Here is a 55,636-nt window from a genome sequence, read left to right as displayed (position 1 = left end):
TCGCTCTCCATCCGCAGCATGATGTCGCGTCTTGATCAAACGGAAACGCTGGAAGCCTTCTTTCGCGAAGGCGCAAGGCAGGCCCGGGCCCTCACCGGTTTCGACCGCGTCATGGTCTACCGGTTTGATGACAGCGGTTCCGGTGAGGTCGTGGCGGAGGCTGCCCGGCCGGGCATCGGCTCGTTCCTCGGCCTGCACTATCCTGCCTCGGATATTCCTGTGCAGGCGCGCGCGCTCTATCTGCGCAATCTGTTCCGCATCATTGCCGACATCAACGCGACACCGGTTCCGATCCTGCCCGAACTCGACGAACATGGCCGGCCGCTCGATCTCTCCATGTCCGTGCTGCGTTCGGTGTCGCCCATCCATATCGAATATCTCGCCAATATGGGCGTCGGTGCCTCACTCTCGATCTCCATCGTCGTCGATGGCAAGCTCTGGGGCCTGTTTGCCTGCCATCATTACAGCGAACGCCTGCCTTCGGCCGAAAGCCGCTCCACTGCCGAACTCTTCGGCCAGATGTTCGCATCCCGCCTCGAAAGCCGCGAGCGACGCCTGGCGCTTGACTACGAGACCAAGGCACGTCGCATCGCCGACCGGCTCCTGACGTCTGTTGCCGACAATGCAAGCTTGCTCGACGATCCGACCTGGCTGATCGATGCCCTGGCGGATGCCATTCCCGCTGATGGTATCGGCGTCTGGATCAATGGACGGCTGGCGATTGCCGGCCTCGGTCCGGACGAGAAGAGCTTTGCCGCTCTCATCCGCCACCTCAATCGCAATGCTGCCGGCCGGGTCTATGCGGTGGACCGGCTTGCGGAGACCTATCCTGATATCGAAATCGATGATGCCGTGGCGGGCATGCTCGCCATTCCGATCTCCCGTTCGCCGCGCGACTATGTCGTGCTGTTTCGTCAGGAGATCGTGCGCACCGTCCGCTGGGCCGGCGATCCGCACAAGCCGGTGGACTATGGCCCGAACGGTCCGCGGCTTACCCCGCGCAAGAGTTTCGAGGCCTGGTCCGAGCTGGTGCGCGGCCGCTCCCTGCCCTTCACCGAAGCCGAGCGTCGCGTGGCAGAAACGATCCGCGTGACCCTGATCGAGGTGGTTCTGCGCCTGACGGACGAAGCGAGCATGGCGCGCCAGCTCGCCAACGAGCGGCAGGAACTGCTTATCGCCGAGCTGAACCATCGTGTCCGCAATATTCTGGGCCTCATCGGCGGTCTGATCCGACAATCGCAATCATCGGCCATCAGCCTGCCGGATTACGTCCGCCAGCTCGAAGGCCGCGTCCAGTCGCTCTCCAGAGCCCACGACCAGATCACCCGCGACCACTGGGCGCCGGCTTCGCTGCGGCAGCTGCTGCTGGCCGAAGCCGCCGCCTATCTCGGCAAGAACGCCGAGCGTATCAGGATGACCGGCGAAGACGTGCTGCTGGAGCCGCAGGCCTTTTCGACGACGGCACTTGTCTTCCACGAGCTGGTCACCAACAGCGCCAAATATGGAAGCCTGTCGGGATCCGGCTTTGTCGATCTCGGCTGGCTGAGGGATGAAGAAGGCAATCTCAGTATAGGCTGGCGGGAAAGGAATGGCCCTCCGGTCACCGAGCCCAAGCGTCAGGGCTTCGGCTCTACGATCATTCGCCGCTCCATCCCCTACGATCTCGGCGGCAAGGCTGAGATCCGCTACATCAAGGAAGGGCTGGAAGCCGATTTCTCGATCCCGGCGAGGTATGTTGAAACAGTCAGCTCGGCAGACGAACACCCCGTTTCTGCGCCTGTCGAAACCGCGGCAGGCAAGGTCGTTGCTTCAGACAAGGAACCGCTCGCTGGTCTCAATGTGCTGCTGGTCGAGAATAACCTCATCATCGCCATGGATGGCGAAGACATTCTGCGCCGCTTGGGCGCGGAAGTTGCAACAGCGCCAAGCGTTGCCGATGCGATGGAATTCCTCGCCGGCCAGTCCTTCGATCTGGCACTTCTCGATGTCAATCTCGGTGACGAAACCAGTTTCGCGATTGCCGACCGGCTGGCCGCCAACAACGTGCCCTTCGTCTTCGCGACAGGTTACGGCGAGGGTATAGCGCAGGCCCACAGCCATTCGGATGCGCCGATCCTGCAGAAGCCCTACACGATCGAGGGAGTGACGGACATTCTTGTCCGCATTTCGGTTCCGGCCAAGCTCTGAAGGTATTCGAGCAAACGCGTAACCGCTAGACCGCCGATCGGCGGCTCAGTCCGGCCGCAACCCGCTTATGAAGAGCTGCTCCAGGAAACGCGCTGCATCCTCGAAGCGCCCGTCGCCGGAATGCGCTTCGCCGAGCACGGCGCGAACCTGCACATCGAAATCAGCATAGTGCTGCGTCGTCGACCAGATCGAGAAAATGAGGTGATAAGGGTCGCAACGGGCGATCTTACCGCTTTTGATCCAAGTGCGGATGACCGCCGCCTTTTCGTCGACCAGCTCTTTCAGCGGCCCTTTCAGCATATCGAGAACATGCGGCGCACCCTGCAGCATCTCGTTGGCAAAGAGCCGGCTTTCCCTGGGGAAATCGCGCGCCATTTCAAGCTTGCGACGGATATAGCTGCGGATCTCCGATTCCGGATTGCCTTCCGCATCGAAGGCCCTGAGCGGCTCCAGCCAGTTGAAGAGCACCCGGTCGATCAGCGCCCGGTGCATGGCCTCCTTGGTGCGGAAATAGTAGAGCAGGTTCGGCTTCGACATGCCGGCCACTTCGGCGATCTGGTCTATCGTCGAGCCACGAAAGCCGCTGACCGAAAACACATCGAGCGCCGCTTCCAGGATTTGCTCTTCCTTTTCTTCCTGGATCCGTGTCCGCCGAAGTGTCTTCGCCGCTCTCGGTATGGCCATCCGCTCTTTTCCCCTTGAAATTCAACTTCTTCGCTCAAGATTCGAAGAACGGCCCTCCTGCCGCTTTAAAAGGCAACTGCCCGTATTTTTTGCCGGTATTTTCTAGCTGTTTTTCGTGATTTTCGTCTTGAGCGCGGCGATGGAAGTTGTAATGTTTACCAATCGGTCAAATTATCTGCCAGATAAAAAACAAAGGCAACTGGCGATTTTCCGGCGCTGAACAGAACAGAAAGCAGCAGCTGGGTTTGACCACGGGAACATGGCGGGCATGTACTTTGCATGACTGCCGCAAAACAGGTGAGGACTTTCAATCATGGTGGCAGCGCCAGGCGAAAACATGCGCGTCAACGGGGACCGTCTCTGGGACAGTCTCATGGACATGGCGAAAATTGGCCCGGGAATTGCCGGCGGCAACAACCGCCAGACGCTGACGGATTCGGACGCCGAGGGCCGCAGCCTCTTCCGCAAGTGGTGCGAAGACGCTGGCATGACGCTTGGTGTCGACAAGATGGGCACGATGTTTGCGACCCGCCCCGGCACCGATCCGAACGCTCTCCCCGTTTATGTCGGCTCGCATCTCGATACGCAGCCGACCGGCGGCAAATATGACGGTGTCCTCGGTGTGCTCGGCGCGCTTGAAATCGTCAGGACAATGAACGATCTCGGCATCAAGACGAAGCACCCCATCGTCGTTACCAACTGGACCAATGAGGAAGGTGCGCGCTTTGCGCCTGCCATGCTGGCCTCCGGCGTCTTTGCCGGCGCGCACAGCCTGGATTTCGCCTATAACCGCAAGGATCCCGAAGGAAATCTCTTCGGCGACGAACTGAAACGCATCGGCTGGGTCGGTGACGAGGAAGTCGGCGCCCGCAAGATGCACGCCTATTTCGAATATCACATCGAGCAGGGCCCGATCCTCGAAGCCGAAGACAAGCAGATCGGCGTCGTCACCCACTGTCAGGGCCTGTGGTGGCTGGAATTCACGCTCACCGGCAAGGAAGCCCATACCGGTTCGACGCCGATGAACATGCGCGTCAATGCCGGCCTTGCCATGTCGCGCATCCTGGAAATGGTGCAGGGTGTCGCCATGGGCGAACAGCCGGGCGCCGTCGGCGGCGTCGGCCAGGTCTTCTTCTCGCCGAATTCCCGCAACGTTCTGCCGGGCAAGGTGGTCTTCACCGTCGACATCCGCTCGCCCGACAAGGCCAAGCTCGACCGCATGCGGGCAAAGATCGAGGCCGAAGCGCCCAAGATCTGCGATGCGCTGGGTGTCGGCTGTTCCATCGAGGCGATCGGCCATTTCGAGCCGGTCACCTTCGACGAAAAGCTCGTCACCTCGGTCCGCTCCGCCGCGGACCGCCTCGGCTACTCCCACATGAACATCATCTCCGGAGCCGGCCACGACGCCTGCTGGGCCGCCAAGGTGGCGCCTGCGACGATGGTCATGTGCCCGTGTGTGGGTGGTCTCTCGCATAACGAGGCTGAGGAGATTTCCAAGGAATGGGCAACGGCTGGCGCCGATGTGCTCTTCCATGCTGTGGTCGAGACGGCGGAGATTGTCGCGTGATGGATGGCACTGCGCCTGGAGCCCCCTCATCCGACCCTTCGGGCCACCTTCTCCCCGCTGGGGAGAAGGGGACGATGAACATCGCCGCCTCCCCCTTCTCCCTTCGGGGAGAAGGTGCCCGAAGGGCGGATGAGGGGACTCCAAGCGCGACAAAAACTATCAAACAAGACGTCCGCAAACACCGCCCCGCCAGGACCGCGCAAGCAAGAAACCTGCGACAAACCGAAACCGAGGAAGAATATCGCCTCTGGAGTGACCTGCGTGCCCGCCGCCTGAACGGCTACAAATTCGTACGGCAAGTTCCACTCGGCCCCTTCATCGTCGATTTCCTCTGTCGCGAAGAGCGGCTGATCGTTGAGATCGACGGCTTCCAGCATGCCGAAAGTGTTGCCGAAAAACGCAGGACCGAATGGCTCAACGCTAATGGCTATTCGGTCCTGCGCTTCTGGAATCAGGAAATCTTGCGCGAGCGACGCTCGGTCCTCGAAACGATCCTGGCTGCAATAGAGGGCCGTCTCGAATTCAGCGCTAAACTGCCCGATTTTTATTCGCCAGCCGAACAACGATAATGAATAGGGAACGATCATGACTACAGTCATCAAGAACGGCACCATCGTCACGGCCGACCTCACCTACAAGGCGGATGTGAAGATTGACGGCGGCAAGATCGTCGAGATCGGCCCGAACCTTTCCGGCAACGAAGTGCTTGATGCCACAGGCTGTTTCATCATGCCCGGCGGCATCGACCCGCACACCCATCTCGAAATGCCCTTCATGGGCACCTATTCCTCCGACGATTTCGAGAGCGGCACGCGGGCGGCCCTTTCCGGCGGCACGACCATGGTCGTCGACTTCGCCCTTCCCTCGCCCGGCCAGTCGCTGCTCGAAGCGCTGACCATGTGGGACAACAAGTCCACCCGCGCCAATTGCGACTATTCCTTCCACATGGCGATCACCTGGTGGGGCGAGCAGGTCTTCAACGAGATGAAGACCATCGTTCAGGACAAGGGCATCAACACCTTCAAGCATTTCATGGCCTACAAGGGCGCGCTGATGGTGAATGACGACGAGATGTTCGCCTCCTTCCAGCGCTGCGCCGAGCTTGGCGCCCTGCCGCTCGTCCATGCCGAAAACGGCGATGTCGTCGCCTCGCTGTCGGCCAAGCTGCTCTCGGAAGGCAATAATGGCCCGGAGGCCCATGCCTATTCGCGCCCGGCCGAAGTCGAGGGCGAAGCCACCAACCGTGCTATCATGATCGCCGACATGGCCGGCTGCCCCGTCTATATCGTCCACACCTCCTGCGAACAGGCGCATGAAGCGATCCGCCGCGCCCGCCAGAAGGGCATTCGCGCCTATGGCGAGCCGCTGATCCAGCACCTGACGCTCGACGAGACCGAATATTTCGACAAGGACTGGGATCATGCCGCCCGCCGCGTCATGTCCCCGCCCTTCCGCAACAAGCAGCATCAGGATAGCCTCTGGGCGGGCCTCGCCTCCGGTTCGCTACAGGTGGTGGCGACCGATCACTGCGCCTTCACCACGGCGCAGAAGCGCTTCGGCGTCGGTGATTTCACCAAGATCCCGAACGGCACCGGCGGCCTCGAAGACCGCATGCCGATGCTTTGGACCTATGGCGTCAATACCGGCCGTCTGACGATGAATGAATTCGTCGCCGTCACCTCGACCAACATCGCCAAGATCCTCAACATTTACCCGAAGAAGGGCGCCATCCTCGTCGGCGCCGATGCCGATCTGGTTGTCTGGGATCCGAAGCGCTCCAAAACCATTTCGTCGAAGCGCCAGCAATCGGCGATCGATTACAACGTCTTCGAGGGCAAGGAAGTCACCGGCCTGCCGCGTTACACGCTGACGCGCGGCGTCGTGGCCATCGAGGAGGATACGGTTAAGACCCGCTCGGGCCACGGTGAATTCGTCAAGCGCGAGCCGGTTACCGCCGTCAGCAAGGCGCTGTCGACCTGGAAGGAGATCACGGCTCCGCGCAAGGTCGAGCGTACGGGCATCCCGGCAAGCGGGGTATGATATTGATGCGCGGCCATCTGCTTTTGACAATCGTCTGCCTGGCCGCTCTTTCCACTGCGGCAAATGCCGATACGCTGCCCATCAAGGGCAGTTACGGCAACAAGGATGGCTGCGCCTATGCCAAGACCGGCGAAAGCACCGGCTCCGACAACTTCTTCCTGCTGACATCGGAGGCCATCACCACGGCTGCGTCCTATTGCGAGGTCAAGAAGATCTTGAAGACCGAGGGCAAGAACTTCTCCGCAACCGTTGCCTGCCAGGCAGAAGGCGAAGAAAGCAGCTCCGACGATACCGCCAGGATCACGTCTGGCCCGAAAGGCTATACGATCGGTCTTGCCTCGGATGCCAATATCAAGTGGGGGCCGCTGCCGCTATGCAAATAGCCTCACGCAGGCACCAGTTGATCGAGCTCGGGCAGCAGGACGACACTCTCCTGCTCGTTCGGATCGGTGCGCGCAATGATCGCCGTGCACGGCGTACTGCTGAGGTTTGCCGGAAGATGCGGCACGCCGGCCGGAATATAAAAAAGCTCGCCGGCGCGCACGATCACATGGTTTTCAAGCTTGTCGCCGTACCAGGTATGGGCCTCGCCGGAGAGCATGTAGATCGCCGTTTCATGCGCCTCATGCAGATGCGCCTTGGCGCGCACGCCGGGCGGGATCGTCAGAAGATGCATGCAGATGCCCTTCGCGCCCACGGTTTCGGCCGCAATACCCTCGAAATAGCTGAGCCCCTGCTTGCCGTCATAGGTGTGGTTGGGACGAACAATATGGCAGGTGGGCTTTGATTTTACGTCCATCCTCATCCTCCAAGGACTGTGCTGCCGGAAAGGCCGGCGGCGATGATATCATGGAAAACCGCGCGGGCGCGGCGAAAACAAGACTGGTTTATTGATGCAAGCACCCTCCGTCGTATCCGCCAAGGATCTCTGTCTCACCTACCAGACGAATGACGGGCCGGTGCATGCGCTGAGCAATGTCAATCTCGATATCCGCAAGGGCGAATTCGTCTCCTTCATCGGTCCCTCCGGCTGCGGCAAGACGACCTTCCTGCGCGTCATCGCCGATCTCGAACGAACCACATCGGGCGAGATCGCCATCAACGGCATGACGCCGGAAGAGGCGCGCAAGGCGCGCGCCTATGGCTACGTCTTCCAGGCGCCGGCGCTATATCCTTGGCGCACGATCGAAAAGAACATCGCCCTGCCCCTGGAGATCATGGGCTATTCGAGGTCCGACCGGAAGAAGCGCATTGCCGATGCGCTCGATCTCGTCGAACTCTCAGGCTTCAACAAGAAATTCCCCTGGCAACTCTCGGGCGGTATGCAGCAGCGCGCCTCGATCGCCCGCGCGCTTGCCTTCGATGCAGATCTGTTGCTGATGGATGAGCCCTTCGGGGCGCTGGACGAAATCGTCCGCGACCACCTGAATGCAGCCCTTCTGAAGCTGTGGGCTCGCACCAACAAGACGATCTGCTTCGTCACCCATTCCATTCCGGAGGCGGTCTATCTCTCCACCAAGATCGTGGTCATGTCGCCCCGCCCCGGCCGCGTGACGGACGTGATCGACTCGACCCTGCCAAGCGAGCGTCCGCTCGATATCCGTGAAACCCCGGAATTCCTGGAAATCGCCCATCGTGTGCGCGAAGGGCTGAGGGCGGGGCATAGTTATGAGCAGTAAGGCTTTGCATCCGGTTGCCGGCGGAACAGGGTGGGGCAACCTCAACCTCCCCAAGTGGAGGGACGCCGCATGAAACCCGACACCCTCAAGGACAAGATCGTCCCCGTCCTCACAATCCTGCTGGTGCTGGTCGCGATCTGGTATGTCGCAGCCGTCATCCTGAACACGCCGTTTCAGCGCGACATGGATACGCGCAACAGCGTCACCTCGACCACGATGGAATTTGTCGGCAAGACGCTATCCCAGCCGAAACCCGTCCTGCCGGCGCCGCATCAGGTGGCGCAGAATGTGTTCGAAAACACCTTCCTCAGAAAGCTCTCGAGCAATCGCAGCCTCGTCTATCACGCAGGCGTCACCCTCTCGTCCACTGCACTCGGCTTTGCCTTCGGCACGCTGCTCGGTATCGTCATTGCCGTTGCCATCATCCACATCAAGGCGCTGGACCGCAGCCTGATGCCCTGGATCATTGCCTCGCAGACCGTGCCCATCCTGGCGGTTGCGCCCATGATCATCGTCGTTCTCGGCTCGATCAACATCACCGGCCTGATCCCCAAGGCGCTGATATCGACCTATCTCTCCTTCTTCCCGGTCGCCGTCGGCATGGTGAAGGGCTTGCGGTCACCCGAGGTCATGCATCTGGATTTGATGCGCACGTATAATGCCACCGCCGCACAAACCTTCTGGAAGCTGCGCGTGCCCGCCTCCATTCCCTTCCTCTTCACGTCGATGAAGGTGGCGATCGCGGCAAGCCTGGTCGGTACCATCGTCGGCGAACTGCCGACCGGCGCTGTTGCAGGCATCGGCTCGAAACTGCTTGCCGGTTCCTATTACAGCCAGACCATCGACATATGGGCGGCACTGGTCGCGGGTTCGGTCCTCGCGGCGATCCTCGTCACGATCGTCGGCGTCGTTGCGAAGATAGTCGATCGCGCCATGGGCGGGAGGCCGGCATGAAACAGATGACGCTTTCCTGGCAGGGCCTGGTCGCCCTCCTCAGCGTGATAGCGGCCATGTTCATGCTGCCTCTCTATGCGGACGGAGCCTCTGAGCCTCCATCATCCATGACGACCACGCTGATCACCCTGTTCGTCGTCGCCGCGGCGCTGATTTCCTTCGCGCCCATATCTAGAGCGCTCACCGCCACCGCCCTCTTCATCGGCGCCCATGGCGCTGCGTGGCTGTTGCTCAACACGCTCTCGGGCAACGAGCGCTTTGCGACCCTCTCCTTCTTCCTGCTGCTTGCCGCCGGCTGGCTGCTTGCCTCGCGCTGCGTCACGGAACTGTCCGAACTCCAGCCGCCAACGCCTGTCGGCAAATGGTTGTTGCGTCTGCTGATTCCCGCCATTTTCGGCGCCTGGATCCTCATCATGTGGGAAGCGGCCACACGCGGCCTCGGCATTCCCTTCGTCATCCTGCCGCCGCCAGGCGCGATCTGGGCGCGCATATCAGGCTCGCTGCCAACCCTTGGCGAAGATATCAGGCAGACGATCTTCAAAGCGGTCCTCATCGGATATGTCATCGGCTGCGCGAGCGGCTTCGTGGTTGCCATCCTCGCCGACCGCTTCGCTTTCCTGCGTCGCGGCCTCCTGCCGATCGGCAATATGGTGTCCGCGCTGCCGATCATCGGCGTCGCACCGATCATGGTCATGTGGTTCGGCTTCGACTGGCAGTCGAAGGCCGCCGTCGTCATCATCATGACCTTCTTCCCCATGCTGGTGAACACGGTCGCCGGCCTTGCCGCCTCCGGCAACATGGAGCGCGACCTGATGCGCACCTACGCATCCAACTACTGGCAGACGCTGCTGAAGCTCAGGCTTCCCGCCGCAATGCCCTTCATTTTCAACGCACTGAAGATCAACTCGACGCTGGCGATGATTGGTGCCATCGTTGCGGAATTCTTCGGGACGCCGATCGTCGGCATGGGCTTTCGCATCTCCACCGAGATGGGCCGCATGAATGTCGACATGGTCTGGGCCGAGATCGCCGTCGCGGCGCTTGCAGGCTCGATCTTCTATGGTGTCGTCGCCCTTGCCGAGAGGGCGGTGACGTTCTGGCATCCGTCTATCCGTGGTGGTTAGGCGCGCCCCGGCCTCGAATAGCGGCCTGGGCATAACTTCAGAGGGAAAAAAGAAAATGAAAAAGTTGATGGTTGCAATGATGGCGAGCGCGATGTCGCTTGCCGCGGCCCACGCGATGGCCGCCGACAAGGTGACACTGCAGCTGAAATGGGTCACCCAGTCGCAGTTCGCCGGTTATTACGTCGCCAAGGACAAGGGTTATTACGAAGAAGAAGGCCTCGACGTCGATATCAAGCCGGGCGGCCCCGACATCGCGCCGGAACAGGTGATTGCCGGCGGCGGCGCCGATGTGATCGTCGACTGGATGGGCGGCGCGCTGGTTGCGCGCGAAAAGGGCGTTCCGCTCGTCAATATCGCCCAGCCCTATCAGAAATCCGGCATGGAAATGATCTGCCGCAAGGATGGTCCGATCAAGACCGAAGCCGACTTCAAGGGCCACACGCTCGGCGTCTGGTTCTTCGGCAACGAATATCCCTTCTTCGCCTGGATGAACAAGCTGGGCCTCAAGACCGATGGCGGTGCTGACGGCGTGACCGTGCTGAAGCAGAGCTTCGACGTGCAGCCGCTGCTGCAGAAGCAGGCCGATTGTATCTCCGTCATGACCTATAACGAATACTGGCAGGCAATCGATGCCGGCCTGAAGCCGGAAGACCTTGTGGTCTTCAACTATACCGCCATGGGCAATGACCTTCTTGAGGACGGCCTCTATGCAATGGAAGACAAGCTGAAGGATCCGGCCTTCAAGGAAAAGATGGTCAAGTTCGTCCGCGCTTCCATGAAGGGCTGGAAATATGCGATGGAAAATCCTGACGATGCAGCCGGGATCGTCGTCGACGCCGGTGGCCAGGACGAAAACCACCAGAAGCGGATGATGGGCGAAGTCGCCAAGCTTATCGGGGATGGTACCGGCAAGCTCGACACTACGCTCTATGACCGCACGGCCAAGGCCCTGCTCGACCAGAAAATCGTCAACAAGGAGCCGTCGGGCGCCTGGACCCACGACATCACGGACGCTGCCGCCAAGTAGCAGCATATTGATGCCGAAATGCAACGCGCGCGGGAGAATCTCCCGCGCGTTTCTGTTTTTTGCACTCGATGGAAAAAATCGCCTTGCAACTGTCGCATTTGTCAGGCGTCAAACGTCAAACCTTGTGCGGGCCGATCAATCATCGTCATGTTCACATAACCCTTAGGTGATTGATGGGCATCGCAATGGTAATTAATAGTATCTCATGGGGAATTATTTTCTGCCGGGCTTGCGCGTGGAGCAAATCAATACCACGTACTAGCCGGATTTGCCGGATTGGGACCATAAGTTCCGGCGAATGGGATGCGGGTAAATACCTCTGAGATTTGGAAGACGGCATTCGCCCGACCGCGAGCCTGTTTGAGAACGCGCGAGTTCGGCCGATCCCGTCAAGAGATTGGACGACGACGCATGGCACTCAAGCCGCACGCATTACTACGCGCCTCCACTTTTCCCATCGCCGCTTTTGCGGCCTCGGCTCTGATTGCCGCTACTTTTGCGGCCCCGGCTGTATTTGCCGAGGAACCCCAGGCCACGCAGGCCCAGGCCTCCCAGAACCTGCCTGCAATCGTCGTCACCACAGCGGCGAACCGCACCCTCGTCGACCGGGTCATCGGTACCGGAACGGTCAAGCCCGTCGAGGAAGTCTATATCCAGCCGCAGGTGGAAGGCCTCTCCATTCGCAGTCTGAAGGCCGATGTCGGCGACAAGGTTCAGGCCGACAGCACGCTGGCAACGTTGAACGATGACGCTCTGGTCCTGACCAAGAGCCAGATGATGGCGACGAAAGCCAAGGGCGAGGCAAGCCTCGCTCAGCTGCGCGCCCAGCTCATCGAGGCGCAGGCCAATGCCGAACAGGCAAGGCAGCAGCAGGCTCGCGCCCAGGAAATGGGCAAGAAGGGCACGGTTTCGACCGCCCAGGTCGAACAGGCCGATGCGACCGCCGCCGCCGCCAACGCGCGCGTCGCTTCCGCCGAGCAGGCGATCGAAGTCGCCGAAGCCGACCTCAAGGTCTTCGACAGCCAGATTGCCGATGCGGATCTGAAGCTCGCTCGAACCGACGTGAAGACGCCGGTCGCCGGCACGGTCTCGGCAAAGAACGCCAAGGTCGGCGCCATTGCCGCCGGCAACGGCGATCCGCTATTTACGCTTATCCGCGACGGCGATATCGAGCTTGTCGCCGAAGTCGCCGAGAGTGACATCGTCAGGATCATGGCCGGCCAGAAGGCGACGATCGCGCTTTCCGGCAGCCGCGAGAAGCTTTCCGGCGCAGTGCGCCTGGTGTCGCCGACCGTCGATCCGGTCACCCGCCTCGGCCTCGTCCATATCTCCATCGACGATGACAGCAAGGCGCGTTCCGGCATGTATGGCAGCGCCGAGATCATCGTCCGCGAGACCGAGGGCGTGTCCCTTCCGCTGACGGCAGTGCTCACCGGCAGTGAAGGCTCCTCCGCCCGCAGGGTCGAGAATGGCGTGGTGAAATTCGCCAAGGTCGAGACCGGCATCCAGGATGGAGCCTATGTCGAAATCACAAGTGGATTGAAGACCGGCGACGAAGTCGTGGCCAAGGCGGGCGCCTATGTCCGCGACGGCGACCACATCACTCCGGTGCGCGAACAGCCTTCGGCTTCCAACTAAAGAGACCATCCGATGAATTTTTCAGCCTGGTCCATTCGAAATCCGATCGCACCGCTTCTGGCCTTCTGCCTGTTGATATTCATCGGCATGCAGTCCTTCAACAAGCTGCCGATCACGCGCTTCCCGAATATCGACGTGCCGCTCGTTTCGATCAGCGTGACGCAGAGCGGCGCTTCGCCGGCCGAACTCGAAATGCAGGTGACGAAGGAGATCGAAGACGCGATCGCCTCGATCACCGGTATCGACGAAATCCAGTCGACAGTGACCGACGGCAGCTCGCAGACCAACGTCATGTTCCGGATGGAAGTGCCGACGGAACAGGCTGTACAGGACGTCAAGGACGCGATCGACCGCATTCGCAGCGATCTGCCGGCAACGGCCGAGACGCCGATCGTCACCAAGGTCGATGTCGAGGGCCAGGCGATCCAGACCTTCGCCGTTTCCTCGCCGGATATGTCGCTCGAAGAACTCTCCTGGTTCGTCGACGATTCGATCAAGCGTGCGCTGCAGGGCCAGGCCGGCATCGGCCGCGTCGATCGTTATGGCGGTGCCGAACGCGAGGTGCGCATCGAGCTCACCCCCGGCAAGCTCGATGCCTATGGCATCACTGCTGCAAGCGTGAACCAGCAACTGCGCGGCACCAACGTCGATCTCGGCTCCGGCCGCGGCCAGGTGGCAGGCAGCGAGCAGGCGATCCGCGTTCTCGGCGACGCCCGCAATGTCGCCGAGCTTGCAGACACGACGATAGCGCTGCCGAGCGGTCGTTTCGTCAAACTATCCGATCTCGGCGTCATCAAGGACACATACGAGGAGCCGAAATCCTTCTCGCGCTTCAACGATACGCCTGTCGTCACCTTCGGCGTCTTCCGCTCGAAGGGCGCCAGCGAAGTCAGCGTCGCCGAAACCGTGGCGCAGAGCCTCGACAAGGTGCGAAGCGAAAACCCGAACGTGAAGATCGAGATGATCGACGATTCGGTCTATTTCACGTACGGCAACTATGAAGCCGCCATTCATACGCTGCTCGAAGGCGCGCTGCTCGCCGTCATCGTCGTCCTTCTGTTCCTCAGGAATTGGCGCGCGACCCTGATCTCGGCCATCGCGTTGCCGCTCTCTGCGATCCCGACCTTCTGGGTCATGGACATGATGGGCTTCTCGCTGAACCTCGTCAGCTTCCTGGCTCTGACGCTCGCGACAGGTATTCTCGTCGACGACGCGATCGTGGAAATCGAAAACATTGCCCGCCATATCAAGATGGGCAAGACGCCCTATCGGGCGGCGATCGAAGCGGCGGACGAAATCGGCCTTGCCGTCATCGCCACCACCTTCACGATCATCGCCGTCTTCGTGCCCGTTTCCTTCATGCCGGGCATCCCGGGTCAGTACTTCATACAGTTCGGCCTGACCGTCGCTTTCTCCGTCTTCTTCTCGCTGATGGTGGCGCGCCTCATCACCCCGATGATGGCCGCCTATCTGATGCGTGCCGAAGACGGCATGGAAGACCATCACGACAATGACGGTCTGCTGATGCGTGGATACACGCGTCTCATACGCGGCACGACCGGCCACTGGTACACGCGTTATGCGACATTGCTTGTGGCGATCGGCTTTCTGGTCGGTTCTGTCATGTTGCTCATGCAGGTGCCCGGCAGCTTCCTGCCGCCGGAAGATGCCTCGCGCATCGTTCTCTCGGTCGAGCTGCCGCCCAACGCACGGCTTGACGACACGGAGAAGACGACGGATGCGATCTATGACCGGGTCAAGGACATCAACGGCGTCGACAGCGTCTTCGTCCTCGGCGGCGCTTCTCCGAAGGGCGAACTCGAACTGCGCCGAGCGACCATCACGCTCGCACTCGACAAGCTCGACCAGTCGCTGGTCAAGAAGGTGGTCAATGACGTGCTCGGCCATCTCCCCGTTATCGGCCCGATGCTGCCGAAAGTGGAGGTCCACGGCCGCGAGCGTCCGCAATGGGATATCGAAAAGGAAGTCTTCGCCAAGCTGCGCGACATTCCCGACGTCCATATCCTGAAGCTCAACGACCGCGGCGAACGCGACCTCTCGTTCAACTTCCTTTCCAAGAACGAGGAGGACCTGAATAACGCGGTCGGCATTCTGGAATCCAAGCTGCGCGCCGATCCGCTGCTGGCCAATGTCAGCGCCGATGGCGCCCTTCCCCGTCCGGAACTGCAGGTCCGTCCGCGCAAGGACGAGGCCGCCCGCCTCGGCATCACGCCGCAGCAGATCTCCGAGACGATCCGCGTCGCCACCATCGGCGACGTCGATGCGGCCCTTGCCAAGATCTCGCTCGACGATCGCCAGATTCCGATCCGGGTTCAGGCCTCACTCGACATGCGCCGCGATCTCGCCGCCATCCGGGCATTGAAGATCCAGACGGCCAGTGGCGGCACCGTGCCGCTCGCGACCGTCGCCAATATCGACTATTCGGAAGGTGTGAGCTCGATCAAGCGCAACAACCGTTACCGCGTCGTCTCGATCGGCTCTGACCTGCCGCAGGGCGTGGCCCTCGACACGGCTTCGGCCCGCTTCCGCCAGATCGTCAACGACGCCAAGCTTCCCGCCACCGTGCACCTTGCTGAAAGCGGCGACACCAAGGTGCAGACGGAGATGCAGCAGAGCTTCGTCAACGCCATGCTGATGGGCCTCCTCCTGGTGCTGACGGTGCTGATCCTGCTCTTCAAGGATATCATCCAGCCCTTCACCATCCTGTTCTCGCTGCCACTCGCAATCGGCGGCGTGGCCGCGGGCCTGATCGTCACCAGCAACCCGCTGTCCATGCCGGTCATGATCGGCATCCTGATGCTGATGGGTATCGTCACCAAGAACGCCATCCTGCTCGTCGATTTCGCGATTGAGATGCGCCATCAGGGCATGGCTCGTGTCGAGGCCATGGTCGAAGCCGGCCGCAAGCGCGCGCGCCCGATCATCATGACCTCGATCGCCATGTCGGCCGGCATGCTGCCTTCCGCCCTCGGCGTCGGCGAAGGCGGCTCGTTCCGCGCACCGATGGCGATTGCGGTGATCGGCGGCATCATCGTCTCGACGGTGCTCTCGCTTGTCGTCGTGCCCTCCTTCTTCCTGATCATGGACGATCTTTCCCGCCTCCTCGGCTGGATCTTCGGTCGCCTGGTCGGCAAGAAAGACAAGGAGGACCTGCCGATGTCGAGCGAAGACCTCACCCGCGCTGCCCGCGAGAACCGCAGCGACATCGACTCGCTGGAAGAGCGCCTGACCGCGATCGAAAGACCGGAAAGCAAGCGCAAGACGGGCAACGACACCAACGTGCTGCGCCTGCCGCCCTTCGCGGCTGAATAGGACAGAAATCATAGCGCGAAAGGCCGGGCATCGACCCGGCCTTTTGTTTTTTCGAATTAGCGCGCTCGCGGCGGCGCCGTGCTGTCTCTTACGACAAGCTCGAGATTGAGCGCCTCGTGGTTCTCAGGCAACGCATTTTCGAGGATCGCAGTCACCGAGCGGCGGGCGATTTCGGCAAAGGGCTGGGCGACGGTGGTCAGGCGCGGAAGCGAGGTTGCGGCTTCCGGCACACCGTCGAAGCCGATGATGGATACGGCTTCCGGCACTTTGAGCCCGCGCTCGGCGAGCCACTGCATGGCAAACAGCGCAACCTTGTCCGACATTGCCAGAATGGCCGTCGGCGGACTGGCAGAAGAGAACAGGGTCTCCATGGCCATGATGGTGCTTGGCCTGTCATGCAGCGTCCCCTGGATCGGAACGGCTTCGCGAGGAATGCCGTATTCGGCCAGCGCCTGCCAATAGCCATGCATGCGGTCACGCGGGGTCGCCTCCATCTCGGGATCGACACGCTCAGGCGCCACCGGGCCGACAAGGCCATCGACATCGCCGATCGACAGGATCGCGATGTCACGATGCCCGAGCTCCAGCAGATGCCGTGCAGCCGCCGCTCCACCCGCCACATTGTCGATGCCGATTGCCGGGATCGTCTCATCCTCGATGCCGAGCGCCAGCGCGATGAACGGCAGCTGGCGCTGACGGGTGAGTTCCACGAGCCTCTCTCCGCCTTCCACGCAAAGCAGAATGAAGCCGTCGACGAGCGCGCTGTTGATGTTCCAGGCAAGCCGCTCCTCGTTCATCGCCGATACGACAGCGATGCCAGTGCCGCTGGAATCACAGACCTCACCGATCGCGGTCATCAGTGAACGCGCCCAGGGGTCATCGAAAAAATAGGTGAGCGGCTCAACGGCGGCGACACCGATCGCGTTCACCCGCCCTGCCCTCAGCAGCCTGCCCTTGACGTCAGGCCCGCTGTAACCGAGCTCCCGGGCGACCTTGAGCACCCGCTCGCGTACTTCCTCCCGCACCACGTCCGGACGGCTGAAAACATTCGATGCCGTGCCTTGCGATACGCCTGCTGCCTTGGCGACATCAGCCAGCCTCACATGCCCTTTGCCCAAAGCTGCTCCTTACTGGCACCCAAAATCCGAACCACTCTAGCAAATGATTGTATCGGTTCAAAATAAACTTGACAGCACGGCGGTCGAGGAACAGGATTGAATCGGTTCAAAAACTCCATCTGAGTTTTGAATCGATTCAACAACTAGGAGAATGAAGCGATGATTCCGGTCAGTTCGCTTTTCAAGGATCTCTATGAGGATCGCTGGGGCAACCCGCGCGACAACAAGCCCGCTGAAGAAACCGAGCACGGTAAACGCCTGTTTGTCTTCCTGCCATTCATGCGCCGGTTGATGAGCGGCCGCAAACACCCAAACGCCTGGTCCTTCACCATTCCAACCGATCACAGACCTCGATAGAGGTGCGCAACGCCGGCGTTTGATCAAAATCAATTTCCTCGCGCCTTGCTTCCCCTATTCTGGCATCATCAGGGGAAAATTGGTGGCGTAGATCGCTGCCGGAGGTCGGAACATGAACAGGATGCTGATGCCAGGCAGCCGCGAGCGGGCGCTGCTCTCAAGGGCCGGAATTTTCGCGGAGCTGAATGGTGCTGAGGCCGAGGCCTTACGTGCCTGCTCCACGGTGATCTCTTCCGCTTCACACGACATTCTCTTCCAAGAAGGCGAACCCGGCGTTTATTTCTACAGCGTGCTGGAGGGCTACGTCCGGCTCTTTCGCCTCAACGGCGAAGGTCGGGAGGCAGATATCCGTATCTGCGAGCCAGGCGACAGCTTCGCCGAATGCCTGATCCAGGCCGGCGGCACCTATCGTTACGGAGCCCAGTCGATGGACAGCACGGTGCTTGCCCGCTTCCACATCGGCAAGGTACGCGCTCTTTTGGCGGAATACCCGCAGATCGGCACCGCGATCATGCACAGCCTGTCGCTGCATCTGCTGGCAACTATGGAATGCCTGGCCAACGACCGCATGCAGACTGCACCGCAACGCGTCGCGCATTACATTCTCTCTCATTGCGTAGAGGAGAGCGCCGCAGCGGCTTCGCTACGGCTGCCATTCCCGAAGAACCTGCTCGCCCGAAAGTTGGGGCTCGCCCCCGAGGCGCTCTCGCGCGCCTTTTCGACGCTCAAATCAGCAGGCGTGACCGTGCGCGGCCGCGTCATCGCCATCAGTGACGTCAACACGCTCAGGCGTATCTAGGCGTCACAGGCCGCCCTGCACCCGCAGAAAGTCGACAATCGAACTGATGCCGTCACCGCGCTTCATGTCGGAAAAGACGAACGGACGCGTTGCGCGCATGCGCGTTGCATCCCGGTCCATCACTTCGAGGTCAGCCCCGACATAAGGCGCCAGATCCTTCTTGTTGATGACGAGAAGATCCGATCGGGTAATGCCCGGCCCGCCCTTGCGCGGAATTTCCTCACCCTGGCAGACGGAAATCACATAGATGGTGATATCGGCGAGATCAGGCGAGAAGGTCGCCGCCAGATTGTCGCCGCCGGATTCGATGAAGACGACATCGAGATCGGGAATACGCTCATTAAGATTGGCAATGGCCTGCAGGTTGATCGTCGCATCCTCGCGGATAGCCGTATGCGGGCAGCCGCCGGTCTCAACGCCGACGATCCGGTCTGATGGCAGCGCCTGCATGCGCACCAGCGCTTCGGCATCCTCGGTCGTGTAGATGTCGTTCGTCACGACGGCGACCGAATAATCGTCGCGCATCGCCTTGCAGAGCTTTTCCGTCAGCGCCGTCTTGCCCGAGCCCACCGGTCCGCCGATGCCGACCCGCAGGGGTCCGTTTCTTGATTTCATGTGTCTTACTCCAATCGAAGTCGGATGATAGCGAAGCGCCAATTTCCCGCCACCGTCAAATGACGCAGATGCACGGATGATCTCCCTGCTCAGGAGCGGAACAACCGGGTCTGCTGCGTCTCGTGGCGAAGCCCGGCAATGTCGGCCTGAACCGTTGCCGAACCCAGATCGTCGAGGCTGGAGCGGGCAGCGCGCGCGGCAATATCCATCACATGCGCTTCAAGCCCAGCGAGAATGGCAACGCCATCCTTCTGTCCTGCGACACCAAGCCGGATGCCGGCAGATACCGCCTGGGAAAGATAGGCATGAAGAAAGGCAGCGAGCGCCTGCTCAAGCGCTATCCCATGCGCGCCCGTCACCGCACCGACAGCCACCGGATAGGCGACCCTCTTCGGCAATCGGCTGAACACGTCGTCAGGCCAGGCCTGTGCAGCCGTCAGAAAGGCTTCGCCAAGCAGCATCGTCTCCTGATGCCGCTCGCGCGAACCGGCAAGCGCTGCAGCAAGCCCGGCGAGCTCAGTAAGACGATCGCCATCGCGGTAACCCCGATGGCTCCCGGCAAAAAGCACGGCGTCGTTCCAGACGGAGCCGTTGCCGGTCAGCGTCTGCAGCCAGCGCCGCAACATGTCGGCATCACGCACCAGCCCATCCGCCACGGCCCGCTCCAGCCCGCCGGAATAGGCGAATGAACCAACGGGAAAAGCCGGCGAAAGCCACGCCGTCAGGCGCAACAAGGCCCGCAGCTCACGATCCTCGGCCATCAAGCGTCAATCGTGTTTATGATTGTGGTGGCCGTGGTCATGCCCATGCTCGTGGTCATGATGATCATGGTCGTGATGGTCATGGTGATCATGGCCGTGGTGCTCGTGGTCGTGGTGATCGTGACCATGGTCATGGCCGTGATCGTGATGATCATGACCATGCGAATGTCCGCCATGGGAATGATAGGCGCCACGCGCCGGCTGGAAGGGCTCTTCGATGTCGAGCACCATCGCGCCCAACCCCTGCAGCATGGTGCGGATGACATGATCGCGCAGGATCACGATGCGATCCTCCTCGATCTGCGCAGAGAGATGACGGTTGCCGAGATGCCAGGCAAGTTCGATCAGATGCGCGCGGTCGCGGCCGCGCACCTCGAACAGCTTTTCGTTTGCGGCAAGGATTTCGATCAGCTCACCATCCTCGCGCACCAGCATGTCACCATTGGCAAAAAGCACCGGCTCCTTGAGATCGAGCATCACCATCTCGCCGTTCTCCAGATGCAGGAGCTTGCGGCGCAGGTGCCGCAGATCGTGCGGCAGCTTGACCTGTGAGGTCGGGTGGGAAGAAGGGGTGCCGGCGGGCAGATAAGATGTAACGCGCTGCATGAGATATCCGTTAAACTGGGACCTAGACCATGCAAAATAGCCCTTCGCGATGCAAGCACCAATGCACGTTTCGTAACTGGCAGCCCTAGATTCCCGACGCCTGCAGCAGGCCCGCCTCGTCAGGCGCAATACCCTGAACGCCGAGGCCATTTTCGACGAGCCCGTGCCAGGCGTGATTCAGCCCTTCCCTCTCGTGGACGACACGATTGCGGCCGAGTGCCTTGGCGAGATAGAGCGCCTTGTCGGCGGAGGCATAGACCGCCTCTTTGTCGCGCCCCTCATGAAGATCGGCGATGCCGCCTGATATCGTGATGGTGACGTCGTGCCCATCCGCCGGAATGGGCTGCGCTGCAATCTGCGCCCTCACCCCTTCGATGCGCGCTACCCGCTCCTCCGGCGTCCCGCCCTGAACGACGACTCCGAATTCCTCCCCGCCGAGCCGCGCCACGACCGAAGCGCCATCGAAAGCCGCAGAAAGCATGGCCGAGACGGCCGTAATGACGGCATCACCGCAGCCATGGCCGAAACGGTCGTTGATCGCTTTAAAGCGGTCGACGTCGAAAATGGCGAGGCAAGCGTCTCCCTCCACCCTCTCCAGGGCATCGGTGAAAGCACGCCGGTTCAGGAGCCCGGAGAGCGTGTCGGTGCGGCTGAGCTTTTCGAATTTGGCACGGGAGACAGTCAGGTCATGGATGGCAAAGCCCGCCACGAGCGACAGCACGCCGGACACCATTCCGCCGATCAGCCAGGAGAGGATGATGGCAAAGATCATGGCATGCCCGAGGGTAATCGGCAGCACACCCATGAAGTTGAGCGGCGGCAGCGTGATCACGATGATGAAGCCGGACAGTATTACTGCCAGAAAACTCATCTTCAGCGCAAAAGTATAAACGGTTTTGCGATGCTCGAAACTGCCTAGCTCAGCCTGAAGCGATATCCAGTTTTCCATGAGAATCGGCCTTCCTGCCCAGCGTCTTCAGGCCATTGATAGGGTCGCAGTTGCTGCGGAGGTCTTAATTCAATCGCTAAAATTCGAGTGATTTCGGGGGATTCAACCGTTCTGTTTTTTCTAGCAGGAAGTGCAACTTTTCGGCACAGGCCTGACCACTATGGGAAATACATCTAAAAACTTGATTTCAAAGGGATTTTACGGAGCACAATCGGTGCCTGTTTCAGAATGACCTATGGCTTAAAAACCACAGTCTATCCACTGATTTTCACAACTAGTCGGGGAATGATGCTCAGAATTCACTTTAAGGGTAACAACGGGGGACAGTGCCTCGAAAACACAAGGGTTAAAACGAAAAATAACGCCGCGCCGTCAGCGGCGCCAGGTTGCAGGAGATCCTCTATACTTCAATTATAGAGGCTAAGCGAAAGCACCAGCGTCTGCGGCAACGGGTTCCAGAAACCCGTTCGCAAGCCGCCTGTCCGTAGCGCAGCGGCAGTCCATGTATTGCAACCAAATAGCGCATTGAAATAGCCCCTCGCCTCGAAGAACCTGTCGTAGTCGCCATATCCCCTGTCGCCGACCGACACGACAACTCCGTTTTCCCGGATGAAACTGTCATTGATGAAGCCGAGCAGCTTCTCGAACCGTTCGCCATCGACATCGAGAACTTTCACGGCTGGATGGGTTTCGGAAATACCTCCGGCAACATCGACATGCATCACCGAGTTGTCGATCGTCAGGGCGCGAAACACCGGCATCGGCTTCAGATCGGCCCAGGTCGGCGTCTCCAGATAGAATGAGCGCCCGCCCCACCCGAAGACCAGCCATTGTGCGGCAGGATCGCTCACCGGAATGCCGGCATCTTCGAGGAATAGAAAGGAAGCCCGCAGTCGATCATCGAGCGGGATCGCTATATCCGTGTGGATCGGCCCGGAAAGCAGCAGAATACGTTTTGAAGGCGCTGCCGCCGAAGATGCTTCGGCTGCCACGAGCAGCGGTCTTGGGATGAAGGTGCCGCCGGCCATCAATAACAAAAGCACCGCGACTGCCCGTATCAGCCATCGCACTGCCAGCTTCGCACCGATCATGAAAGAAACTCAGAACAGGAAATAACGCTGCGCCATCGGCAACACTGTCGCCGGTTCGCAGGTCAGCAGCTCGCCGTTCGCCCGTACTTCGTAGGTTTCCGGATCGACCTCGATATCGGGGGTGAGGTCGTTGTGGACCATCGACGCCTTGGAGATGCCGCCGCGTGTGTTCTTTACGGCAACCAGATTCTTGGCGACGCCGAGGCGACCCTTGAGCCCGGCATCGAGCGAAGCCTGGGAGACAAAGGTGACGGAAGAATTCGTCAGGCTCTTGCCGAAGGAGGCGAACATCGGCCGGTAATGCACCGGCTGTGGCGTTGGGATCGAGGCATTCGGATCGCCCATGGGGGCTGCCGCAATGGAGCCGCCAAGCAGCACCATATCCGGCTTCACGCCGAAGAAGGCCGGATTCCAGAGGACGAGGTCGGCGCGCTTGCCGACTTCGATCGAGCCGATCTCATGCGACAGGCCGTGCGCAATCGCCGGGTTGATCGTGTATTTGGCGACGTAACGGCGGACACGGAAATTGTCGTTATCGCCCTTTTCTTCTTTCAGACGGCCGCGCTGGCGCTTCATCTTGTCTGCCGTTTGCCAGGTGCGGATCAGCACTTCGCCAACTCGGCCCATGGCCTGGCTGTCGGAGGAAATGATCGAGAAGGCGCCGATATCGTGCAGTATGTCTTCCGCCGCGATCGTCTCCTTGCGGATACGGCTTTCGGCAAAGGCGATATCCTCCGGGATCGATGGTGACAGGTGATGGCAGACCATCAGCATGTCCAGATGCTCGGCAATCGTATTGACCGTATAGGGCCGCGTCGGGTTGGTGGACGAGGGAATGACGTTCGGCTGGCCGCAGATCTTGATGATGTCGGGCGCATGACCGCCACCCGCACCCTCCGTATGGAAGGCATGGATGGTACGGCCCTTGATGGCACCGATCGTATCTTCGACGAAGCCGCTTTCGTTCAGCGTGTCCGTATGGATCATCACCTGCACGTCATATTCGTCGGCAACCGAGAGGCAGCAGTCGATGGCGCCGGGTGTCGTGCCCCAATCCTCATGCAGCTTCAGCGAGGTCGCGCCGGCCAGCACCATTTCCTGCAATGCGCCGGGCAGCGACGCGTTGCCCTTGCCGGCAAAGGCAAGGTTCATCGGGAAGGCATCGGCCGCCTCGATCATGCGGGCGATATGCCAGGGGCCGGGCGTGCAGGTCGTTGCAAGCGTCCCGTGCGCCGGCCCGGTGCCGCCGCCGAGCATGCAGGTGAGCCCGCTCATCAGCGCTTCCTCGATCTGCTGCGGAGCGATGAAATGGATATGGCTGTCCATGCCGCCGGCAGTGAGGATCTTGCCCTCGCCGGCGATCGCTTCCGTCCCCGGGCCGACGATGATGTTGACACCAGGCTGCATGTCCGGATTGCCAGCCTTGCCGATCGCGGCAATGCGACCATCCCTCAGGCCGATATCGGCCTTGTAGATGCCGGTATGGTCGACAATGACGGCATTGGTGATGACGGTGTCGACAGCCCCGCCTGCCCGCGTCACCTGGCTCTGGCCCATGCCGTCACGGATAACCTTCCCGCCGCCGAACTTCACCTCTTCACCATAGGTGGTGAAGTCGTTTTCGATCTCGATGAATAGCTCCGTATCGGCAAGGCGGACCTTGTCGCCGGTGGTCGGACCGAACATGCCGGCATAAGCCGCGCGGGAGATCTTGTATGGCATCTATCAGGCTCCTTGGGAGGAAGAGGCGAGCGGTTTTCCGGCAAGCCGCGTCAGGCGGCCGGCCGCAACATAGGAATCGACGAGCTGCTTTTCTGCGGCAAAGGGATGCCACTCCCAGCCCACATGGCCGAAGCCGGCAAGTGTCACATCATCGTCGGGAAATCTGTCGAGCACGTCGCCGATCACGATCATGCCGCTGCTCGGCACGACATAAGGTGCTGGCGAGAAGGCAGAAAGCGCCTGATCGATGCTTTCATGAATCTTGATGTCAACGACCCGATGCAGCTTGCCAGCTTGCACGCAGAAGTCGTTGAATTGGCTTGTGTAGTCATCGCAGAAATCATCCAGCTCGGGATGAGAGACGGCAAGCGGCGCGCGCATGGCTGCAAATTTTTCGGGATCGCGCACGCTCCAGATTTCCGCGGCTTCGAGTGTGGCCGGATGGATGCGCCAGCTTTCCGAAGCGAGCATCGCCTTGGCGGGCCGACCGGTATTGCACACCGCAATCACATCGGTGCGCGTGCCGCCGGCGCCATAAGAACGGCACTCGTTGAAGCGGATGACGAAGTCAGCGGCGTCGATGACCTCTGCTCCGCCTTCTCCCACGTCGCCATTACCCACGATCATGATTGCCCTGCCCACCTTACTGGCCCATCCCTTCGGCAAGCTCCTTAAGTTCCTTGGTCCTGGCATCCGTGAGGTCGGCCAGGCAGCCCGCTACCAGCATCGGCTCCATCGTGCCGCCGCGGGCCTGGAAACCGTAATTCTCGCATTGCGCGTCGCGATAGTTGATCCAGGCACGCTGTGCCTTGAGCAGCGCCTGCTCGGCACCCTTCATGTCGTCGTCGAGATCCTTGTCGATCGCCACCATGGCGGCGCGCGTCAGCTTGTACTGGGCGTTGAGGCCCTTGTCGGCCTCGTCATAGCGCGCCTGCGCGCAACTGGTCATATCGGACTGTGTCTGCGCATTGTCGCAATCCACGTCCTCGGCATGGGCGCCACCGGCGGCCAGCAGCATCAGCGCCGCACCGATGAACCCGATCTTCAAGCGCATGTATTTCCTCCTGTCATTTTCTTTTTGATCAAAGCCGGCCCATGACCAGCTGGCGGAAGCCATAGACTTCACGCTTGCCGGAGACCGGTATGAGCGTCACCGAACGGGTCTGGCCCGGCTCGAAGCGCACGGCCGTGCCGGCGGGAATGTCGAGCCGCATGCCATGGGCCTTGTCGCGATCGAAGGACAGACCGGCATTGGTCTCGGCAAAATGATAGTGGCTGCCGACCTGTACGGGACGATCGCCGGTATTGGAGACCTCAAGCGTCACGGTCGGTGCGCCGGCATTGAGCTCGATCTCGCCGCTTGCAGCAATGATTTCGCCAGGGATCATCTGTCTCTCCTTAAGCCGCCTTGGGCGCGCAGCCCTCGGCCTTCAGAACACGCTTCGTGGATGCAGGATTATTCAGGAGCTTCGCCGCAGGCCGGATCGGTCTGGCTACGAGGTTGCCGCCGCAATTCGGGCATACGCCCTTGAGGACATTGTCAACGCAATCCGCACAGAACGTGCACTCGAACGTGCAGATCATCGCTTCGGCACTGTCGGGCGGCAGATCCTTGTCGCAGCATTCGCAATTGGGTCGAAGCTCCAGCATGGCTTACTCCTCAGCGGATCGGCTCGTGAACGGTCACCAGCTTCGTGCCGTCGGGGAAGGTCGCCTCGACCTGCACGTCGTGGATCATCTCGGCAATGCCTTCCATCACCTGGTCGCGGCTGATCACATGGGCTCCGGCCTCCATCAGTTCGGCGACCGGGCGGCCATCACGTGCGCCTTCGACGACGAAGTCGCTAATGAGGGCGATGGCTTCCGGATGGTTCAGCTTGACGCCGCGCTCCAGCCGCTTGCGCGCCACCATGGCGGCCATGGAAATCAACAGCTTGTCTTTTTCTCTCGGAGTGAGGTTCATCGTCTACCCGCTTGTTGAACTTACAGATTCCAGACTTTCGGCACAGGCGCTCCGTTGCGCAAGGCGGAAATGACCGGGATCAGGATTTTTCTCAGCGCAAAACCATCGGCTGCCGCAAGGCGCACGACGATCTTGTCGCTCCAGGCACTCGCTCCGCCCATATGCCCGTCCAGCAGCGGCCGCACCTTGGCGAGATAGGGTTCGGACATCGGCCCTGCGTAAAGCACCGTCGCAAAGGCCACCTGCCCGCCGAGCACCGCCTGCTCTGCAGCAAGCAGCGCCACCGCATCGGAAAGGCGCAGTTCCTCGGCATGAACAAGCTGGCCCGAGCGGCGGATGCGCCAGCGGTCGCGAAACAGCCCCGTCTCCATCGTTTCGCCCATGGCGGTGCGGCCAAGCAGGATGGCTTCGACGGCAAGGAACTCCGCGCTGTCATCGAGATCGACATCCAGCCGGCGAAACAGCGAGGCACGATCGAAAAGAATGGTCTCCTGCGGCAGCCAGTCGACGCGGGCGCCCGGTCCGACCGCGATCTGCGTCGTCACCTCTGCCGTTCCGGCCGATGCCTTGTAGATCTTCTCGCAGGCTTGCGTCGTCACATCGATGCGCGTACCCGCTCCAGCCGATATGCTCCAGTTCATCCGGTCGCCGCCGGTCAGCCCGCCGGCCGTATTGATGATGACGGCCTCCATCGAGGCATCGAACGTATCCGGCAGGCGGATCTTTGCCGCACCTTCCTGATAAAGTTCCTGAATCCGCGTACGCCCGCCCTGCACCTTGGCGGCGAGATGCCCGCGTCCTTCCGCTCTCTGCGGTCTCGTGATGCCCGCCGCCGCACCTGTCATGCCACCCCCGTGCAGAAGCCATCCTGTCTGGCAACTTGCGTTGAATGTCTCTGTTGATTGCAACAAAGCAAGTCCCGTGCCGCTTTCCGAAGGCCCATGCCCCCACGGGCCATAGGGATGACGCGCAAGGCATCTGCCGCAAAATGCGGCATCTGCCAGCGCGATCGCCAGAGAGGTCATACAGTGAGATGGCGGCGCGCTTCCGGCGTATCCAGCGTTTCGGCAAGGCCCTCATGCACGATCTCGCCGCGGTCCATGATGTAGACGTAGTCGGCAAGCTCGCGGCAGAAGTCGAGATACTGCTCGACGAGCAGGATCGCCATGCCGGTGGAATCGCGGAGATAACGGATCGCCCGGCCGATATCCTTGATGATCGATGGCTGGATGCCCTCGGTCGGCTCGTCGAGCACCAGGATCTTCGGCCGCGTGACCATGGCACGTCCGATCGCCAGCTGCTGCTGTTGCCCGCCCGAGAGATCGCCGCCGCGACGCGACAACATCGACTTCAGCACCGGGAAGAGACTGAAGATATCGTCGGGGATGTTACGGTCGCGGCGGCCAAGCGGAGCAAAGCCGGTTTCGAGGTTTTCCTTCACCGTCAGCAGCGGGAAGATTTCACGCCCCTGCGGCACATAGCCGATGCCCTGCTTGGCACGGGCAAAGGGCGGCAGGCCGTTCAGCTTCGCATCGTTGAAGGTAATGGCTCCCGCCGATATCGGATGCTGGCCGGTGACTGCGCGCAACAGCGAACTCTTGCCCACGCCATTGCGCCCCAGCACGCAGGTGATCTTGCCCATCTCGGCCTTGATCGAGATGCCACGCAACGCCTGGGCCGCGCCATAATGAAGATTTGCGTTTTCGACTGTCAGCATCCGTTCACCCATTCCCCATCAGTTCATCAGCGTACGCCTCAGCACCTGCAAGGCGTTTTCCTGTTCTTTCGTTTTCTCGCCACCGACGGCGGCCACGTCCTCGGCAATGCCGATGAGTTGCTGACGCTCCTGCATGTCGAGCGCCTGCAGCCACAGGTCGCGGAAGCGGCGGATCGGGTCTTCGGGGCGGATGGCGTTCTTGGACGCCCATTCGCCGAAAACCAGCACCTCTTCCATGTCGCCCGGCCGGATGATGCCTCGCATTCGATCCCGCACGACATCCTTCGCCGCGTCGAAATACATCGGCTTCTCCTTGGCGAGGCAGAAGAAGAAGGCAACGGCCGCAATCGCCGGATCGGCAATCGAAGCCAGCGGTGCCACCGCTGCCTGCTTGCGGAACTTTCCGCGCTTGTAGGCGCCCCGCATGCGCTCGACGGAATCGATGATCTCGCTTCCAGCCTCACGCATCATTTTAAAACGCCAATACCAGACGGCCGCGCCGCCGATCGCCATGACCAGAATTCCGAGAAAAGCCATTATGAAACCCCACCGTAAAAACCGCTCGTTTTAGAGCGCCTTCTCCTGTCAGGTTCAAGCCTAGAAGTTGCATTTTTAGCGACCTAGATAGTTCTCGATCACCTTCGGATCGTTACTGACGAAGTCGATCGATCCCTCGGCCAGCACCGAGCCTTCCGCAAGGCAGGTCACCTTCACACCGAGATCGCGGATGAAGCCCATATCGTGCTCCACGACGACGACAGACCGCGTCTTGGCGATATCCTTGAGCAGGATTGCCGTTTCCGCTGTCTCGGCATCGGTCATGCCTGCCACGGGCTCATCGACAAGTAACAGCTTCGGCTCCTGCGCGAGAAGCATGCCGATCTCGAGCCACTGCTTCTGACCATGCGAAAGGTTGGCCGCAAGCTCATCTCGGCGATGCGTCAGACGCACCGTTTCCAGGATCTCATCGATACGATCCTTGTCCTCGCCGGAGAGGCGATAGAAGAGCGTCGAAAACACCGTGCGCCGGCGGTTGAGCGCCAGTTCCAGATTGTCCCAGACCGTATGGCTTTCGAAGACCGTCGGCTTCTGGAATTTCCGGCCGATGCCAAGCTGGGCGATATCGGCCTCGTCCTTCTTGGTGAGATCGATCGTGCCGTTGAAGAACACCTCACCCTCATCCGGCCGGGTCTTGCCCGTGATGATGTCCATCATCGTCGTCTTGCCGGCGCCGTTCGGGCCGATGATCGCCCGGAGTTCGCCGGGTTCGATGACGATGGAGAGCGAGTTGAGTGCCTTGAACCCGTCGAACGAGACCGAGACACCGTTGAGATAGAGCACGCTGTTGGGTTTGACGTCGGGGATCATGGGTCTACTCCGCAGCCTGGATTTTTGCTTCGACGCCCTCCTCGGCGGCAACAGGCGTCACGCCGTTCGAGACCGGCTTCCGCTTTCCGAGATACTGGGCGATCGTGCCGACGATGCCCTTCGGCAGGAACAGCGTGACAAGCACGAAGAGGCCGCCGAGCGCAAAAAGCCAGTAATCGGGGAAGAGGCCGGTGAAGATCGTCTTGCCGCCGTTGACGAGGATGGCGCCGATGATCGGCCCGATCAGCGTCGCGCGCCCGCCGACGGCCGTCCAGATGACGACTTCGATGGAGTTGGCCGGCGCGAATTCGCCGGGATTGATGATGYCGACCTGCGGTACATAGAGAGCGCCGGCAATGCCCGCCATCATCGCCGAGACGACGAAGGTGAAGAGCTTGAAATGCTCGACGCGGTAACCGAGGAAGCGGGTGCGGCTTTCCGCATCACGCACGCCGACCAGCACCTTGCCGAATTTCGAGCGCACGATCGCCGAGGCAATCATCAGCGAGAGCGCAAGGAAGATCGCGGTCGCCGCAAAGAGCGTGGCACGCGTGCTATCCGCCTGCACATTGAAGCCGAGGATTTCCTTGAAATCGGTCATGCCGTTATTGCCGCCGAAGCCCATGTCGTTGCGGAAAAAGGCAAGCAGCAGCGCATAGGTCATGGCCTGGGTGATGATCGAGAGGTAGACGCCGTTGACCCTGCTGCGGAAGGCAAACCAGCCGAAGACGAAGGCGAGCAGGCCGGGTACGAGCAGCACCATCAGCGCCGCAAACCAGAACTGGTCGAAGCCGTGCCAGAACCAGGGCAGCTCCTTCCAATTCAGGAAGACCATGAAGTCGGGGAGGACAGGATCGCCATAGACGCCGCGCGGGCCGATCTGCCGCATCAGATACATGCCCATCGCATAACCGCCGAGCGCGAAGAACGCGCCATGCCCGAGCGAGAGAATGCCGCAAAAGCCCCAGACAAGATCGAGCGCCAGCGCCAGCAGCGCATAGGTCAGGTACTTGCCGAACAGGGCCATGATGTAGGTCGGCACATGCAGCGGATTGTCCGCCGACGTCGCCAGGTTGAGCACCGGCACGAGAACTGCGACCACCAGCAGGATGGCGATGGCAATGGAAATCCGGCGATCGAGAGACCGGAGAAGGAAGGCCGTAATCATGCTTCCACCGCCCTTCCTTTGAGTGCGAAGAGCCCGCGCGGACGCTTCTGGATGAAGAGAATGATGAGGACGAGCACCAGGATCTTGCCGAGCACGGCGCCGGCGAAGGGCTCGAGGAATTTGTTGACGACACCGAGCGACAGAGCGCCGACCAGCGTGCCCCAGAGATTGCCGACACCGCCGAAGACCACGACCATGAAACTGTCGATGATGTAGCTCTGGCCGAGGTTCGGCGAGACGTTGTCGATCTGCGAGAGCGCGACACCCGCCATGCCGGCAATGCCGGAGCCGAGCGCGAAGGTGAAGGCATCGACCCAGCCGGTGCGGATACCCATGGAGGAGGCCATGCGGCGGTTCTGGGTGACGGCACGCATCTGCAGGCCGAAGGCGGAGCGCTTCAGGAGCATCAACAGCGCCACGAATACCGCCATCGAGAAGACGATGATCCAGAGACGGTTCCAGGTGATCGACAGACCGCCGAATTCAAAAGCGCCCGACATCCAGCTCGGATTGCGTACTTCGCGGTTGGTCGGGCCGAAGACCGTGCGCACCGCCTGCTGCAGGATCAGAGACACGCCCCAGGTGGCAAGCAGCGTCTCCAGCGGCCGGCCATAGAGGTAGCGGATGACGACGCGCTCGATGATAAGGCCGACGAAACCGGTGAACACGAAGGCGGCAGGCACGGCAAAGGCCAGCGAATAGTCGGCCATGCCGGGAAGGTACGTAGTGATATATTCCTGCACGACATAAGTCGTGTAGGCGCCGATCATCACCATCTCGCCATGCGCCATGTTGATGACGCCCATGACGCCGAAGGTTATGGCAAGGCCGATGGCCGCAAGGAGCAGCACCGAGCCGAGCGACAACCCGTACCAGACATTCTGGACGATATTCCACAGCGCCAGGCTGCGGTTGATGGTGCTGATATGCGCCTGGATGGCAGGCTTGAGATCATCGGGAGCCGTCGCCAGCGCCGTGGTCAGGATAGTCAGCGCATCACGGCCGCCGCGCGCGGCAACCGTATCGATGGCCGCTCTCTTCTCGTCGGCGCTCATATCGCTCTTCAGCACCATGACGGCGCGGGCCGCTTCCATCGTGCTCTTGATCTCGGCGTCCTTTTCACCAGCCAAAGCGGAATTCAAGAGGTCGAGATTGGCCGGATCGGCATCCTTCAAAAGCCCCTGGGCAGCCGCAAGGCGGGCGCCGCGATCGGGGCTCAGCAGCGTCATCTGGCTCGTCATCGTGCCGATGAGCGTGCGCAGCGAATTGTTGATCTTCACCTTCGACATCGTATCGGGATCGATGTCGGCAACGGCTTCGCCGGTGAGTGGATCGGAATAGGTCGGCTCATCATCCGTGCCGCCCTGAACGAGCACAGGACCGCCCTCGTCGGAATTCACATAGAGCAGGCCGTCGCTCAGCTGCTGCAATATCTGGCTGACATGCGCATCCTTGGACGCGACGAGCGCCTTGATGGCCGCTTCACGCTCCGGAAAGCCGCCAACGCCAAGCGCATCGACAAGAGCGTGGACATCATCCTGGGCCTTCAGACCAGCCGTCAGTCCTGTCAGTGTCAGGCAAACAGTCAAAAGAAAGATCTTGATGGCGCGATACATCGGCTTTCCCGCCTAAATTATCGTAGCAGCGACCGCTGGGGACGAAGCCTCCGCCCGGATCTGAAATCCGGACGGAAGTCTTGTGGCTCATGTCGGACGAGCTAACTCAGGAACCCTTGCCGCCGCACTTGCCGGTGGCAACGTTGAAGTTGCCGCAGTTCATCGGCTTGCGCCAATCGGAGATCAGGTCCTTGGAGTCCGGCAGGAAGTCGGACCATTCGTCACCGACGACCTCGGGGGTCTGCTGGACGATTTCGAACTGGCCGTTGGCCTGGATTTCACCGATCAGCACCGGCTTGGTGATGTGGTGGTTCGGCATCACGGTTGCGGTACCGCCGGAGAGGTTCGGAACGGAAACACCGATGATGTGATCGAGAACAGCATCCGTGTCGGTCGTGCCGGCAGCCTGAACAGCCTTAACCCAGGCATTGAAGCCGATATAGGCAGCTTCCATCGGGTCGTTGGTCACGCGCTTGTCGTTCTTGGTATAGGCATGCCACTCCTTGATGAACTTCTTGTTGATCGGCGTATCGACCGATTCGAAGTAGTTCCAGGCGGCGAGATGGCCGACGAGCGGCTTGGTGTCGAGACCGGCAAGCTCTTCTTCGCCGACCGAGAAGGCAAYGACCGGAATATCGGTTGCCTTGACGCCCTGGTTGCCAAGTTCCTTGTAGAAGGGAACATTGGCGTCACCGTTGATGGTGGAGACGACAGCGGTCTTCTTGCCGGCCGAACCGAATTCCTTGATCTTGGAGACTTCCGTCTGCCAGTCAGAGAAACCGAACGGCGTATAGTTGATCAGGATGTCTTCCTTCGGAATGCCCTTGGATTCGAGATAGGCTTCCAGGATCTTGTTGGTCGTGCGCGGATAGACATAGTCGGTGCCTTCGAGCACGAAGCGCTTCACGCCTTCGGTGTTCATCAGGTAATCAACGGCCGGAATCGCCTGCTGGTTCGGAGCAGCACCCGTGTAGAAGATGTTGCGCGAGGATTCTTCACCCTCGTACTGGACCGGGTAGAAGAGCAGCGAATTCAGCTCTTCGAAAACAGGCAGGACCGACTTGCGCGAAGAGGAGGTCCAGCAACCGAAAACGGCCGCAACCTTGTCCTTTTCGATCAGCTCGCGTGCCTTTTCGGCAAAGAGCGGCCAGTCGGAAGCCGGGTCGACGACGACGGCTTCGAGCTTCTTGCCGAGGAGACCGCCCTTCTTGTTCTGCTCGTCGATGAGCATCAGCATGGCGTCTTTCAGCGTGGTTTCGGAAATCGCCATCGTGCCGGAGAGCGAGTGCAGAACGCCGACCTTGATCGTGTCGTCGGCAGCAACTGCGCCATGGAAGGCAGCCGATGCGGCCATAACCGCGCCGAGCGCTGCGCCCGTAATTGTGGATCTGAGATTCATCTGGTTGAACTCCCCTCTTCTTGTTCCGCAACAGGCCGGAAACGGTGATTAACTGTTGCTTAAAGAACTATCGGGTGCTGCATCGCAAAACCGTATACGTCGATTGACGTAGCCGACGGGGCTAAATGTGCAGTTTTGCGCTGCACCGCACTCTTAAGCGCCGAGATGATCCGTGTTACGAAAGCGTCACAAGGGGAACAAAAAGCCTGAAGGAACCGCATGGCAGCGCGCCAACGCATCATTCCAGTGCGACGCGAATATAATCGCTGGGTCGCCAACCAGACGCTGGAAGACTACGCGCTGCGTTTTACCGCCAAGAGCGCCCGACGCTTCTCCTCCCAGCGTATCTCGCAGACGGCGATCGGCGCCATCTCCTTCCTGGCGCTGGAAGCGATCGGCGGCGCCATCACGCTCTCCTACGGCACCACCAATGCCTTCTTCGCCATCATCGTCGCCTCCATCGCCATGCTGGCGATCGGCCTGCCGATCAGCCGTTACGCGATCCGCCACGGCGTCGACATCGATCTGCTGACGCGCGGCGCCGGCTTCGGCTATATCGGCTCGACCATCACCTCGCTGATCTACGCCAGCTTCACCTTCATGCTGTTTGCGATCGAGGCCTCGATCATGTCGGGCGCGCTGGAGCTGACGCTCGGCATACCCTTGTGGATCGGCTACATCATCAGCGCCGTCATGGTGATCCCGCTCGTTACGCACGGCGTACGCCTCATCAGCAAGTTCCAGCTGATAACCCAGCCCTTCTGGATCGTCCTGAATATCCTGCCCTTCATCTTCATCGCCCTGATGGACTGGCAGCAGTTCGATGTCTGGCGTGCCTTTGCCGGCATTCGTCACGCCTCTGGCCCGCCCGGCACGACAGCAGATTTCAACCTCGTCGAATTCGGCGCGGCATCCGCCGTCATCCTGGCGCTCATGTCGCAGATCGGCGAACAGGCGGACTTCCTGCGCTTCCTGCCGCCCGACCCGCAGCGCAAATGGCGCCACCGTCTCGCCGTCTTCCTCGCTGGCCCCGGCTGGGTCATCATCGGCGCCCCGAAGCTGCTCGCCGGTTCCTTCCTCGTGGTACTGACCTTCACCTCGGGCGTACCTGTCGACCGCGCCGCCGACCCGGCGCAAATGTACCTGACCGCGTTCGGCTACATGATCCCCTGGCACAATGCCGCCCTGCTGCTGATGGCCGCTTTTGTCGTGGTCTCACAGCTGAAGATCAATGTGATGAACGCCTATGCCGGCTCGCTCGCCTGGTCGAACTTCTTCTCGCGCCTGACGCATAGCCATCCCGGCCGCGTCATCTGGCTTGTCTTCAACGTGGCGATCGCCCTGCTGCTGATGGAACTCGGCATCTACCGGCTGCTCGAAGAAACACTCGGCATCTTCTCGATCATCGCCATGGCCTGGCTTTGCACGATCTCGGCCGACCTCTTCATCAACAAGCCGCTCGGTCTCGCCCCTCCCGGCATCGAATTCAAGCGCGCCCACCTCTACGACATCAACCCGGTCGGCCTCGGCGCAATGACACTGTCGGCAGGCGTCGCGCTGATTGCCCATTTCGGTGTTTTCGGGTCGGTCGCCGCCTCGCTTGCCCCCTACATCACGCTGGTGATCGCGCTCGTCACCTCACCTGCCATCGCCTTTATAACGAAGGGCAAATTCTATCTCGCCCGCAAGCCGCGCCATGCCTGGAAGAACCTGACAACCATCACCTGCTCTGTCTGCGAACATCCGTTCGAGCCCGAGGACATGGCCTGGTGCCCCGCCTATGCAGCACCGATCTGCTCGCTCTGCTGCTCGCTCGACAGCCGTTGCCACGACATGTGTAAGCCGAACGCCCGCTTCAACGCGCAGGTCGGCGCCGTCGCAAAGACCCTGCTGCCGGAAACCATTGTCCAGAAACTGACGACCCGGCTCGGCCGCTACGGCATCGCTGTCGCATTGGCGCTGACGGCCGTCGGGGCAATCCTTGCGATGATTGCCCATCAGGTGAGTTCCGCCTCGCCGGAGACCGCCGAAGTCGTCAACCGCACGATCCTGATCGTCTTCTTCGTCTTCTCTGTTATCGCCGGCATCGCCTGCTGGTTCTATGTGCTTGCCCATGACAGCCGCGTCGTTGCCGAGGAGGAATCCTCCCGCCAGAACGCGCTGCTCCTCAAGGAAATCGCCGCTCACAAGAAGACCGACGCCGCGCTGCAGACTGCCAAGGAAACGGCCGAGGCTGCCAACCGCGCAAAGAGCCGCTACGTTGTGGGCCTCAGCCACGAATTGCGCACGCCGCTGAATGCCGTTCTCGGTTACGCGCAGATCCTCGAACGCGACGAGACGATCCCCCCGCCGCGCCAGTCCTCTATCAAGGTCATCCGCCGCAGCGCCGAACATCTCTCCGGCCTGATCGATGGCCTTCTGGATATTTCTAAGATCGAGGCCGGCCGCCTGCAGGTCTATTCGAACGAGATCAACATCCAGGACTTCCTCGATCAGATCATTGATATGTTCCGCCCGCAGGCGCAGGCAAAGGGCCTCACCTTCATCCACGACCGCTCTCAGGCACTGCCGCAATTCGTGCGTACCGACGAGAAGCGGCTTCGCCAGATCCTCGTCAACCTGCTTTCGAACGCCGTCAAATTCACCGATGAAGGCAGCGTCACCTTCGATGTCGGCTATCGCAKCCAGGTCGCCACATTCACCGTCTCCGACACAGGCCGCGGCATTGCAGAGAAGGATCTGGCGCGCATCTATGAGCCCTTCCAGCGCGGCGAGGCGGAGAGTGTGCGCCCGATGCCCGGCCTCGGGCTTGGCCTCACCATCACGAGACTTCTGACCAACACGCTCGGCGGCGAAATCTCCGTGGCGAGCGAAAAAGACAAGGGATCGACCTTCCGTGTCCGCCTCATGCTGTCGGCGGTCATGCGCCCCGCTGCGCCGCCGCAGGAGAAGAAGATCGTCAGCTATGACGGCCCGCGTCGCACCATCGTCGTCGTCGATGACAACGAGGACCATCGCGAGATGATGCGCGAAATTCTGGTCCCGCTCGATTTCATCGTGCTGACGGCCGCAAGCGGCCCCGATTGCCTGACGCTGGTCGAAGGCATCGAGCCGGATCTCTTCCTCGTCGACATTTCCATGCCCGGCATGAACGGCTGGCAGCTCGTTTCCCGGCTGCGCGAAACGGGGCGCACTGCACCGATTGCGATGCTCTCAGCCAATATCGGCGATGCCGCCGCTCACAGCGACAGCGACGACAGCCATAATGATTCGATCGGCAAGCCGGTCGATCTCAAACAACTGCGCGACAAGCTTGCCCTGCATCTCGGCCTGAAATGGCTTTATGCCGACGATCAGACACCGGCGCCGGCAGCGGCCAGCTTGCCGCTCAGGAGCCCCGGTGCTGCACATGTGCAGGAACTGCTGCGCCTTGGCGAAATCGGCTACATCAGGGGCATAGAAGCCAAGCTCGCAGACCTTGCCAAGGTAGAGGCAAATCAGCCATTCACCGAGGAACTCCGTTCCTATGTCGGCGCCTTCGATCTCGCCGGCTTCCTGGATTTCCTGCACAAGTTCGAAGAAAAGGGTGAATCCGTTGGCTGAGCTTCCGCGCGATATCGTTCTGCTGGTCGACGATTCGCCAGAAGCGCTTGGTTTCCTGACGGATGCGCTGGAACAGTCTGGCTTTTCCGTTCTGATCGCCACATCGGGCTCGGCGGCTCTCAGTATCGTCGAGCGCATCACGCCCGATCTCATCCTGCTCGATGCTGTCATGCCGGCGATGGATGGTTTCGAGACCTGCCGCAGGCTAAAGGCCAATGCCGCCGTCGCCCAGGTGCCCGTCATCTTCATGACCGGGCTCACCGAAACCGAGCATGTGGTCCATGCGCTGGAATCCGGTGGCGTCGATTACCTGTCGAAGCCCATCAACATCGACGAGCTGCGTGCCCGCATCCGCGTTCACCTGCGCAATGCCCGCTCGGCGCAAAGCGCCCGCGTCGCCCTCGATGCCGCTGGCCGCCATTTGCTGGCTGTGAAAGGCAACGGCGCGATCCATTGGTCGACGCCGCAGGCAACCCGCCTCGTCAACGCCGCGATGGGGAGCGACGACGGTATGGAAGTCGTCTCCCGCACGATCGGCAACTGGATGAAGGAACGCGCCGCAGCCGCGCGCGATGCCCTGATTTCCATCGCCCATGCCGGCCAGGCTGCCCTGCAGCTCGCCTTCCTCGGCGCCATCGGCCCCGACGAATATCTCTTCCGCTTGACCGCCGCCAATCAGCGCAACGACGACGAAGTACTGCGCCAGCATTTTGCGCTGACACAGCGCGAATCCGAAGTGCTGATGTGGATCGCCAAGGGCAAGGCCAACCGCGATATCGGCGAGATCCTCGGACTTTCTGCGCGAACGGTGAACAAGCACCTCGAACAGATCTATGTGAAGCTCGGGGTCGAAAACAGGGCATCCGCCGCCGTCAAGGCGGCGCATGCCCTGCATGAGATGTGAGGGATAGCAAGCAGCGCCCTCAGATGACGCGGTCCGGCGCCTCGCGGCCTTCGAAAAACGCCGTCACATTCTCCACGACCTTCATCCCCATCGCCGTGCGCGTCTCTTCCGTCGCGCTGCCGAGATGCGGCAACAGAACGACATTCTCCATCCGTCGCAGCGCTTCCGGCACTTGCGGCTCCGTCTCGTAGACATCGAGCCCGGCGCCGCGGATCGTGCCGTTCGCAAGCGCCGCTGTCAGCGCCGCCTCATCGACGACATCGCCTCGCGCCGTATTGATGAGGAAAGCGCCCCGCTTCATTGCTGCAAACCGCTCTGCATTCATCAGATGCCGGTTCTCCGCTCCTCCAGGGCAATGGAGTGAAACGAAATCGGAAGCCGCGAGCACCTCTTCCACCGAACCAAGCTGACGCGCGCCGTAACGTGCCGCCTCCCCCGGGTCGACCTGCGAACGGTTATAGAACACGATGTCCATGCCGAAGCCAAAATGGCAGCGCTGCGCGAAAGCCTTGCCGATTCGCCCGAAGCCGATAATACCCACAGTCTTGCCGGTCACCTTCGTGCCGATCATATGCGTCGGGCACCAGCCCTTCCATTCGCCGGCACGCACCTGCCGCTCGCCCTCGCCGCCGCGACGGGCCACGGAAAGCAGAAGCAGCATGGCGATATCGGCAGTGCAATCGGTCAGTACCCCAGGCGTATTCGTCACCGCAATGCCTTTGGCCTTTGCGGTGGCAATATCGATGTGATTGAAACCCACCCCGAAATTACCGAGGATCTTCGTACGGATATCGCCGGCAAACACCGCTTCCGGCAGCTTGTCGGAAACGGTCGGCAGCACCGCGTCATGGTCCGCCAGCGCCTGGCGTAGCTCGCTTTCGCCGAGCGGCACATCATCCCTGTTGAGCGAGACATCGAAACGCTCTGCGAGCACGGCCTCTACCGAGGCGGGCCAGCGCCGGGTGACGAGAATGCGGGGTTTTGGCATGAATCTGGGTCCTCCATCCTTTACCTTTGGCTTAGGCCAAGAAGGCCAGGAATGGAATGGCCTTCAAACCCGCAAAGACTGCGATCTCGAACTGCGCAGGCCAAACGAAAGAAGCCCGGTCGATGACCGGGCTTCCATATCTGCCAGAGACTGAAATCAGTCGGCCTTCTGGAAGTAGCTGTACTTGCCGTCGTCGCCCTTCTTCCATTCGTACATGACGTAGCCCGGAAGCTTCGGGTCGCCCTTTTCGTCGAAGGAGATCTCGCCGAGAACGGTCGGGAACGGACCCTTTTCCTTCATGGCCGCGGCAACGGCTTCAGCGTCCGTAGAACCGGCAGCCTTGGCAGCAGCAGCGATCGTCTGCAGCGCAGCGTAGGAATAGAGCGTGTAAGCTTCCGGGTTGAAGCCGGCGGCCTTGAACTTCGCGACGAGGTCCTTGTTGGCCGGGTTGACAGTCGGATCCGGGCCGAAGGTGTTCAGCGTACCGGCAACGGCGTCACCAGCGATGGAGGCGAGTTCATTCGAGACGATACCGTCACCCGAAACGAGCGCTGCCTTCAGGCCCTGGTCGGCCGACTGGCGGATGATGAGACCGGCTTCGGTGTGCAGACCGCCCCAGTAGATGATCGAAACGCCGGCTTCCTTCATCTTTGCGATGAGAGCCGAGAAGTCCTTGTCGCCGACGTTGACGCCTTCGTACATGGCTTCGGTGACGCCAGCGGCATTCAGAGCCTTCTTGGTTTCGTCAGCGAGACCCTGGCCGTAAGGTGTCTTGTCGTGAATGACGGCGATCTTGGCGTCCTTGAAGTGGTCGGCCAGATACTTGCCGGCAATGGCGCCCTGCTGGTCGTCACGGCCGCAGGTGCGGAAGGTGTTCCACAGGCCACGCTCGGTGAAAACCGGGTTCGTAGCAGCCGGGGTGATTTCGAGSATGCCGTTTTCRGCGTAGACTTCGGAAGCCGGGATSGAAACGCCCGAGTTGAAGTGGCCGATWACGAACTTSACGCCGTCAGCARCGAACTTRTTCGCRACSGAGATGCCCTGCTTCGGGTCGGAAACGTCGTCGCCGAGCTCGATCTTGATCTGCTCGCCGTTGATGCCGCCAGCAGCGTTGATGTCGGCGGCTGCCTGCTCGGCACCCTTCTGAAGCTGTGCGCCGAACGCAGCGTTTGGACCCGTCAGCGGGCCGCCAACGCCGATCACGATGTCAGCTCGTGCGACGCCGCCGAACGCGACGATCGCCGTCAGTGCCACCGCTGACAAGAGAGACTTCTTCATATTGTTACTCCCAATTTTTGGGCGGGTTCTTCCAAGGCCCGACGCAAACCCCACCTTTGACTGCGCCGGGAAAGCTGTTCCGCTCTGAAGGCAATTCATGCCTAGTTTCAACGGGCTGTCAATGTTTCTCCTTCCACGAAAACGCGGAAGTTTTTTCGTACAGCCAGTAATAGTTGTTGACCATTTGATTGGTACGGCGATAGCGGAACCCGGCTGTCGAGAAGACCAGCAGAGTTACGAAATCGATGATGTAGAAGAGGGCGCTGAGCATCGGGCCGTCAAACAGCGCATGATGCAGGAACTGCATCGCCCAGGCGAGCAGGAAGGTGTAGACGACAACCAAGGAGTAGTTGTTCCAGCCGTCCGCAACCGCCCTGCCGGCGCGCCACGCCGTCCAGAAACCGATGAGCACAACGAGCGCTCGGATGACGAGCTTCACGCCGTTGTCGCTTTCGAAGAAAAGTCCCTGCATAATCAAACTCTCCCTTCTGCCGCGATCAATGCCGCCCGCCTTCGAGATAGGCAGCACGCACCTCAGGATTCGCAAGCAGTTCCTTGCCGCTGCCGCTCATCGTTACCTTGCCGTTGACCAGCACATAGGCCCGGTGCGACAGCTTGAGCGCTGCGAATGCGTTCTGCTCCACGAGGAAGACGGTCAGCCCCTCCTTCTCGTTCAGCATCTTGATGGCTTCGAAGATGCCCTTCACGATCAGCGGAGCGAGGCCGAGCGACGGTTCGTCGAGCAGCAGCAGCTTCGGGCGCGCCATCAGCGCGCGGCCGATCGAAAGCATCTGCTGTTCGCCACCCGAAAGCGTGCCGCCACGCTGCGACTGACGCTCCTTAAGACGCGGGAACATAACGAAAATCTTTTCTACATCCTCATGGAAGTATTTGAGATTATCGAGACCGGCGCCCATCTGGAGATTTTCCAGCACGGTCATTCGCGGAAAGATGCGTCGTCCTTCGGGCGACTGCGCGATGCGCAACCGCGCGATCTCATGCGTCGGCAGCTTGGTGATATCCTGGCCGTCGAAGACAATCGAGCCGGTACGGGCCTGGGGGCTCCCGCAGATCGTCATCATCAGCGTCGACTTGCCGGCGCCGTTGGCGCCGATCAGGCTGACGATTTCGCCCTTCTTCACCTCGACATCGATGCCGGCGAGCGCGCGAATATTGCCGTAATAGGTCTCGACGCCCTGAACCTTGAGAAGCTGTTCACCGGCCGCCATCAGATTGCGCCCCCTTCTACGGTCGCAATGACCTCTTCGACTTCTTCATCCTCGACACCAAGATAGGCTGCAATAACCCTCGGGTCGTTCTTCACGTGGTCGGGGCTTCCGTCGGAAATCTTCTGGCCGTATTCCAGAACGATGACGTGGTCGGAAATCTCCATGACGACCGACATGTCGTGCTCGATAAGCAGGATAGAAGTGCCGGTTTCGGTGCGAATGCCTTTCAGCAAGGCATTGAGCGCTGCCGATTCACGCGGATTGAGACCGGCAGCCGGCTCGTCGAGGCAAAGCAGCTCCGGACCGGTGCACATGGCGCGAGCGATTTCCAGACGACGCTGGGCGCCGTAAGGCAGGTCGCCGGCCGGATCGTCGGCGCGGTCGATAAGGTCGGCCTTCTCCAGCCAGTGGCGCGCAAGCTCGATGGCAGCAGCCGCTTCGCGCTTGTAGGGACCGATACCGAGCAGACCAAGCACCGTGAAGCCCGAAGCCTTCATCAGTTTGTTATGCTGGGCGACCAGCAGGTTTTCCAGAACGGTGAGGCCCGAGAACAGGCGGATATTCTGGAAGGTACGGGCAACCTTGGCTTCCTTGGTGATGCGGAAGTCCGGCAGGCGCTCGAGAAGGTACTGCTTGCCGCTGCTCTGCGTCAGCGTAATCATGCCCATCGTAGGCTTGTAAAAACCAGTGATGCAGTTGAAGACGGTCGTCTTGCCCGCACCGTTCGGGCCAATCAGCGCGGTGATTTCACCGCGCTTGGCCTCGAAGGAGAAGTCGTTGATGGCCATCAGGCCGCCGAACTTCATCGACAGGTGCTCGACCTTGAGCAAAGTGTCATTCGACATCGTGTTCTCGACAGGGCTCATCAACCGTGGCCCTCCTTGGTAAAGCTTCCGGATACCGCTTTGCGCTCTTTGAGGAAGGCAGTCGGCTCACGCGAGCCGACGAAACCGCGCGGCTTGAACAGCATGACAATGACCATGGCGAGGCCGAAGACCAGCATGCGATAGAGTTCGGGCGTGAATTCCGGTCCGAAACCGGGGATGATCGTCGTATTGCCCCATGTCAGACCGGTCTTGAGGAAGTCCAGTTCGCGCAGCATTTCGGTACCCCCGACCATGACGACGGCGGCGATCGCAATACCCGTCAGCGAACCCATGCCGCCGAGGACGACGATGGCGAGGATGACGGCCGATTCCAGGAACACGAAGGATTCCGGAGAAACGAATCCCTGACGGGCGGCGAAGAAGGAGCCGGCGAAACCGCCGAACATCGCACCGGTGGCAAAAGCAGTCAGCTTCGTCGTCACTGTATTGATGCCGAGCGATCGGCAGGCGATTTCGTCTTCGCGAAGCGCTTCCCATGCACGGCCAATCGGCATGCGCCGCAACCGGATCGTCACATAGGCGGTCAGCATGCAGAGCGCCAGGATGACGTAGAACAGAAAGATCTTGTAATAGGCCGATGACGACGGCAGTCCGAAGACCTTGGCGAAATTGTTCGCCTTGCCGACATCGAAGCTCCAGATGCCGAAGACCGATGCCTTGGCGATTCCGGAAATACCAAAGGTGCCCTTGGTGACTTCCGTCCAGTTGATGATGACCAGACGAATGATTTCACCGAAGGCAAGTGTGACGATCGCCAGATAGTCGCCGCGCAGGCGCAGCACCGGGAAACCGAGAATGACGCCCCAGAGAGCCGCAAAGATACCGGCGAGCGGCAGCAGAACCCAGAAGGACAGGCCGAAATGGGCCGAAAGCAGCGCATAGGAATATGCGCCGACTGCGTAAAAGGCGACATAACCGAGGTCGAGCAGGCCGGCGAGACCGACGACGATGTTCAGGCCCCAGGCGAGCATCACGTAGATGAGGATTTGGATGCCGAAATTGTCCACCCATTTCAGCGCCCCCTGCGGGCCGAGGAAATAGGCGGTTGCCAGCGGATAAACCACCAGGAAAAGCAGCGCGAACTTCAGGAAATGCGTCCGGAAGAAGCCTTTTTCCGTCGAGATCTCCAGATCGCCATGACGCGCCTTCAAAAGCTTGCGCTGATCAAGATGCGGCCTGACGAAAACGACCACGATGAAACGTCCGATGGCGGCGACCAGCACGAAAATGGCCAGCAGCCCCCAGCGCTGAACGACAATCAGCTCGTTGTTGATGTTCTGCTGCGTGCCGAGACCGACATAGAGAACGAACAGGCCAAGTGCGATGAGGCCGGAGAAGAAGGCTTCCCTAAGCCCCTTCTGGACAAGCCCGGCGTCGGACTTGCCAGCGGAAGTGTCGATGTTTGCCATGACTTATACCTTCTCGACTTCCGGCCGGCCGAGAATGCCCGTCGGCTTGAAGATCAGCACGAATGCAAGAATGGCGAAGGTAGCGACATCCTTGTACGCGATGGTGAAATAGGCCGACCACAGGGATTCGATGAGGCCGATCATCAGCCCGCCGAGAACAGCACCCGGCAGTGAGCCGATGCCGCCGAGAACGGCTGCAGTGAAGGCCTTGACGCCCGGGATGAAGCCATCGTTGAACGATGCGACACCATAGTACATCAGATACATCGTGCCGGCGACCGCCGCGAGTGCCGCACCCATGATGAAGGTGATGGAGATGGTCTGGTCAACATTGACGCCCAGAAGGGCGGCCATCTTGCGGTCCTGTTCGGTCGCGCGCTGAGCACGTCCGAGTGCCGTCTTGTTGACGAGATACCAGAAGGCAGCAAGCAGGACGACGGTCACGACAATGATGATGATCTGCTTCAGCGAGATCGAGAGACCACCAACATTATAGACCGTGCCAACGAGCGGCGGGATCGGCTTGTTGCGCGGACCCTGCGTCACCTGGATGAAGTTGGACAGCGTGATCGACATGCCGATCGCGGTAATCAGCGGCGCCAGGCGGAATGAACCGCGCAGCGGGCGGTAGGCGACGCGCTCGATCGTCCAGTTCCACAAACTCGTCATCAGCATCGCGACCACAAGCATCGCCAATAGCAGCACGGCTACCGGAAGACCTGCAAAGATGGATGTGAGAACGAGAAAGACGATAAGAGCAGCGAAACCACCAAGCATGAAAATATCGCCATGGGCGAAGTTGATCATGCCGATAATGCCGTAAACCATCGTATAGCCAATAGCCACAAGGCCATAGATGGATCCGAGAGTCAGCCCATTGAAGAGCTGCTGGACGAAATACTCCATATGTCATTTCCCCTGGATGCGAACCAAATTTAAGTTGCATCTCTTATTGGTTTTATCGCTCATGCTTTCACATGAGCCTCTAGCTCGCATTGCATAGCGGTTTCGTTGGAAATGTGAAGACAAAAAGGATTTACTGCGCCAGAATCTTGGGCAAACAGCGGTAAATGGCGCAATTCAAACCAAAATCCACACAAAAGCGGCATCGTTTGGCAATTTTTTAGCCAGATCCGGCTTTGTCAATTAATCTTTGTGCACTGGACCAAGCCAGAAACGCTCGCGTCGCGCGTAAACTGTTCCACAAGTAAGGAAGTTGACGAAATTTCAAACTCGAAGATGCTATTAATTGCAAATGCCATTTCACTGACCATTGCCGCTGACGGGTTCATGCAAATCCCGCGGGCCTGTGTTAATGTTACGGGATTCCGGCAAGGGGTGCGGCAACACCTCCGATAGACTATATATAGCGGCAGTAGTCTCAAGACGGATTTACGGGCGAACGGCAGGAATATGCTGAAGACATTCGAACGGGCGGCACTAGAAGCCGGCAAGGCCATCATAGAGGTCTTCTGCGACGGCTGCCCGGTGGAAATGAAGGCCGACGAAAGTCCGGTGACGATCGCCGACCAGGAGGCCGAGCGCATCATACTGGCGCATCTGCAACGCGATTTCCCCGAGATCCCCGTCATCGCCGAAGAATCAGTGGCTGCCGGCAAGGTGCCCGACATCGCCGGAAAGTCCTTCTTTCTCGTCGACCCGCTCGATGGCACCCGCGAATTCCTGGATAAGCGCCGGGAGTTTACCGTCAATATTGCCTATGTGGAAAATGGCATTCCAGTCGCCGGTATCGTCTACGCCCCGGCGCTGGGCATCGCTTTTTCCGGCGAACGCGGAAGCGCGGAAAAACTGGTAATCGACGAAAACTTTGCAGTAACGGAGCGAAACCTTATCAAGGTGCGCAAGCAGCCGGCAGAGAGCATGGCTCTTGCAAGCTTTCGCCACGATAGCCCCGAGACTGGCCTTTTCCTAGCCAGGCATGCCATCTCCAAATGCACCAACATCGGCTCCTCCCTGAAATTCTGTCTGCTGGCTGAAGGCAAGGCCGACGTCTACCCACGGTTCACCCGCACCATGGAGTGGGATACAGCGGCTGGCGATGCGGTGCTGCGCGCAGCCGGCGGATCGACTGTCACCATGGACGGCCAACCGCTCCTCTACGGCAAAACCGGTGCGGCTGCCGATTTCGACTTCGCAAATCCCCATTTCGTCTCTTGGGGCAGTACGAAACCTGCACCCGCGCAGGCGCAGTGATCCTAGAAAGTCGATGTCTTCCAACTTTTTTGCCGCAATATCCCTGCGGTCATCGGCGATCGGTTCTTCGATGTCTCCGGCCGGAAAAATCCCTGGGTACTTTCCAAAATCGGTCGTTCGATTGATTCGAAGGGCGCGCCCTTCCATTTTCCGATGGAATGTTTTCTTGCCACGTTCTCGCCACAATTGATGCCGCCGCCATCATGTGACTTCGGTAACATGTTGGCACACACAGACGCAATTATGGAATTAATCTTCTAATTACAGAATAGCGTCGCCGATAACTTTTCCCGCTCTTATCCCCTCACGCTGGACGGCAAATTCGATCTCGGCCGGACCATGATCTCTCAGGCGCCGTGGGCAATGGAGCGTTTTGGTACGGTGTAGCCCTCAACCATTACAACCGTCGTCTGCCGTCCCGAATCCGGTCAAACACCTAAGATTCCTAATAAAAACCCCGGTTGAAAAATAAAACTCCTGATTTTGCATAAACTTAACGCAACTGCGAAGTTTGCTGCGATGCGAAATTTCTCTGGACTCGGTTAAACAAATGTCGCAAATTTAGGATGTAGTAGGGTTAAACGTCGCCTAACATTCTGGCGCCTTAATGTGGCGCTAACCAAGCCATCTAATCACACCGCCGAAAGCTTCAAAATACAAAGGGTAGATCCTTGAGCGTCATGGACCTTAACAAGAGTATTTCTGAAGAGAGCTTTCGCGTTACGCCTGTTCGTCAGGGCAACGCGAGGTTCCCAGTTACCGCACTCGACAGCATCGTTCCGCCACCTGCCTCCGTGCAGTTCTTGATGAAGCGCGCCTTCGATATTTTTGCCTCGATCAGCGCGCTCGTCGTGCTTGCTCCACTGCTTCTCGCCGTCGCAGCCCTGATCAAGATGGACAGCCCCGGTCCAGTCCTCTTCAAGCAGACGCGCTGGGGCAAGAACTGCCGGGCCATCAAGGTCTACAAGTTCCGTTCCATGCGTACGGACATGCAGGATGTCAGCGGCGTTGCACAGACGGTCAAGAATGACCCACGTGTCACCCGCGTCGGCGCCTTCCTGCGTCGCTCTAACATTGATGAGCTCCCGCAGCTTCTCAACGTGCTGAAGGGTGACATGTCCGTTGTCGGACCGCGCTGCCATGCAATCGGCATGCGTGCCGGTGGCATGCTCTATGAAGAGCTGGTTCCGGAATATCATCACCGCCATGCCATGCGTCCGGGCATTACCGGCCTGGCGCAGATGCGCGGCCTGCGCGGCCCGACGGACCGCCCGGCCAAGGCGCGCGCCCGCATCGCCAGCGATCTCCACTATGTCGAGAACTTCTCGGTATTGATGGACATCCGCATCATCTTCGGAACGCTGATTTCCGAACTGAATGGCGGCAAAGGCTTCTGATTGGAAAAGAAGGGTATCGGCTGTTACAGCAGCCGATACCGAAATGCCCGGGCAACGGCCTGCATGCGGTTGACCGAATCCAGCTTGCGCATCGCGCTCTTCAGATATCCCACCACCGTATGAGACGAGAGATCGAGAATGATCGCGATCTCATCGCTGCTCTTGCCGGCAGCCGACCAGCGCAGACATTCGATCTCCCGCCGGGTCAGGCTTTCCGATGGCTGGTCTTCCGGCTTCTCGTCGCTCGGTAGCGTGTCCAGAAGCTCCATGCAGCCATACAGCAGCGCCATTGTTTCTTCGCGAGAGGGCATCGCCTGCGCGCCTGAAAAAGCGAAAATGTATTGTTTCAGGTCAGCGTCGTGCAGGGCGAAGGCAAAGGTATGCTTCAGTCCGTGCATCTGAAACATCGCGTTCAGACGGCGATTTTCCTGATTCGCTGCATTGCCACCAAAAGGGCCCTCCTCACAGAAGACAGGCATGATGGTTTGTTTCATGACTGCGACCAGCTTGCTGCAATAGAAGAGGTCCGCCTCCTCGTAAAAGTTGACGAGGCTCTGAGGCCAGTTGCTGATCAGCTTGTTTTCGAGAAAGGCCGTCCTGTCCCCACGCGGGAATACGGAAAACAGGTAGAACTCGAACCCCGCAGCTTTCGCCAGCTCGTCCAGGCGGTTTGCGCCGTCGACGGCGGAAACGCCCGCAGAACGGGCTCCAAAAGGCGAAAATGCAGCATCATCGGCGCAGTCGCGGACTGCGCGTTCACGTCTCTTCATTCTCTCGTTCCTTCACGGGCCTGGCTTCGGCTCGGTCTCGCAGCCGGCCGCGGGTTGGACGCGCCGGACGATCACGAAAGACGGCGATTGCCCCGCATCCGAAGGATACGAAGCATTCAAACGGCAATCTTCAATGATACTGCGAGAAGAACGGAGACGAAGTCTTTGCGCTCATGCTTATGTTGCAGCGCTTATAAATTGTCCGGAAAATAATATGTAACATTTATTCCGCATGGCTCCCATGCAGCCGGGTCAAACTGACGCAACGGCAGGAGCCGGCAAATCAGCCTCGGACGCGCGTCTAAAGTTGTTATCAAAGTCTTACGATGCGTTTAGGCAATTTTTAAATGTGGCAAGTTAGAGTGGCACCCGTGGTCTTGCGTTGTGTAGAGAGTCCAATGACCGAAATGATACGTCCCCGAGTAAAATATGTCATCGGCCCCGATGGCAGCCCCCTGACGATTGCGGATCTTCCGCCGCCCAATACGCGGCGCTGGGTCATCCGCCGGAAGGCAGAGGTTGTCGCGGCTGTGCGCGGTGGCCTGTTGAGCTTGGAAGAAGCCTGCGAGCGTTACACGCTCACTGTCGAAGAATTCCTTTCCTGGCAGTCCTCCATCAACAGCCACGGCCTTGCCGGCCTGCGCACCACGCGCATCCAGCAGTACCGCCACTGACCCCACTCCCTTCGATTTGATCATTTCGGGCCGGACGCATTTCCCTTGAGGGAATGAAGAAGGCCCGAAATCATTGCCGAGGCCGCGTAACACCAGAGGCCGGGCTGCGTGAACGCATTCGCAAGTCCTGTCGTCTTCGCCGCCGCAATCACGATCGCAACGAGCAGCACATCCATCATGGACCACTTGGACAGATGCGGCACGACGTTGCGATAAAACAAGCTGCCGGTGCTGCCGGCAGCCGTCAATTCAGCCGCGATCCCGATCATTTTCAAGACCGGCAGTACGATCGAGACGAGCCCTACCAGCGCTGCAAGCGCAACGTCGCCGCCATTCCAGAGCGAAACCACGATTTGCAGGAGCGACGGCGTCTCGTCGAAGAACCAGAGCTTCTCGAAACGGATAAGCGGAAGCACAAGGCCGAGCGCCAGCAGAAACGGCGCCGTCACCAATAGAACCGGCCGGATCACCAAAAGCCTGTTCAATTCCCGCCTCCCCTTTTGAACACACTGTCTCCCACCGCCACGGCTTGGCATGCCGATGCCGTCGTGTCACGTTCCCGACCACACAATTCGTCAGGAGACACGGACATGGATATCAGGATTGAGGAAAACACCTCCGGCGGCCGCTACGTTGCGGTGCTGGAAGGCCATGAAGCGGAAATGACTTATTCCCGGACATCGCCGAAACTCATCATCATCGATCATACCGGCGTGCCGGACGCTTTGCGTGGCAAAGGCGTCGGCCAGGCACTCGCCCTCCACGCGGTCGAGGCAGCCCGCCAGGGCGGCTGGAAGATAATTCCGCTCTGCCCCTTCTTCAAATCACAGGCGCAGCGCCATCCGGAATGGAACGACGTGGTAAACTGAAGAGGCCACCTCACACGACAGAAACACCAAAAGCCATGCATGACGGACACTTTGCCCGTCATGCATGGCTTCTGTGGTTATCCCCCAGGGCGCCGGGACCGGCGCCTGCAATATTCGTCAGGCCCGGGCGCGAACTGCGCCGTCGCGCTCTTCGAGCGCCGTTGCCCTGGCATATTCCGCCTGCATTTCCTCAAGCGCCAGTTCCAGCGCCTCCTCCTGAACCTTCAGTTCCTTGATCGAAACCTGAAGATTGTCGGCGCGCTGACGTGCGGCCTTGGCGAAGGTCGGATATGCAAAGTGATTCGGGTCGGAAATACCGGACTTCTTTTCCTCGACGACGATCTGGCTCTCCAGATCCTTCGTCATCCGTTCAAACTCGGACATCATCATCTGCAACTGCTGCAGCTGACGACGCTTTTCGTTAACCTGAAACTCTTTCAGGCGAACGAGGCTCTCTCGCGACTTCATACGCATTACTCCCGTGATGCGAGACCCCGGCTCAACTTGAAACCGCCCTTGCGCGCCGCTTTGACACGGTTTGCCGAAAAATTTCCTGCGATATTAACAAAAACCTACCGCTGGTAACCTTTCGTTTACGGGCATCGTTAATGATAGGTGAGATGATTTAAGGCTCGGTAAACACCAGGACAGGAAAACCGAACCTTTTCATTAGCGAGTCGGATGAATCACTTAGCTCGATTTCTTAATGTCAAAGTTGAGAACTGGGTTTCGAGATTCCCATTGGAAAACAGAGAAATGGAAAAATTATTTAATAAATTCGATACTCCTTGCCAGAGTGAATTAGAATTTGTTAACCATTTCGTGGCAGCTTCCAAATCACGTAGCTTATTCGGTATCGCGTAGGGGGCCATGCCACCTTTCGGCGGCGGTAAAGGGGATAATTATGCGGGTACTTCTCATCGAGGATGATAGCGCTACGGCGCAGAGCATCGAACTGATGCTCAAATCTGAGAGTTTTAATGTTTATACGACAGATCTCGGCGAAGAAGGCGTGGATCTGGGCAAGTTGTATGATTACGATATCATCCTTCTCGATCTGAACCTTCCCGACATGTCCGGATACGAAGTGCTGCGCACTCTCCGTCTGTCGAAGGTCAAGACTCCGATCCTGATCCTCTCGGGCATGGCCGGTATCGAAGACAAGGTTCGCGGTCTCGGCTTCGGTGCCGACGACTACATGACCAAGCCCTTCCACAAGGATGAGCTCGTCGCTCGCATCCATGCGATCGTCCGCCGCTCCAAGGGCCATGCACAGTCGGTTATCATGACCGGCGAACTGATCGTCAACCTCGATGCAAAAACCGTCGAAGTCGGCGGCCAGCGCGTTCACCTGACGGGCAAGGAATACCAGATGCTGGAGCTTCTCTCACTCCGCAAGGGCACCACGCTCACCAAGGAAATGTTCCTGAACCACCTTTATGGCGGTATGGACGAGCCCGAACTGAAGATCATCGACGTCTTCATCTGCAAGCTGCGCAAGAAGCTTGCAAATGCCGCCGGCGGCGCCAACTACATCGAAACCGTCTGGGGTCGCGGCTATGTGCTGCGCGAGCCCGATGGTGCCGAATACGCCGAAACCGCCTGATCCGCCAAATCCGCTTATCCCTAAAAATCCCGCCCTTGTGGCGGGATTTTTGTTTTGGTGCTCTATCCCGAAATGAAAAAGCCGCCCGGAAGGACGGCTTGCGTTAACGATTTGCGCAACCTGCTCAGGCGGCGATTGCGCGATTTCCGAACACGGCGGTGAGGATCTTGCGGTCGAATGGCTTCAGCAGGAAGTCGGTTGCCCCTGCCCGCTTGCCGGCCATAAGCTTCTTCAGGTCGGCTTCGATGACGCAATAGTAGATCTTCACCTCTTTGCCGCCGTCCAGGGCGCGGATGGCGGCGATGAGCTCGAGCGCCCCCTCCATACCTGAATCAACGATCAGATATTCGGGAAGCTCGGCCTGGCAGCGTTGCAGCGCCTCTTCGGCATTCGACGCTTCGCTGACCAGGAAATCGAGTTCGGAAAGGATTCGCTTGCCGACCTTGCGAACGATGTCCGAACTGTCGGTGATCATGAATCTCTGCATGGCGGCTCCTTATCCCTCGCGCTGTCTCCATCGAGGGCCTTCCTGACCTTCGAGGATAGGTTGATCAGGCTAAGGAATCGTTACCGCCGCTGCTTCGATCAGCAATTGGTAAACTACGCTGCAGCGATCTTGGCAGTGAAGATGATCTCTTCGGCGCTGACTTCGTGACCCAGAACCATGCCGCATTCTTCAGCCAGCAGCACGGTATAGTAGGGCTGGATCGAATGCGCATCGATAGCCTCTTCGACAGTGCCGGTAGCGATTTCGATGAACTTCGGCGGCATGCGCATCAGCTTGCCCTTGGCGACGAGCTTGAAGCTTGCATCGAATTCGGGATTTTCCAGAGTGATATCCAGATTGCCGCCGCGCGGTATGGAAGAATATGCGACGAGGAAAAGGTTCAGAAGGAGTTTGACCCTGTTCTTGGCGACGATCGCGCGCGGACCGCTCCAGGTCACCTCGGTCTTCTTTTCGGCCACAGCGAAATCCTTGGCCGCACGTTCGGCCTCACCGGTATCGATCGAGGCGCCGACGGAACCGGAAGCACCAAAGGCAAGGCGTGCGAATTTGAGACGGACCGAGGCATTCAGTGCGCTGGTGCGGATGAGATCCATCGCATCCGAATCTGCTCCGCCTTCGTCCAGAAGCTCCAGGCCGTTGTTGATGGCGCCGACTGGTGAGATCACGTCATGGCACACGCGGCTGCACAGAAGTGCTGCCAGGTCCGGACCGGACAGAGTGAGATTGGGGTTCTTGGACATCATCGTCTCCTGAGGGCGGCAGTGTCATTCCACCCGGTAGTGTGCCTGATCAAAATTGCGCGAAGTTTGCGACCGTACTCACCGCCATAATGACACCATATTTGGTAAACCGATTGTTAAGACGATCGGCGCAAAATGCATCAAATGCTAATACTCCTGACAATGACGAATGGATGACATCATGCGCCTCCAATTTCTCGGAAGATTTATCGGCTTCTGCAAGTTGCTGACCGCAATCGTGATCTCGTCGATGATGATTACAGGGCAGGCCGCAGCGCAGCAGAGCAACGGCCAGTATACAGTGCAGGAAATCGTCGATGCCGGTCATTCCTTCTTCGGCGAGACCAGCGGCGGCCTTGCCAAGGTCGTTGAAAGCGCCTTCCAGAAATATGGCCTGCCGAACGGCTATATTCTCGGCCAGGAAGGCGGCGGCGCCTTCATCGCCGGCCTGACCTACGGCGAAGGCCAGCTCAACACCAAGAATGCAGGCGAACACCCGCTCTACTGGCAGGGTCCGTCTCTCGGTCTTGACTACGGCGGCCAGGGCTCGCGCGTCATGATGCTGGTCTACGACCTGCCGTCCATCGATTCCATCTATGCCCGCTTCGGCGGCGTCAGCGGCTCGGCCTATGTCATCGCCGGCTTCGGCATGACGCTTCTCAAGAACAACAATGTTCTGGTCGTACCGATCCGCACCGGTGTCGGCGCCCGTCTCGGCATCAATGTCGGCTACCTGAAGGTCACCCCGAACCCGACGTGGAACCCCTTCTGAAAAGCTCAGATCAGCGCTAATATTCCTGGGAATATGGTCCTGCCGGCGCCCGCAGCCTTGCCGATGTGCCCCCTGCGTGCTTAATCAACGGACTGTATCAACCTTCGAAGCGATGGCCGCGCCGTGATCGAATATGCTCTTTTGTTCGGATTGGGTTTCCTGACCGCGGCCTTCCTCGTCTTTCTGGTCTCGCCTGCTGTCCATCGCCGCATCGTCTGGTACACCGAGAACCGCCTCAAGGCGACGATGCCGTTGAGCCCGCAGGAAGTGCGGGCGCAGAAGGACATGGTGCGCGCGCTCTACGCCGCTGAAAATGCCCGCACTGCGCAGGATCTGCAGCGCGAACGCGAGAAGTCGCTCTCCCTGCAGCTGCGCCATGACGCGCTCGCCGTCGATGCCGGCAGGCTGGCCTCCGAAGTCAACGAGGCACGCGCGCAGATCGGCGAAATGCAGGTGGAGGCCGCCGAGCAGCGTTCCCATCTTCGCAAGGACGAAAACTATATCAGCCAGCTGAAGACGAGCCTGCATATTGCCGAACAGGCTGGCTCCAACAAGGATAGCGAGCTGGAGACGCTGCGTGCGCGGCTTTCCAAGCTTGCAGAACAGGCCGACAGTCTGAAGATCGACCTTGCCGCCCGCGAGACTGAAGCTGAGAACCTGAAGTTTCGCGCCAATGCCATGCGCGACGAACGCGATACGATGCGCAAGGACGTGACCGTTCTGCAGAAGCGCGCCAAGGATGCCGAGCAGAAGCTCAGCCAGCAGCAGCACATGGTCATTCGCCTCGAGGACAAGGCCGCCCGAGAAACCGCCTCCGCCGCGGACAAAGAAGCCCTGCTCGGCCGCCGGCAGCAGGAAATCGCCAAGTTGAAGGACCAGCTGAAGGCGGCCAATGCCGAGCTGCGCAAGGTCACCAAGCTGCTGCGCGATGCCGGTCTTGCCAACGCTGTTGCCGATCTTCCCGCCGAAGCGAGCAGCGAAGCCGAAACCTCGGAACTCGATCTCACATCTATCACGGCGCAGATGAGCGACAATGTCCGCAGGCGCAGCGCGGCACTGGCAGATCACCTGCAGAAGGCAAGAAACAATACCAGTCGCGATGGTGCGCTTCGCGAGGAAATCACCTCGATCGCCGCCAGCATGGTGGCGCTTACGGCGCTCAACGAAGGTCCGTCCTCTCCGATCCTCTCCCTCCTGCCTGACAGCGGAGAGAAGAAGGGAGCGAACGACCGCGTGAATCTCGCTGACCGCGCAGCTGCGATCATCGCCGATCCGCAGCGCTGACCCCTGTCAGATTCGAGCCATAGCCGAAGATATGGCAAAGAGACCAATGCCGGTCGCTGTCGCCACGTTGAGACTGTCCAGCCCTTCAGATTGCGGAATGCGCGCAGTGCGAAAACGGGAAAGCACGGCCTCCGGCAGTCCCTCACCCTCGGTGCCGACGACGAGCGCCATGCGATCGGAAGCCGGTATCTGCCGGATATCCGTCTCGCCGCGTGGCGATAGCGTCCAGATTGCAAAGCCGCGCCCGGCGAGGCTCGAGAGAAGATCAAGCGCATTACCGCCGCGATGATAGGGCGTGCTGAGGACCGAGCCGACCGAAACGCGCAACGCCTTGCGGTAGAGCGGATCGCAGCAGGTCTCATCAAACAGGATCGCATCCGCTTTGAAGGCAGCGGCGTTGCGAAACATCGAGCCGGCATTGTCGTGGTTGGAAATGCCGCAGCCGACGAGGACAAGCGCCCGACCAGGCAGCGCGTCGAGAAGGACACTTTCCGCTGCCTGCTCCCGGCGGCCAAGGGCGAGCACGCCGCGATGCATGTTGAAGCCGACGATACCATCAAGAACGTCGCCATCCGCCACATAGACCGGCACGTCATCGGGAAAGCGTTCGAGAATCTCGGACACTCCGTCGAGCCGATTGCGCAGCAGCAGGATCTTCTCGGCCGAAAATCCCCTGCGCGCCGCATGCGCTTCGGCAAGCATGCGCAGCACGACCGTGCCTTCGGCGATGAAGCGGTTCTGCCGGCCAGTCAGGTCGCGTTCGCGAATATCGCGAAATTCCGCAATCCGCGGATCCTCGGGACTTTCGATCGTGTGCGGTATCGCGGCCATACCGGCCTCAATTGCCCGACAGCGTGATGTCGGCCACGATGCGGCTCGCCTTGATGTCGAAGACCAGCGCCTTGCGCTTGCCATTGACATCAGTGCCGTAAAACAGGATCTGCCCGCCCGAAAGCGACGTTTGCTCGATCTTGAAGCCAAGCGGCAGCGAAGCCGTTACCGCCACCGGCGCGTCCGAAGGC

At 60.0% G+C, this 55,636-nt stretch carries 56 protein-coding genes and 1 pseudogene (2 of these 57 cut by a window edge); 22 read left to right on the top strand and 35 right to left on the bottom strand.

Translation table 11 applies throughout. The features are described 5' to 3' along the window. Positions 1-2,187 carry the 3' portion of an HWE histidine kinase domain-containing protein gene (locus AC1DF8_RS21355; protein ID WP_478154856.1) on the top strand. 384 nt of this gene lie to the left of the window's left edge, so 2,187 of the gene's 2,571 nt are visible here — the last part of the coding sequence; its start codon lies off the left edge, out of view; it ends in the stop codon at positions 2,185-2,187. 45 nt (positions 2,188-2,232) lie between these two features. On the opposite strand, the gene AC1DF8_RS21350 is transcribed toward AC1DF8_RS21355, so the two are convergent. Further along, positions 2,233-2,871, bottom strand: coding sequence for a TetR family transcriptional regulator C-terminal domain-containing protein (locus AC1DF8_RS21350; RefSeq protein WP_112544025.1), 639 nt, complete (start codon positions 2,869-2,871; stop codon positions 2,233-2,235). Positions 2,872-3,184: 313 nt separating this feature from the next. Here AC1DF8_RS21350 and AC1DF8_RS21345 point away from each other — a divergent pair, with 313 nt between their 5' ends. Genes AC1DF8_RS21345 through AC1DF8_RS21330 form a run of 4 tightly spaced genes read left to right on the top strand, consistent with a single transcriptional unit; the run spans position 3,185 to position 6,861 of the window. Beyond that, the gene (locus AC1DF8_RS21345; protein ID WP_478154854.1) at positions 3,185-4,438 is read left to right on the top strand and encodes a Zn-dependent hydrolase; all 1,254 of its coding nucleotides are present in this window, start codon (positions 3,185-3,187) and stop codon (positions 4,436-4,438) included. Continuing rightward, the gene (locus AC1DF8_RS21340) at positions 4,438-5,007 is read left to right on the top strand and encodes an endonuclease domain-containing protein (protein ID WP_478154881.1); all 570 of its coding nucleotides are present in this window, start codon (positions 4,438-4,440) and stop codon (positions 5,005-5,007) included. The genes AC1DF8_RS21345 and AC1DF8_RS21340 overlap by 1 nt, the downstream gene beginning before the upstream one ends. A 16-nt stretch (positions 5,008-5,023) precedes the next feature. Then, a complete protein-coding gene (hydA, locus tag AC1DF8_RS21335; RefSeq protein WP_112544022.1) occupies positions 5,024-6,478 on the top strand; it encodes a dihydropyrimidinase in 1,455 nt (484 codons plus the stop codon). Positions 6,479-6,483: 5 nt separating this feature from the next. Beyond that, positions 6,484-6,861, top strand: a complete 378-nt coding sequence (locus AC1DF8_RS21330; protein ID WP_246715472.1) for a hypothetical protein — start codon at positions 6,484-6,486, stop codon at positions 6,859-6,861. 2 nt (positions 6,862-6,863) lie between these two features. Here AC1DF8_RS21330 and AC1DF8_RS21325 read toward each other — a convergent pair whose 3' ends face one another. Further along, positions 6,864-7,277: a cupin domain-containing protein gene (locus tag AC1DF8_RS21325; RefSeq protein ID WP_478154852.1), complete on the bottom strand. Its 414-nt coding sequence runs from the start codon at positions 7,275-7,277 to the stop codon at positions 6,864-6,866. A gap of 94 nt (positions 7,278-7,371) precedes the next feature. Here AC1DF8_RS21325 and AC1DF8_RS21320 point away from each other — a divergent pair, with 94 nt between their 5' ends. The 6 genes from AC1DF8_RS21320 (at position 7,372) to AC1DF8_RS21295 (ending at position 16,233) form a co-directional block, all read left to right on the top strand. Beyond that, positions 7,372-8,157, top strand: coding sequence for an ABC transporter ATP-binding protein (locus tag AC1DF8_RS21320; protein WP_112544019.1), 786 nt, complete (start codon positions 7,372-7,374; stop codon positions 8,155-8,157). Positions 8,158-8,226: 69 nt separating this feature from the next. After that, on the top strand, positions 8,227-9,111 hold the full coding sequence (locus AC1DF8_RS21315) for an ABC transporter permease (RefSeq protein ID WP_113016891.1): 885 nt from the start codon (positions 8,227-8,229) through the stop codon (positions 9,109-9,111). Further along, entirely contained in the window at positions 9,108-10,235 is a 1,128-nt protein-coding gene (locus AC1DF8_RS21310) for an ABC transporter permease (RefSeq protein WP_478154850.1), read from the top strand. The genes AC1DF8_RS21315 and AC1DF8_RS21310 overlap by 4 nt, the downstream gene beginning before the upstream one ends. Before the next feature lie 55 nt (positions 10,236-10,290). After that, entirely contained in the window at positions 10,291-11,262 is a 972-nt protein-coding gene (locus AC1DF8_RS21305; protein ID WP_112544016.1) for an ABC transporter substrate-binding protein, read from the top strand. 411 nt (positions 11,263-11,673) lie between these two features. Further along, a complete protein-coding gene (locus AC1DF8_RS21300) occupies positions 11,674-12,900 on the top strand; it encodes an efflux RND transporter periplasmic adaptor subunit (RefSeq protein WP_478154848.1) in 1,227 nt (408 codons plus the stop codon). Between the two features lie 12 nt (positions 12,901-12,912). After that, positions 12,913-16,233: an efflux RND transporter permease subunit gene (locus AC1DF8_RS21295; RefSeq protein ID WP_478154846.1), complete on the top strand. Its 3,321-nt coding sequence runs from the start codon at positions 12,913-12,915 to the stop codon at positions 16,231-16,233. Between the two features lie 56 nt (positions 16,234-16,289). Here AC1DF8_RS21295 and AC1DF8_RS21290 read toward each other — a convergent pair whose 3' ends face one another. Next, a complete protein-coding gene (locus tag AC1DF8_RS21290) occupies positions 16,290-17,351 on the bottom strand; it encodes a LacI family DNA-binding transcriptional regulator (protein WP_478154844.1) in 1,062 nt (353 codons plus the stop codon). Positions 17,352-17,510: 159 nt separating this feature from the next. Here AC1DF8_RS21290 and AC1DF8_RS21285 point away from each other — a divergent pair, with 159 nt between their 5' ends. Both AC1DF8_RS21285 and AC1DF8_RS21280 read left to right on the top strand, forming a co-directional pair. Continuing rightward, positions 17,511-17,708, top strand: a complete 198-nt coding sequence (locus AC1DF8_RS21285; RefSeq protein ID WP_112971166.1) for a hypothetical protein — start codon at positions 17,511-17,513, stop codon at positions 17,706-17,708. A 112-nt stretch (positions 17,709-17,820) separates the two neighbouring features. Beyond that, complete coding sequence (locus AC1DF8_RS21280) at positions 17,821-18,507, top strand: Crp/Fnr family transcriptional regulator (RefSeq protein WP_113116697.1); 687 nt, start codon at positions 17,821-17,823, stop codon at positions 18,505-18,507. Positions 18,508-18,510: 3 nt separating this feature from the next. Here AC1DF8_RS21280 and ureG read toward each other — a convergent pair whose 3' ends face one another. The 18 genes and pseudogenes from ureG to urtA form a co-directional block, all read right to left on the bottom strand. Beyond that, entirely contained in the window at positions 18,511-19,122 is a 612-nt protein-coding gene (gene ureG / locus AC1DF8_RS21275) for an urease accessory protein UreG (protein WP_112544010.1), read from the bottom strand. A gap of 89 nt (positions 19,123-19,211) precedes the next feature. Beyond that, positions 19,212-19,883, bottom strand: coding sequence for an urease accessory protein UreF (locus tag AC1DF8_RS21270; protein ID WP_478154841.1), 672 nt, complete (start codon positions 19,881-19,883; stop codon positions 19,212-19,214). Positions 19,884-19,889: 6 nt separating this feature from the next. Then, positions 19,890-20,489 (bottom strand): urease accessory protein UreE, encoded by a 600-nt coding sequence (locus AC1DF8_RS21265; RefSeq protein WP_478154839.1) that lies wholly within the window; start codon positions 20,487-20,489, stop codon positions 19,890-19,892. Positions 20,490-20,574: 85 nt separating this feature from the next. Continuing rightward, positions 20,575-21,438, bottom strand: a complete 864-nt coding sequence (locus AC1DF8_RS21260) for a GGDEF domain-containing protein (RefSeq protein ID WP_112544007.1) — start codon at positions 21,436-21,438, stop codon at positions 20,575-20,577. Positions 21,439-21,845: 407 nt separating this feature from the next. Beyond that, positions 21,846-22,529 carry a TIGR02117 family protein gene (locus AC1DF8_RS21255; RefSeq protein WP_478154837.1) on the bottom strand — a complete coding sequence of 228 codons (684 nt, stop codon included), beginning with the start codon at positions 22,527-22,529 and terminating at the stop codon, positions 21,846-21,848. Between the two features lie 9 nt (positions 22,530-22,538). Continuing rightward, positions 22,539-24,251 carry an urease subunit alpha gene (ureC, locus tag AC1DF8_RS21250; RefSeq protein ID WP_478154835.1) on the bottom strand — a complete coding sequence of 571 codons (1,713 nt, stop codon included), beginning with the start codon at positions 24,249-24,251 and terminating at the stop codon, positions 22,539-22,541. 3 nt (positions 24,252-24,254) lie between these two features. Next, positions 24,255-24,878 (bottom strand): Urease operon accessory protein, encoded by a 624-nt coding sequence (locus AC1DF8_RS21245; RefSeq protein WP_478154833.1) that lies wholly within the window; start codon positions 24,876-24,878, stop codon positions 24,255-24,257. A 16-nt stretch (positions 24,879-24,894) separates the two neighbouring features. Then, positions 24,895-25,305 carry a lysozyme inhibitor LprI family protein gene (locus AC1DF8_RS21240; RefSeq protein ID WP_112971172.1) on the bottom strand — a complete coding sequence of 137 codons (411 nt, stop codon included), beginning with the start codon at positions 25,303-25,305 and terminating at the stop codon, positions 24,895-24,897. Positions 25,306-25,333: 28 nt separating this feature from the next. After that, positions 25,334-25,639 carry an urease subunit beta gene (locus AC1DF8_RS21235; RefSeq protein WP_112544003.1) on the bottom strand — a complete coding sequence of 102 codons (306 nt, stop codon included), beginning with the start codon at positions 25,637-25,639 and terminating at the stop codon, positions 25,334-25,336. Between the two features lie 10 nt (positions 25,640-25,649). Next, positions 25,650-25,901: a DUF1272 domain-containing protein gene (locus AC1DF8_RS21230; protein ID WP_112544002.1), complete on the bottom strand. Its 252-nt coding sequence runs from the start codon at positions 25,899-25,901 to the stop codon at positions 25,650-25,652. 10 nt (positions 25,902-25,911) lie between these two features. Beyond that, positions 25,912-26,214, bottom strand: a complete 303-nt coding sequence (locus AC1DF8_RS21225; protein ID WP_112544001.1) for an urease subunit gamma — start codon at positions 26,212-26,214, stop codon at positions 25,912-25,914. 20 nt (positions 26,215-26,234) lie between these two features. Further along, entirely contained in the window at positions 26,235-27,059 is an 825-nt protein-coding gene (locus AC1DF8_RS21220) for an urease accessory protein UreD (protein ID WP_112544000.1), read from the bottom strand. A gap of 176 nt (positions 27,060-27,235) precedes the next feature. After that, complete coding sequence (urtE, locus tag AC1DF8_RS21215; RefSeq protein ID WP_113204493.1) at positions 27,236-27,931, bottom strand: urea ABC transporter ATP-binding subunit UrtE; 696 nt, start codon at positions 27,929-27,931, stop codon at positions 27,236-27,238. 18 nt (positions 27,932-27,949) lie between these two features. Then, positions 27,950-28,468, bottom strand: a complete 519-nt coding sequence (locus AC1DF8_RS21210; protein WP_478154829.1) for a hypothetical protein — start codon at positions 28,466-28,468, stop codon at positions 27,950-27,952. Between the two features lie 75 nt (positions 28,469-28,543). Continuing rightward, positions 28,544-29,299, bottom strand: coding sequence for an urea ABC transporter ATP-binding protein UrtD (gene urtD, locus AC1DF8_RS21205; RefSeq protein ID WP_112543998.1), 756 nt, complete (start codon positions 29,297-29,299; stop codon positions 28,544-28,546). 87 nt (positions 29,300-29,386) lie between these two features. Beyond that, positions 29,387-30,467, bottom strand: a pseudogene (gene urtC / locus AC1DF8_RS21200) (urea ABC transporter permease subunit UrtC); the annotation flags it as partial. After that, entirely contained in the window at positions 30,464-32,083 is a 1,620-nt protein-coding gene (gene urtB, locus AC1DF8_RS21195; RefSeq protein WP_478154827.1) for an urea ABC transporter permease subunit UrtB, read from the bottom strand. The gene urtB and the pseudogene urtC, both read right to left, overlap by 4 nt. 106 nt (positions 32,084-32,189) lie before the next feature. Further along, the gene (urtA, locus tag AC1DF8_RS21190; protein WP_478154825.1) at positions 32,190-33,482 is read right to left on the bottom strand and encodes an urea ABC transporter substrate-binding protein; all 1,293 of its coding nucleotides are present in this window, start codon (positions 33,480-33,482) and stop codon (positions 32,190-32,192) included. Between the two features lie 219 nt (positions 33,483-33,701). On the opposite strand from urtA, the gene AC1DF8_RS21185 reads away from it, so the two are divergent. Both AC1DF8_RS21185 and AC1DF8_RS21180 read left to right on the top strand, forming a co-directional pair. Next, entirely contained in the window at positions 33,702-37,085 is a 3,384-nt protein-coding gene (locus AC1DF8_RS21185) for a hybrid sensor histidine kinase/response regulator (protein WP_478154823.1), read from the top strand. Next, a complete protein-coding gene (locus AC1DF8_RS21180; RefSeq protein WP_112971179.1) occupies positions 37,078-37,989 on the top strand; it encodes a response regulator in 912 nt (303 codons plus the stop codon). The genes AC1DF8_RS21185 and AC1DF8_RS21180 overlap by 8 nt, the downstream gene beginning before the upstream one ends. A gap of 19 nt (positions 37,990-38,008) precedes the next feature. Here AC1DF8_RS21180 and AC1DF8_RS21175 read toward each other — a convergent pair whose 3' ends face one another. From AC1DF8_RS21175 to AC1DF8_RS21145, 7 genes are all read right to left on the bottom strand, one after another. Beyond that, positions 38,009-38,977: a 2-hydroxyacid dehydrogenase gene (locus AC1DF8_RS21175; protein WP_478154821.1), complete on the bottom strand. Its 969-nt coding sequence runs from the start codon at positions 38,975-38,977 to the stop codon at positions 38,009-38,011. A 156-nt stretch (positions 38,978-39,133) separates the two neighbouring features. After that, positions 39,134-40,255 carry a branched-chain amino acid ABC transporter substrate-binding protein gene (locus AC1DF8_RS21170; RefSeq protein ID WP_478154819.1) on the bottom strand — a complete coding sequence of 374 codons (1,122 nt, stop codon included), beginning with the start codon at positions 40,253-40,255 and terminating at the stop codon, positions 39,134-39,136. A gap of 118 nt (positions 40,256-40,373) precedes the next feature. Then, entirely contained in the window at positions 40,374-40,727 is a 354-nt protein-coding gene (locus tag AC1DF8_RS21165) for a DUF6867 family protein (protein ID WP_112543990.1), read from the bottom strand. A 25-nt stretch (positions 40,728-40,752) separates the two neighbouring features. Then, positions 40,753-41,484, bottom strand: a complete 732-nt coding sequence (locus AC1DF8_RS21160) for an ABC transporter ATP-binding protein (protein ID WP_112543989.1) — start codon at positions 41,482-41,484, stop codon at positions 40,753-40,755. After that, positions 41,484-42,350 (bottom strand): ABC transporter ATP-binding protein, encoded by an 867-nt coding sequence (locus AC1DF8_RS21155; protein WP_112543988.1) that lies wholly within the window; start codon positions 42,348-42,350, stop codon positions 41,484-41,486. Before AC1DF8_RS21155 ends, AC1DF8_RS21160 begins: the two co-directional genes overlap by 1 nt. Next, complete coding sequence (gene livM / locus AC1DF8_RS21150; protein WP_478154816.1) at positions 42,350-43,780, bottom strand: high-affinity branched-chain amino acid ABC transporter permease LivM; 1,431 nt, start codon at positions 43,778-43,780, stop codon at positions 42,350-42,352. Before livM ends, AC1DF8_RS21155 begins: the two co-directional genes overlap by 1 nt. A gap of 3 nt (positions 43,781-43,783) precedes the next feature. Beyond that, a complete protein-coding gene (locus AC1DF8_RS21145; RefSeq protein ID WP_029869102.1) occupies positions 43,784-44,686 on the bottom strand; it encodes a branched-chain amino acid ABC transporter permease in 903 nt (300 codons plus the stop codon). Between the two features lie 507 nt (positions 44,687-45,193). Here AC1DF8_RS21145 and cysQ point away from each other — a divergent pair. Next, entirely contained in the window at positions 45,194-45,994 is an 801-nt protein-coding gene (gene cysQ / locus AC1DF8_RS21140; RefSeq protein WP_478154815.1) for a 3'(2'),5'-bisphosphate nucleotidase CysQ, read from the top strand. Between the two features lie 680 nt (positions 45,995-46,674). Beyond that, entirely contained in the window at positions 46,675-47,391 is a 717-nt protein-coding gene (locus AC1DF8_RS21135) for a sugar transferase (RefSeq protein WP_112543986.1), read from the top strand. 23 nt (positions 47,392-47,414) lie between these two features. On the opposite strand, the gene AC1DF8_RS21130 is transcribed toward AC1DF8_RS21135, so the two are convergent. Beyond that, positions 47,415-48,161 (bottom strand): LuxR C-terminal-related transcriptional regulator, encoded by a 747-nt coding sequence (locus AC1DF8_RS21130; protein ID WP_478154814.1) that lies wholly within the window; start codon positions 48,159-48,161, stop codon positions 47,415-47,417. Between the two features lie 398 nt (positions 48,162-48,559). On the opposite strand from AC1DF8_RS21130, the gene sciP reads away from it, so the two are divergent. After that, on the top strand, positions 48,560-48,835 hold the full coding sequence (gene sciP, locus AC1DF8_RS21125) for a CtrA inhibitor SciP (RefSeq protein ID WP_007533628.1): 276 nt from the start codon (positions 48,560-48,562) through the stop codon (positions 48,833-48,835). A 20-nt stretch (positions 48,836-48,855) separates the two neighbouring features. On the opposite strand, the gene AC1DF8_RS21120 is transcribed toward sciP, so the two are convergent. Beyond that, the gene (locus tag AC1DF8_RS21120; protein WP_478154811.1) at positions 48,856-49,371 is read right to left on the bottom strand and encodes a paraquat-inducible protein A; all 516 of its coding nucleotides are present in this window, start codon (positions 49,369-49,371) and stop codon (positions 48,856-48,858) included. 54 nt (positions 49,372-49,425) lie between these two features. Here AC1DF8_RS21120 and AC1DF8_RS21115 point away from each other — a divergent pair, with 54 nt between their 5' ends. Then, positions 49,426-49,704: a GNAT family N-acetyltransferase gene (locus tag AC1DF8_RS21115; protein ID WP_112971184.1), complete on the top strand. Its 279-nt coding sequence runs from the start codon at positions 49,426-49,428 to the stop codon at positions 49,702-49,704. Between the two features lie 117 nt (positions 49,705-49,821). Here the strand turns inward: AC1DF8_RS21115 and AC1DF8_RS21110 are convergent, their stop codons facing one another. Then, positions 49,822-50,172 carry a flagellar export protein FliJ gene (locus AC1DF8_RS21110; protein ID WP_112543982.1) on the bottom strand — a complete coding sequence of 117 codons (351 nt, stop codon included), beginning with the start codon at positions 50,170-50,172 and terminating at the stop codon, positions 49,822-49,824. A gap of 436 nt (positions 50,173-50,608) precedes the next feature. Between AC1DF8_RS21110 and ctrA the strand changes: the two genes are divergently transcribed. Then, positions 50,609-51,310, top strand: coding sequence for a response regulator transcription factor CtrA (gene ctrA, locus AC1DF8_RS21105; protein ID WP_003542362.1), 702 nt, complete (start codon positions 50,609-50,611; stop codon positions 51,308-51,310). Positions 51,311-51,434: 124 nt separating this feature from the next. On the opposite strand, the gene AC1DF8_RS21100 is transcribed toward ctrA, so the two are convergent. Both AC1DF8_RS21100 and chpT read right to left on the bottom strand, forming a co-directional pair. Then, positions 51,435-51,797, bottom strand: coding sequence for a response regulator (locus AC1DF8_RS21100; RefSeq protein ID WP_112543981.1), 363 nt, complete (start codon positions 51,795-51,797; stop codon positions 51,435-51,437). 113 nt (positions 51,798-51,910) lie between these two features. Beyond that, entirely contained in the window at positions 51,911-52,561 is a 651-nt protein-coding gene (gene chpT, locus AC1DF8_RS21095; protein WP_183878247.1) for a histidine phosphotransferase ChpT, read from the bottom strand. A gap of 178 nt (positions 52,562-52,739) precedes the next feature. Between chpT and AC1DF8_RS21090 the strand changes: the two genes are divergently transcribed. Together AC1DF8_RS21090 and AC1DF8_RS21085 are read left to right on the top strand one after the other, a co-directional pair. Continuing rightward, positions 52,740-53,330 (top strand): DUF1134 domain-containing protein, encoded by a 591-nt coding sequence (locus tag AC1DF8_RS21090; protein WP_112971197.1) that lies wholly within the window; start codon positions 52,740-52,742, stop codon positions 53,328-53,330. Between the two features lie 123 nt (positions 53,331-53,453). Then, complete coding sequence (locus AC1DF8_RS21085; protein WP_113116680.1) at positions 53,454-54,614, top strand: coiled-coil domain-containing protein; 1,161 nt, start codon at positions 53,454-53,456, stop codon at positions 54,612-54,614. Positions 54,615-54,620: 6 nt separating this feature from the next. On the opposite strand, the gene AC1DF8_RS21080 is transcribed toward AC1DF8_RS21085, so the two are convergent. Beyond that, a complete protein-coding gene (locus AC1DF8_RS21080) occupies positions 54,621-55,445 on the bottom strand; it encodes a TrmH family RNA methyltransferase (protein WP_478154807.1) in 825 nt (274 codons plus the stop codon). 7 nt (positions 55,446-55,452) lie between these two features. Beyond that, positions 55,453-55,636: the end of a hypothetical protein gene (locus AC1DF8_RS21075; RefSeq protein WP_112543977.1), read on the bottom strand. The gene runs 209 nt beyond the window's last position; the window shows 184 of its 393 coding nt (coding positions 210-393); the start codon falls outside the window, past its right edge; it ends in the stop codon at positions 55,453-55,455.

Source organism: Rhizobium sp. 05N49, assembly GCF_056396805.1.
This window is presented reverse-complemented; position numbering and strand designations above follow the sequence as displayed.

What these genes read in the sequence shown, in the direction of transcription:
- AC1DF8_RS21350 (WP_112544025.1), bottom strand. Translation starts at nt 2,871, where the DNA reads ATGGCCATACCGAGAGCGGCGAAGACACTTCGGCGGACACGGATCCAG.
- AC1DF8_RS21345 (WP_478154854.1), top strand. Translation starts at nt 3,185, where the DNA reads ATGGTGGCAGCGCCAGGCGAAAACATGCGCGTCAACGGGGACCGTCTC.
- AC1DF8_RS21340 (WP_478154881.1), top strand. Translation starts at nt 4,438, where the DNA reads ATGGATGGCACTGCGCCTGGAGCCCCCTCATCCGACCCTTCGGGCCAC.
- hydA (WP_112544022.1), top strand. Translation starts at nt 5,024, where the DNA reads ATGACTACAGTCATCAAGAACGGCACCATCGTCACGGCCGACCTCACC.
- AC1DF8_RS21330 (WP_246715472.1), top strand. Translation starts at nt 6,484, where the DNA reads ATGCGCGGCCATCTGCTTTTGACAATCGTCTGCCTGGCCGCTCTTTCC.
- AC1DF8_RS21325 (WP_478154852.1), bottom strand. Translation starts at nt 7,277, where the DNA reads ATGGACGTAAAATCAAAGCCCACCTGCCATATTGTTCGTCCCAACCAC.
- AC1DF8_RS21320 (WP_112544019.1), top strand. Translation starts at nt 7,372, where the DNA reads ATGCAAGCACCCTCCGTCGTATCCGCCAAGGATCTCTGTCTCACCTAC.
- AC1DF8_RS21315 (WP_113016891.1), top strand. Translation starts at nt 8,227, where the DNA reads ATGAAACCCGACACCCTCAAGGACAAGATCGTCCCCGTCCTCACAATC.
- AC1DF8_RS21310 (WP_478154850.1), top strand. Translation starts at nt 9,108, where the DNA reads ATGAAACAGATGACGCTTTCCTGGCAGGGCCTGGTCGCCCTCCTCAGC.
- AC1DF8_RS21305 (WP_112544016.1), top strand. Translation starts at nt 10,291, where the DNA reads ATGAAAAAGTTGATGGTTGCAATGATGGCGAGCGCGATGTCGCTTGCC.
- AC1DF8_RS21300 (WP_478154848.1), top strand. Translation starts at nt 11,674, where the DNA reads ATGGCACTCAAGCCGCACGCATTACTACGCGCCTCCACTTTTCCCATC.
- AC1DF8_RS21295 (WP_478154846.1), top strand. Translation starts at nt 12,913, where the DNA reads ATGAATTTTTCAGCCTGGTCCATTCGAAATCCGATCGCACCGCTTCTG.
- AC1DF8_RS21285 (WP_112971166.1), top strand. Translation starts at nt 17,511, where the DNA reads ATGATTCCGGTCAGTTCGCTTTTCAAGGATCTCTATGAGGATCGCTGG.
- AC1DF8_RS21280 (WP_113116697.1), top strand. Translation starts at nt 17,821, where the DNA reads ATGAACAGGATGCTGATGCCAGGCAGCCGCGAGCGGGCGCTGCTCTCA.
- ureG (WP_112544010.1), bottom strand. Translation starts at nt 19,122, where the DNA reads ATGAAATCAAGAAACGGACCCCTGCGGGTCGGCATCGGCGGACCGGTG.
- AC1DF8_RS21270 (WP_478154841.1), bottom strand. Translation starts at nt 19,883, where the DNA reads ATGGCCGAGGATCGTGAGCTGCGGGCCTTGTTGCGCCTGACGGCGTGG.
- AC1DF8_RS21265 (WP_478154839.1), bottom strand. Translation starts at nt 20,489, where the DNA reads ATGCAGCGCGTTACATCTTATCTGCCCGCCGGCACCCCTTCTTCCCAC.
- AC1DF8_RS21260 (WP_112544007.1), bottom strand. Translation starts at nt 21,438, where the DNA reads ATGGAAAACTGGATATCGCTTCAGGCTGAGCTAGGCAGTTTCGAGCAT.
- AC1DF8_RS21255 (WP_478154837.1), bottom strand. Translation starts at nt 22,529, where the DNA reads ATGATCGGTGCGAAGCTGGCAGTGCGATGGCTGATACGGGCAGTCGCG.
- ureC (WP_478154835.1), bottom strand. Translation starts at nt 24,251, where the DNA reads ATGCCATACAAGATCTCCCGCGCGGCTTATGCCGGCATGTTCGGTCCG.
- AC1DF8_RS21245 (WP_478154833.1), bottom strand. Translation starts at nt 24,878, where the DNA reads ATGATCGTGGGTAATGGCGACGTGGGAGAAGGCGGAGCAGAGGTCATC.
- AC1DF8_RS21240 (WP_112971172.1), bottom strand. Translation starts at nt 25,305, where the DNA reads ATGCGCTTGAAGATCGGGTTCATCGGTGCGGCGCTGATGCTGCTGGCC.
- AC1DF8_RS21235 (WP_112544003.1), bottom strand. Translation starts at nt 25,639, where the DNA reads ATGATCCCTGGCGAAATCATTGCTGCAAGCGGCGAGATCGAGCTCAAT.
- AC1DF8_RS21230 (WP_112544002.1), bottom strand. Translation starts at nt 25,901, where the DNA reads ATGCTGGAGCTTCGACCCAATTGCGAATGCTGCGACAAGGATCTGCCG.
- AC1DF8_RS21225 (WP_112544001.1), bottom strand. Translation starts at nt 26,214, where the DNA reads ATGAACCTCACTCCGAGAGAAAAAGACAAGCTGTTGATTTCCATGGCC.
- AC1DF8_RS21220 (WP_112544000.1), bottom strand. Translation starts at nt 27,059, where the DNA reads ATGACAGGTGCGGCGGCGGGCATCACGAGACCGCAGAGAGCGGAAGGA.
- urtE (WP_113204493.1), bottom strand. Translation starts at nt 27,931, where the DNA reads ATGCTGACAGTCGAAAACGCAAATCTTCATTATGGCGCGGCCCAGGCG.
- AC1DF8_RS21210 (WP_478154829.1), bottom strand. Translation starts at nt 28,468, where the DNA reads ATGGCTTTTCTCGGAATTCTGGTCATGGCGATCGGCGGCGCGGCCGTC.
- urtD (WP_112543998.1), bottom strand. Translation starts at nt 29,299, where the DNA reads ATGATCCCCGACGTCAAACCCAACAGCGTGCTCTATCTCAACGGTGTC.
- urtB (WP_478154827.1), bottom strand. Translation starts at nt 32,083, where the DNA reads ATGTATCGCGCCATCAAGATCTTTCTTTTGACTGTTTGCCTGACACTG.
- AC1DF8_RS21175 (WP_478154821.1), bottom strand. Translation starts at nt 38,977, where the DNA reads ATGCCAAAACCCCGCATTCTCGTCACCCGGCGCTGGCCCGCCTCGGTA.
- AC1DF8_RS21165 (WP_112543990.1), bottom strand. Translation starts at nt 40,727, where the DNA reads ATGCAGGGACTTTTCTTCGAAAGCGACAACGGCGTGAAGCTCGTCATC.
- AC1DF8_RS21160 (WP_112543989.1), bottom strand. Translation starts at nt 41,484, where the DNA reads ATGGCGGCCGGTGAACAGCTTCTCAAGGTTCAGGGCGTCGAGACCTAT.
- AC1DF8_RS21155 (WP_112543988.1), bottom strand. Translation starts at nt 42,350, where the DNA reads ATGAGCCCTGTCGAGAACACGATGTCGAATGACACTTTGCTCAAGGTC.
- livM (WP_478154816.1), bottom strand. Translation starts at nt 43,780, where the DNA reads ATGGCAAACATCGACACTTCCGCTGGCAAGTCCGACGCCGGGCTTGTC.
- AC1DF8_RS21145 (WP_029869102.1), bottom strand. Translation starts at nt 44,686, where the DNA reads ATGGAGTATTTCGTCCAGCAGCTCTTCAATGGGCTGACTCTCGGATCC.
- cysQ (WP_478154815.1), top strand. Translation starts at nt 45,194, where the DNA reads ATGCTGAAGACATTCGAACGGGCGGCACTAGAAGCCGGCAAGGCCATC.
- AC1DF8_RS21135 (WP_112543986.1), top strand. Translation starts at nt 46,675, where the DNA reads ATGGACCTTAACAAGAGTATTTCTGAAGAGAGCTTTCGCGTTACGCCT.
- AC1DF8_RS21130 (WP_478154814.1), bottom strand. Translation starts at nt 48,161, where the DNA reads ATGAAGAGACGTGAACGCGCAGTCCGCGACTGCGCCGATGATGCTGCA.
- sciP (WP_007533628.1), top strand. Translation starts at nt 48,560, where the DNA reads ATGACCGAAATGATACGTCCCCGAGTAAAATATGTCATCGGCCCCGAT.
- AC1DF8_RS21120 (WP_478154811.1), bottom strand. Translation starts at nt 49,371, where the DNA reads ATGCCAAGCCGTGGCGGTGGGAGACAGTGTGTTCAAAAGGGGAGGCGG.
- AC1DF8_RS21115 (WP_112971184.1), top strand. Translation starts at nt 49,426, where the DNA reads ATGGATATCAGGATTGAGGAAAACACCTCCGGCGGCCGCTACGTTGCG.
- AC1DF8_RS21110 (WP_112543982.1), bottom strand. Translation starts at nt 50,172, where the DNA reads ATGAAGTCGCGAGAGAGCCTCGTTCGCCTGAAAGAGTTTCAGGTTAAC.
- ctrA (WP_003542362.1), top strand. Translation starts at nt 50,609, where the DNA reads ATGCGGGTACTTCTCATCGAGGATGATAGCGCTACGGCGCAGAGCATC.
- AC1DF8_RS21100 (WP_112543981.1), bottom strand. Translation starts at nt 51,797, where the DNA reads ATGCAGAGATTCATGATCACCGACAGTTCGGACATCGTTCGCAAGGTC.
- chpT (WP_183878247.1), bottom strand. Translation starts at nt 52,561, where the DNA reads ATGATGTCCAAGAACCCCAATCTCACTCTGTCCGGTCCGGACCTGGCA.
- AC1DF8_RS21090 (WP_112971197.1), top strand. Translation starts at nt 52,740, where the DNA reads ATGCGCCTCCAATTTCTCGGAAGATTTATCGGCTTCTGCAAGTTGCTG.
- AC1DF8_RS21080 (WP_478154807.1), bottom strand. Translation starts at nt 55,445, where the DNA reads ATGGCCGCGATACCGCACACGATCGAAAGTCCCGAGGATCCGCGGATT.